This window comes from Leptotrichia sp. oral taxon 847 (assembly GCF_001553645.1).
Lineage (GTDB): Bacteria > Fusobacteriota > Fusobacteriia > Fusobacteriales > Leptotrichiaceae > Leptotrichia.
The window spans coordinates 922,743-980,413 of the sequence record NZ_CP014231.1; the positions used below are offsets into that span (position 1 = coordinate 922,743).

Below are 57,671 nucleotides of genomic sequence, written 5' to 3' on the forward strand. Positions count from 1 at the left end.
AAAAAATATATTTTAAAAAGATTATTGAATAAATATTTGCTAAAAAGATTCTCTAATCCATACCGTTTCAATTTTTCTTTCTTTAAATGTTTATTTACACTTATTACTGCATCTAATAATACTTCTAATGATGTTACTGACGTAATTGCATCTTCATAATTTTTAAAATAATCTTTTATCTCAAAAGTAATTTTATGATTTTTTTTCTTAGTTACTATACTTTTATTTTCTGATATTACCAATATTCTACTTTCAGCGTCTTTTTCTTTAAATTTTTTCATTTCATCAGTTAAATCTATATTAACTATTTCAAAATTTCTAAAAAAATCATTATGTACATGAAATGTCGTAATTAATTCTTTTCTCAATTTTATTTTTATTTCTTCTTCATAATTTTTTTGAAACCAATCATAATCAATAATTTTTTTTTCATTTAATACAATGTTATTTAAAAATGTAAAACTTGTAATGTTAAATTTATCCATAAATTTAAAATAACTATAAATTAAGTAACTCAAATAAGTCTTCCCAGTATTATTCTTCCCAATTATCAAATTAATTCCTTTTAAATCATTAAAATCTATTTCCCCATTGTTAATAGGACCTAAATTTTTAAATTTTATTATCATAAACTTTTCCTTTCCTAAATTTCATCCAACTTACTTCTTCTTCCTTTTCAACAAATAATCTATTTCAACCTACTAATACCCAAAATTCGGATTTTCAATCACCCATTTCTCATTCTTCTTATTAGCTTCCAAAATTTCTTTTCTTCCTACATATTTTCCATTTTTCGTCATTTTAGCCATTTCTTCATCCATAATTTCTATTTGAATTTCACCCATTATTTTAAAATATTTTTTGATAGCTTTTTCATCATTTTGTGAAATTGATTTTTGATATTCTTCCATTGTCTTTCCTGTTTTTTTCTTAAATGCTTCGTTCATTTTTTTTAACATTTCTTCAGATTTTTCAAACATTTTGTCTATGCTCATTTCATCTGTATTTACAGGAAATCCCAATTTAACTTTTACATATGCTTTCTCTCCATTGATATAGTCAATTTTTTCTATATCAATCTTGTAATATTTATACATCGTATCCATCATTTTAGAAAAATAATCCTCTCCAAAAAAAGAACCCATGATTTCCTTTATCTGATTTTCTCCATCTTTTTGACTTCCAGCAGAAACTCCTTTCATCATTTTATTCATTATTCCAAACATTTCCTCTTTTGAATAGATTCTACTCACTTCTTTTTCAATTTGAGAATTGTAATCTGAAAGAATACTTTGGTTAAATTTTACTGCTGGTTCTACTTCCACTTGATATTTTTCTTTTGCAAAAGTTCCTAAACTTAGTAATACAGATAATCCTAAAATTATTTTTTTCATAATTCTTACTTCTTTCTTTACTTTTATTTTTATTTTACTTTTTTATTTACTCCAAAATTTCAAATTTATATCCGACTCCCCAAATGGTTTTGATATTCCAATTTGAATGATCGTAATTATCTATTTTGGAGCGAAGCCTTTTTATATGAGTATCAACTGTTCTGCTATCGCCAAAATAATCAAATCCCCACAGTAAATCCAGTAAATTTTCCCTTGTGAAAACTTTGTTTTGATTTGTTGCGAGTGTCCAAAAGATTTCTATTTCTTTTTTTGTTAGTAAAATTTTCTCATCTTCAATTTTTACAGTAAAATTGTCCAAGTCAATTTCTAAATTATCGTATTTGAATAATTTTTTATCCTGATTTTCTTTTGGAGACAATCTTCTTAAAATTGCATGTATTCTAGCAATTATTTCTCCCGGTGAAAATGGCTTTACAATGTAATCATCCGCTCCAATTTCCAGTCCCATTATTTTTTCATAGTCTTCTCCACGAGCAGTAATCATAATAATCGGCACATTTGAAAAACTTCTTATTTCACGACAAACTTCAAAACCATCTTTTTTAGGCATCATGACATCCAGCAAAACTATATCAAATTTATTATTTCTAACTTCACTTAATGCACTTTCTCCATCAAAGACAGTTGATACAATAAAATTATTTTTTTTACAATACTGTGAAATTATCGAAACAATTTGTCTATTGTCATCTGCAATTAACACATTATACATTTTTTTACCTCTTTTAATTTCTCTTTTTCATATTTTATCATAAATTTTAAAAATTTCATACTTTAAAAATATACAAAAGTCTGATAAAATATCTTTATACAAGAAGCTTTTTGAAACAGGAAATGAAATAAATAGAATTAAAAGAAAGGAGTGTATGATGATATTATTATACATTTATCATACAGAAGGAAATGAGAAGAGAACTTAAGAAAATTTTTTTTATAAGAAAAAAAGATTCTGTGCAAACATTTAGGCTTGCTGCGCTGCTTTGCATTGTTGGGGGATTTTTAGACGCTTACACTTTTACTACAAGAGGAAAAGTTTTGGCAAATGCACAAACTGGAAATTTAGTTTACCTTGCCATAAATCTTGCCAAAAGAAATTATCAAAAAGTTTTTTCTTATTTTGTCCCAATTTTTGTCTTTGCGCTTGGAATCTTGTTTTCAGAATATTTAAAACATATATTTACAAAATATGAAAATTTTCGCTGGCAACACACTGCCATTATCATTCAGTTAATCGTAATGTTTTTTATTTCATTTATTCCATCAAATCACTTAAATATGCTGGTTAATGTGATAATTTCATTCATTGCTGCACTACAATATCAAGGTTTTAGAAGAATTCATGGAGTAAATGGTGCAACTACAATGTGCACGGGAAATTTGCGTTCTGGTATGGAATTTTTAAGTCTGTTTATAAAAACTAAAGATAAAGTATATTTTTATGATTTTTTAGTTTACATAGGACTAATTTCCTTTTTTGTAATCGGCGCAACTTTGTGTGCCGTTCTGGTTCAATTTTTTAAAAATTATGCTTTACTTGTATGCTGTGTCTTACAGTTTATCGTATTTTTAGTGATGTTCAAACAAAAAATTTAATTTATAAATTTTACAAAAAATAATTTTTAAATAACAATAAATAAAGGTTAAAAAGATTTTTTAATACGTTACAAAAAAAATTTTTTTACTTGTAAAAAGATAAAAAAAGTTATATAATGAGAGCAAGTAACACCTGTTACATTGTTAAAAAAAAGTTAATAATTAAGGAGGTTTCTTATGTTTGAAAAATTTCGTTTTGAAAATCTTTCAAAAATAATTCAATTGTATGTCTTGAATTTATTTAGTCAAATTATTAAAAAAGATAATTTGGCAATTTTTTCAAAAATAAATTTTTTTAATGTAGGAAATATTTCCTTACTGTATGAAAAAAATAAAAAAATCTTAATTAATAAAAGTACTAATTTTTTAAAATTATTAGACGAACATATTCTAAATTCAGAAATAGATTTATCTTTTATCGAAAATGTCGATGTTAAAAAGTTAATTCAGAATTTTGAAAAACTTTGTGCCAACGGATATAAAAATTTTATTGAAAAAGACATTAGGAAAAAAATAATTGAAAAATTTACAAATTGTCTAAAAAATCAAATTGTAATTTACTTATTTTCAAATATAAAAATTAACTATATTTCTGAAAATGCAAGAGTAAAAATAAGCCGTGCCCCACCTTTCATAAAATAACTTAAAAAATTTACAAAAAATATCGTGGAGGAATTAAAAATGGCTAAAAAAGAATTAAAAGGAATTAAAATAGGAAAATATGAAATTGAAAAACCGATTGTTCAAGGTGGAATGGGAGTTGGAATTAGCTGGGACAGACTTGCTGGAAATGTAGCCAAAAATGGCTGTCTTGGCACGATAAGTTCAATTTGTACAGGATATTACCAGAATATGAGATTTGTAAAAAGACAAGTAGATGGAAGACCAGTTGGGACAGAAAATACTTACAACAGAGAAGCTCTTATCGAAATATTTAAGAATGCAAGAAAAATTTGTGGCGATAGGCCTCTAGCTTGTAACATTTTACACGCAATCAACGACTACGCAAGAGTTGTAGGTGACGCACTGGAAGCTGGAGCAAATATTATTGTAACGGGAGCAGGACTTCCGCTAGAGCTTCCAAAACTTGTAAAAGATTATCCAGACGTAGAAATAGTGCCGATAGTCTCATCAGCAAGAGCGCTAAAAATAATCTGTAAAAAATGGAAAGCTGCTGGAAAAATGCCTGGAGCAGTAATCGCAGAAGGTCCTAAAAGTGGAGGACACCAAGGAGCTAAATATTCCGAATTATTTGCACCAGAACATCAATTAGAAGCAATTTTACCACCAATAAAAGAAGAAAGAGACAAATGGGGTGATTTTCCAATAATTGCAGCAGGCGGAATTTGGAACAACGAAGATATTCATAAAGTGATGGAATTAGGAGCAGATGCTGTTCAAATGGGTACAAGATTTATAGGTACATACGAATGCGATGCAAGTGAAAATTTTAAGCAAAATTTAATTAATGCAAACGAAGAAGACATCGTAATTGTAAGCTCTCCTGTTGGTTATCCTGGAAGAGCAGTAAAAACAAACTTGATAAAAACTTTGGAACCTAATACTAACAAAATAAAATGTATAAGTAATTGTATCTTTCCTTGTGAACATGGAAAAGGTGCAAACAAAGTGGGGTACTGTATTGCAAACAGCTTAGGAGATGCTTACTTAGGTAAACTTCAAAGCGGACTATTTTTTACAGGAGCAAATGGATATAGATTAAAAGAGATAGTTCATGTTAAAGATTTAATTGAAGAATTGATGACAGGTATTCAGACTTCTAAAAATATTTAAAAAATGAAAAATAAAAAAATAACCGGAGTATGAAAAATACTTCGGTTTATATTTTTATTAAAAAATCCAGTCTACCGTTCTAATTTGATTTTTGGTTGCCTGTAAATGTTACAGGTGGTAGTCATATTTACAAAAGTACAGGATCCGTGCTAAGTTTTCTTACCGCCGTGATTTTTCTGAAACAATTTATAAAGAGATGACCCCATTAAAAAAGGAGTAAAGCCCAAAAACAATTAATTAGTAACGAATAGACCAGAAATTTATTCTTAAATTATTTAAAAATTTCCTTTACTTAAACAGTATAACTTTTATCACTAAAAATGTCAAATATTTTTTTGAGAAAATTTATCAAAATTTACAAGATAAGTATTTTTATCCACTTTTTTTAATATATTTTTTTTGCATAAATTAGAAATTTCTCTCGACAAAGCTGGACGTGTTACATCAAACTTTTTTGCAAGTGAAGAAATATTAGGAGAAAATTTTATTTTATTGTTTTTAGAATTTTTTTTAATATAGCTTAAAACTTTTTCACCAATCGTCTTATTTACAAAATTAAACCAAATTCTTTTAGATAGATACTGACTCTTATTTGAAATTTCATCAATAAAATTCAAAAGTAACTTTTCATTTTTTTGAATCAAAGTAAAAAATTTATCTCGATCAATCATTAATAATTTTACTTCTTCCAATGTTATTAAATCAACAGGAAAAGTGTTGTCTTCTCCAAAAATAAACGCTGGCGCCAAAATTTCGCTCGTTTTGATATGACTAATTACAATTGAATTACCATTAAATTTCTGCATTTCAGCTATGAGTGTTCCTTTTATTAAAATATTTACATTCGTAATAAAATCGCCACGAAAAAATACAGTTTCATTTTTTTTATAAGTTTTTATTTGATATTCAGTTTCTTTTAAAAATAAAGTGACAGATGAAATACTGTAACCATTAAATAGTGGAACTTTTACAAGCAATTGTGAAATATCTTCAATATTCATATCATCACCAATTTCTTTTAAAAAATTTTTTATCACAAATAATTTTACTATAATATTATTATTTTGTCAAACTATTTATTTTGAATGTATAGGACAAAATATTTATTCATCTCAAACAAAAAAAGTTGTTTCTAAATAATACAATGTATCAGATTATAAACATAAAATTAAATATATAAAAAAAAACGACCTATTTAGTCGTTACAAAATGGTGCCCAGACGCGGAATCGAACCACGGACACAGGGATTTTCAGTCCCTTGCTCTACCGACTGAGCTATCTGGGCATAATGGCGGGTGAACTGGGATTCGAACCCAGACATCTTGCGATTTCGCCGGTTTTCAAGACCGGTCCCTTGCCGTTCGGACATCCACCCAAAACTTTAATTTAATTCAATAAAGTAAATATATTGTAGTTATTTTAAAAAAAATACCACATTTTAATATGGTTTCAAAAAAAATGGTACGGTCTAGGGGAGTCGAACCCCTGTTGCCAGGATGAAAACCTGGAGTCCTAACCACTAGACGAAGACCGCACAAATTCAAAATGGTGGATCCAGCTGGACTTGAACCAGCGACCGCTCGGTTATGAGCCGAGTGCTCTAACCAGCTGAGCTATGGATCCATATGGCGTGCCTGAAGAGATTCGAACTCCTGGCCCACGGCTTAGAAGGCCGTTGCTCTATCCAACTGAGCTACAGGCACATATGGTAAAATGGTGAGCCATACTGGGATTGAACCAGTGACACCTTGATTAAAAGTCAAGTGCTCTACCGACTGAGCTAATGGCTCATATTTGGAGCGGGAGACGAGGGTCGAACTCGCGACATTCAGCTTGGAAGGCTGACGCTCTACCAACTGAGCTACTCCCGCACAAAATATAGTTGTGGTGCCTCGGGCCGGACTTGAACCGGCACGGAATAATATTCCACAGGATTTTAAGTCCTGTGCGTCTACCGATTTCGCCACCAAGGCACAATCTAACTTTCTTAAAATTTGAACTACTTGATTAGTATATCATACATTTTTTATATTGTCAACAACTTTTTTCTAACTTTTCAGTAAAAGGTGAATTGCAACTGTAAATGTCACTTTTTATGAAATACACTGTTTTAATTCGACACCACATGGATGTACTAGAATATTTTGGAACAAATAAAAAACTTCTATCTTAAGTTTCTTATCTATTCCATAAACTTCTATAATAACCATTTTTCTGTTCTTTTTAACAAAAATATTATCCTGTATAAAAAATGCTTAAATGGTCATAAAAATAAGGGAAAAATAATGGTCTATTTCCTTTAGAAAATAATACAAAATTTGTCTTTAAAATTTTTATTTTCTTTTGACTTTCTTCTGAAAATTCATCCATTCAAACACGTTTTTAAATATTTTTCCATGTAAACTAGCTTTCTTGTTTCCACCTTTTCCAGCGTTACTTGGCTCAAATCCAAAAGTTTTGGTATCTTTAGAATTTTTTATTTTATCTCTATTTTGCACTCCTTCTACTTGATTATTTAAAAAATATATCCACGAAAAATGCCCTGGAAATCTAGAATTTGGCTCATCTGTTCCTATCACATTTTCATAGTATGAATACCACGCATTATCCGCTCCGGCCTTCAATAAATCTCTGTATGTTGGAAGTGAGAACTTTTGTGGCGTTACAATTCTATCATCTGCCGTTGCAATAAACCAAACTGGTGTTTTTTTCATTTTTTGAATTTTTTCCTTTGTTACCCATAATTTCTTTGTTTCTTTAAATTTTGAAACTGCACTATTTTCCCCGCCTGCAGAAACTTCAATATCATTTATTTTATAAGTTCCGTCAGTATTTCTCGCATATTCATAATAAGCATACGCCTCACAAATTGGTACAGCCGCTGCAAAATAGTCTGGATAATTAATTATCATATTTACTGTCATATATCCGCCGTTTGAATCTCCAGCAAGATAAATTCTTTCTGTATCAACAGAAGGATTATGTTTCACATATTCTTTAATCGTATCCATCAAAATTTGTGTATATCGTGAAATTCCACTTCCATTACCATTTGTCCCGTCACCTTCATCCATCCAGTAAGTAGGCGACTGCACAGCTAGCACAAATGCCCCCTTCGTATCACTTCCACTCGTAGTAAAATATTTCTGAATTTCCTCTTTTGCAAGTGCCGAAGTTTCTGTTCCCAAAATATCAATATCAGGATCATCTCCACCTTCACCTTGTCCATGAAGCCAAATAATTAATGGTTTTTTCTCACCTTTTTTCAAATTTTCAGGCTCATATGCAGCCATTTCCAATTTCAAATTTTCCATCTTTTTAGTAATCGGATTTTTGTAATTTCCACTAAATGAACTTCTGTAATTAAATAATGCTGTATCATTTGAAATACGATTATTAATTACATCTTCCTTTTTATTAATCGCATAATCTTTCCTATCAACAGTAACTTTTCCATCAATTTCTACAACATATTCTTTCGCCCATTCATTAAAAAATTTCTTAATATTATATGAAAACGGCGATCCTTCATATTTCAAAGTCTTCTGATTAAATACATTTTCCAATTCAAGCGTAACAATTCCAGTATCAAAGGCTTTTTCCCCCTTACCATCTGAAATATATACATTAGTTACCTTTCTCTCAACTCCATTAGTCTTGACCTTCCAATTATTTTTATCAAGCCCAGTAATTCGATAATCATCCATTTGCAAAATAATTTTACTCACGGTAGGCCCACTTTCAAAACCTTTTACAAAAATACTGATTTTCTTTACTCCATCATAATTCGGTAATTTCACGGACTTTTCACTTACCTTCCTAAAATTTCTTGTTTTCGCATCGATCTTTTTAGCACTATTCCCGACTACTCCAATCGCTAAGAGAAAAAATATTGCAGTCATTAAGCTTTTTTTCATAATTTTCTCACTTTCTCTATTTTAATTTTTTACAATCGATATTTCCTAGCTTCCAAAACTCTATCCAAAATTACAATCGCCGTAGCCGCCTCCAATACTGGCACTGCTCTCGGTACTATTATTGGATCATGTCTTCCATGAACTTCCAAAATATCATTTTTCTTAGTTTCAAGATTCACAGTTTTTTGTGCTTTTTCAATTGAAGCCGTCGGTTTTATCGCCACTTTAAATGAAATTGGCATTCCAGTCGTTATTCCACCTATAATTCCACCGTTATTATTTGTAAATGATTTTATTTCTCCATTTTCATCAAAATACATCTCATCATTTGCTTCGTACCCTGTCATTTCTGTAATTCCAAAGCCTGCCCCAAACTCTATTCCTTTTGTAGCCGGCACCGAGAAAATCATTCTCGAAAGCTCACTTTCCATTGACTCAAAATATGGATCTCCTATTCCCGCAGGAAGTCCTGTAACCATAAGTTCCACAATTCCACCAAGTGAATTTTTTTCTTCCCTAGTTTTTTCTACAGCCTTCTCAATTTTTTCCACAATTTTTTCATTCAAGACAGGCAAAGTCATATTTCTAAGTTTCTCAATATTTTCCTCTGTAATATCGCTTTCCACAAAATCTCTATCTTCAATATTCTTTACCGATTTAATATGTGCTGCAATTAAAATCCCTTGCTCCTTCAAAATCTGTTTTGCAATTGCTCCAGCAAATACCAATGAAGCCGTTATTCTCCCTGAAAAATGTCCGCTTCCACGAATATCATTAAATCCGTTATATCTATTAAATCCGCTCCAATCTGCATGTCCCGGTCTTGGCTTTCTTTTTAATTCGCTGTAATCCTTTGAACGCTGATTTGAATTTCTGATAATCATCGCAAGTGGTGTTCCTGTCGTTTTTTCATCAAAAAATCCACTCAAAATCTCAAATTCATCCTTTTCCACTCTAGGTGTTGTCAATTTAGATCTTCCAGGCGCTCTTCTTCTCATTTCCTGCGAGAGAAATTCCAAATCCAGCTCCGTTCCTGCCGGAATTCCGTCAATATTTACTCCCAATGCATTTCCATGCGATTCTCCAAAAATCGAAATTTTATAATTTTTTCCAAAATTTGCTGCCATTTTCTTACTCCTTCTATTTTATACAAATCATAATAAAAAATGATTTTTATCTTTTAACAATTTTTCTTTAATATATTTTAAAATATTCCACAATACTTTAAAAATTTAATTTTTAACTTTATATCCATTTTTAATAATATCAATCTTTATTTGCAACTTTTAAGATTGAAAACTCTATTTTTCAGCCTTTACTAAATCTTTATAATTTTTAACTTTTGTTTTTTCTTCTTTTGAAAGTAAATTATATAATTTACGAACCATTTCCACATATGATTTTTTCGTATATTTTTCGCCAGTTCTCTTATTCAATACTATTTTTTCAGCGTTCGGAATATCACTTATCAATTTACTCACAATAATATAAGGTTTCCAATCTTCTGTGTAAATATCACTTTTTCCATTAGGAGTATATTGAGCTGTGTTCAATTCAGCAGTCCCAGATCCTTTTTTAATATTTCCATTTTTATCACGACCAAGCCATTTATTTTTTAACTGTTCCACTTTTCCACGAGCTTGAGCAGTTTCCCGTCTTTGCTCAAATAGCCACTCAAAAGGATAATCTATTTGATACCCATATTTCCAAGTTGACATATGTGACCCCTTGCTAAATTCTCCCCAGTTAATTCCAGTACCTGGTTTTGTATTATCATGGGTTGTCATTTTTTTATCAATTTTATTTTGCTCTTCAACAGAAAGATAAGGATCCCATTCGTCATGAGCAATTTCAACTCCTGCAGCCTTAAAATATTCCTGAATCGTTTTCCACAAACTTGTTGCCATCAAATCATTTGAAGCTGTATGAACCAATATATTATCATCAGAAATCATATAATACCAATTTTGATAATTCTTTTTATCAAGTCCAAATCCATTAAAACTAATCGAATCATTTTGTGGTGAACGAGCTGGCGCACCATTATTTTGAAAATCTTTATTATAATTATTAGACCATTGAGAGCCTAAAATTGCCACTCCCGCAAAAAAATTATCTCTTTGTGCCGCCATATCTAAAAGAAGCATTCCTCCCATAGATTGCCCAGTCCCATAAATACGGCTTTCATTAATATATCCTTTATATTCCTTCAAAACAGAATCCAAAAGTTCCCAAATTGCTGGATTTTCTTCACTCGAAGAAACAACATCATTAGTAGAACGACGATTTTCTTCAACTTGTGGAACAATGATTATTGCTGGATGTTTCTCTTGAAGTTCTTTACTTGCCATTTTTGCAGCCGCTTTTGTAGAAGTCAGCGAAGCCATTGGATCAGTATCATTTGCTCCTGCGTGTTCCATATGAAGTACAACCGAGATATTTCCTTTATTCTTTTCTAAAACTTCTTTATTTGGAATATAAATTGCATAAGGTAACTCAAAATTCTCATATTTCCCAGCATATTCACTATATGCCTTAGTTGCCTTAAATCCTCCATTTCCAATATAGTTTATTTTCCAACCACTATTTTTGTCAAATTCTGGCAAGATAATTTTATTTTTATCTGCTGTAATAATACTCTGCTTAACTGTTTCACCTGTTGGTCTAGTTTGCTGTTTATCTTCCAAAGTATAATTTGAGATTTCTCTAGTTCCAGCAGCAATTTTCCCATTTTTCCCAGCAACTTCTCCAATTTGTTTCACACCAACCATCATTGTACTTGTATAGGATAAATTTTGTCCAGCAAGCATATAATCTGTATTCACTTCAATTATTACATATTTTCCTTCTTTAGTGCCACCATTTTTAGAAATTTCTGGCTTATCGTTAACATAAACTTTTGTGATTTGTCCTTCATTCCCTTTCGTACCATCTCTATCAATTTCCACAGTTTTCTCAAAGCCATCTTTTTTCTCGCTATAAATCGCATAATCTGTAATCTCATAATCATTTTTATCCACAGAATCTGACTTAATATTCTGATTATACTCAACAATAATCGCCGAAGTTTTCGCACCTTCCAAATCTACAAATCCATAAGATTTAACATTAACAATTGCATTATCAGCTAAAATTGATTTTGATATTTTACTTTTATTCACAGTTTTTGCAACAGAAATAGTACTAAATGTCATTCCTGATAAAAATAAGACCATCAGTCCAAAATATAGTTTCTTTTTACAATTTAATTTCATAAATTTTTCTCCACTTCTCACAATACTTTTTCCACACTAACGTTTATTTTTACTTGTTATCATTTTTTACAACAAAATCTTTTCCATTTACCAAAACTGCCTCACTATTGCTTATTGGAAGCAAATTTAATTTATTTTCATAAATTTTTATAGTTTCTTTTGTACTTTCGACAAACGGAAATTCATTATTATGTGGCAAAATATAAAAACCTGTAATATTCATTGCTTCATAATTATCTAAATCAGGAGCAATTTCCTTATTATCCATTATCTGATTGTATTCTATATTTTTAGAAGTAATAATCGCTCCAGCCGATTCTCCTATATAAAACATTCCATTTGAAATTTTGTCTTTAATAGCATCTAAAATTTTTTTACGTTTTAGTTCCTGCAATAGATAAAATGTATTTCCACCTGATACATACAAAATTTTTGTATCCTTCAATATATTTTCTATTTTTTGTTTTTCTGTTTTTGAAATATCTAAAATATTTATTGAAAATCCCAATTCCAAAAATGCCTGCTTAGCTTCGTCTACATATCCTTTATAATCTTCAGTGTTTGAGGCAGTAGGAACAAACGTAATTTCTTTTTCTGGTACATCTTTTAAAAATTCTTTCACTAAATTTTTTGTTCCTGCTAAATATGATGTCAAAAATAATTTATTCATATAAATTCCCTTTCCTAACAGTTTTAATTAAATTTTACATTCGCATATTCAATTAATTCTCTATTTCTATTTTAAAAAATTTCATTTTAAATTTTACCATTTTTAACTTATTTTTCTATTACAAATAATCTTTATCTTTCTAGAAAATCTTTTTAACAATCTTTCTCTATTTCTCCACCCATTTTCACAAAATCATCCCAGAAATGAGGATAAGATTTTCTGACACTTTCAGCCTCTTCCAGAATTATTTCCTTTTCGCATCTTGTTGAAGCGATTGCAAGCGACATTGCAATTCTATGATCATTCCAAGCATTTACTGTAACTCCGCCTGCAAATCCTTCTACACCTTGAATAATTAAATTGTCCCCTTCTTCAGTCACATTCGCTCCAAGTTTATTCAATTCCGTCTTTATCGAAGTTATTCTATCCGACTCCTTTATTCTAAGTCTTTCTCCATTAATAATCCTAGTTTCCCCTTCACTCAAGGCCCCTAATACCGTCAAAATCGGTGCAATATCAGGACATTGCGAAATATCGATTACTGTTCCTTTAGTTTTAGAAGGCTTTACAATTACATAATCATCGAAAATTTCAATATTTGCACCCATTCTTTCAACAATTTCTATTATTTCCCTGTCGCCTTGCAGCGAGTTCTTATTCACATGCAGGCATTTCACTTCATTATCCTTGTTTGCAGAAATTATTCCAGCCACAATCCAGAACGCCACTTGCGAATAATCTCCCTCAACAGTATAATCAAACGGCTTATAAATCTGATTTCCCTTTATATCGAAACTCTTATAGTCATTGTTCACAATCTCAATTCCTGCCAGTTTCAATATTTCCAATGTCAAATCAATATATCCCTTTGACTCCAGATTTTTATTAATAGTCAACTTTGAATCCCCATCCAAGAGTGGCAAAGCATGCAAAAGTCCTGTAATAAATTGTGAACTTATATTCCCGTCAATTTCAAAATTTCCCGCCTTCAATTTTCCATTCACTGTAAGTGGCAATTTCCCATTCTCATTTTTATAAAAAATGCCCTGTTTATCAAAAATCCTATAATACGAGTCAAGCGGTCTGTCCACCAGCTTCCCCTTTCCATCGAAAATCAGCTCATTTTCATTCGTAATTCCAATCGGTATCAAAAACCTGATTGTAGATCCCGACTCATTGCATTGCACATACTTATCCTTTGGAACAACTTTTCCGCCATTTCCGATAATTTCAAGAGCATTTTCAAAACGCTCTATTTCTGCTCCCCAGTTTTCCATAATATCCGTTGTTGTTGTAATGTCTACTGAAAACTTTAAATTATCAATTTTTGACTTCTTCCCACCTTCAGCTAATGCCGCTGCAATCACCGCTCTATGCGAATAACTTTTTGATGGTGGGATTTCTATTGTACCGTTTAAGGTGCTTGGTTTTATTTTTATTTTCATAAATTTTTTCCTTTCTTTTATTTTTTACTTATATTGTCTTTTTAATTGATTTATCCTTTTTTCACACAATTTTCTTTTATTGTTTTAAAGTTTAAAAGAAAAACATGTCACTCCAACTATAATAGCAACTATTCCTATCCAAAAAGGTATTGCTATATATTTAAAACTATTTTTTATAAAGTAAAATAACACACTCATTCCTAAAATAATAATTCCTGTAATCATTAAAATTTTAGAAACTATATTGTCCTGTATATGTAATATACTTGTTGTACCTATACCAAACAAAGAAAAAATCATCAAAAATATTCCCATTATTTCTAATGTTTTTTGATTAAAATTTTTGTAATTTTCTTCTAAATTCTCATACTTTTCGATTATTTTTTCTGTTTTTTCCTCCAATTCCCTGTATTTATTTGATATTTTTTCATCAAAACCTTTATATCTTTGTTCTAGACTTTCATAAGACTTTTTAGAAGTTTCTTCTAAAATTTCATATTCCTTTCTCATTTTTACCAAATATTCTTCTAATAAATTTTCTCTTATTTTTATTAATTCTTCACTAAATAAACTAAATACATTATCTAAACCTAATATCCATCCAAATTTTTCAGCATATTCCTTAGCACTTTCATTATCTTCTCTTTTATCTATTATATCATATATTTTTTCACTCAATTTTACAAAGACATCTATTTTATTCATTTTTTTCTTATATTTTTTTTGGAATTCAATATAATTATCTTCTTTAATTTCAATTTCTTCATATATAAATTTATCTATTAAATTACCTTCTTCAATCTCTGAAACCATTTTTTTTAAATATTCGTTTATATTATTTTTCAAAAAATTATTTTTATCTTTTAATTGTTGAAGAGTGTGATCATTACAGAAATCGTCAATTTGTTTTTCTACTCCGCCATCACGAAAATTTTCATAAAATTTTTCTCTTTCTTTCTCATTAATTTCTATTATTCTTTCTATTTCTTGAATAGTATTTTCATTTAATTGATAATCTTCATTAATTTTTATTTCTAAAAATTCTTTATTCTCTTCTAATATTTTATAAATTTCATAATATTTATTTAATACTTCGTACTCATCTTTTATTTCCTGAATAGTCGTTTTTTTTATTTTTTTTGACATAATTTTCTCCATTTTATATTTTGGTATTAATTATGAGTTTTTTACATAAATTAACTTTTTCTTAATTATTATACAATCTAAAAATATTTAAAACTAAAAATTTATCCTACAATATCCGCTTCACTGCTAAATTCCCCGCTAACATTCCCCGTTAAATCAATCCAATGCCCTGCAAAAAATACTTCATCATCATAAAAATACACCGTAAAATCTCCGTCAGAAGTTATGTTCAAACTTTCTAAATAAATTCCATTTTTAAAAACTTCTTTTGAAACTTTTTGTTCTTTTAACTCTTCCTTTTCTTTTTCCGTAAATTTAGAATTTGAATTTTTTTCAAGTATTTCTATCATTCCATCCACATCTTCCTCATCGACCGAAGAAAACCAATCTTCCGCTAACCAACGCAAATCTTCCACAATTCTATCTCTTATTCTCTCATCCCATTCTTTTTGATTGAGATACATAATTTTAAATTGTTCAATTGCCCCTTTAACTTCTTCTACTTTTTTCTCTTCACTCCAATTATGCCCAATTCCACCATCAAAACTCACACTTATTTTTCTCCCAAGCCACTCAACTTCAGTTTCAAAATTTTTTATTTCTCCAAAAACTTCATCTTTTATAGCATCACTCATATTAGTCCTCCATTTTATTCTTTTTTAATCCCAAGTCAAGACCACCCTTCAAAAGGGTGGCTTGCTCTACGGCTATAAGCCGTCGGGTCTCCTACTTCGCCTAAAGACGATACTTGACCTTCGTTCAAGCTACTGTTGTATTTGACTCGTTGCTACCTCTTAAAGAGGTATCCGTACTACTTGCTACCCTTAAAAGGGTCTTCATATTCCTTTACACTTAATTTGTCCATCGCTATATCATGTTTCTCCTGTTCGGCTATATATTTTTTTATTGTTGCTTCATTTAAGCCTACTGTGCTTACATAATATCCTTCTGACCAGAAATGTCTGTTTCCAAATTTATATTTTAAGTTTGCATGCTTATCAAACATCATCAATGCACTTTTCCCTTTCAGATATCCCATAAAACTTGATACACTTATTTTTGGTGGTATGCTTACCAGCATATGCACGTGATCTTTCATCAGATGTCCTTCTATTATTTCAACTCCTTTATATTCACATAATCTTCTTAAAATTTCTCCCACACTTTTTCTGTATTGACTATATACAATTTTTCGTCTATACTTAGGTGTAAATACTATATGATACTTACACATCCATTTAGTATGAGACAGGCTATTAGTTTTATTAGCCATATAAACACCTTCCTTTCATTAATAGTAGCTTGAACAACTCTATTATAACGGAAGGTGTATTTTGTTGCAAACTTACGTTTCCGCACCCGCATAGCAGGTGGTTTTATGTTTCGCACGCTTTGCGTACTCAACTGACTAAAGTCAATAATAAATTCATCAGACACTGTCTGACGAATTCCATTTTTTGAATAAACTATATAAAATCTAATTTCCCTCTTAATTCTCCTTACTCATCTGTTTCTTTTTCTCAGCTTTTATAAAAGCAACTATAGATATAATCGCAACTAAAATTATCCAAACCCAATCTTTATATATTTCACTACTTATTTTAAAGACTCCCATCCACGAATAAGATAAACCTTCTAAAAATGGTAATTTTTGCTCTTTTTTCAAATAATAAACTACCAAAACTACATCAACAAAGTATACTGCAATCATGGAAAAAATTGTAATTACAGGAATTCCTTTTGTAATATCCCTCATTGGCAAAGCCTCATATTTTGGATTTAGTAAATTTTCATTTTTAGCATTTGCTCCAAATTTACTTTGACGCATAGGTTTGACAATATTTTTTCTTTCTGTCTCTGTCTTTTTAATTTTTATTCCAAATATCCAGCCAAAAAAAACTATAAAAAATATAATTATAGAAATTATTTTATATCCTAAAAAAATCATCGAAAATCCTAAGCAAATCATAGTTGCAACAATAGAACTTAACCCTGCAAATAAAATTCCATTTAAATATCTCTTCATAAATAATCCCTTTCATCTAATTTTTATTCAGCTCTTTTATTAAAAAGACTAACAGATTTTCACAGAAAATCTCCATTTCATTTCCAAAAGCTAAAATAATATTATTATTTAAATCCTTTACAAATATCACTCCATCTGCTACACCAATTATATATTCTTCCCAGTTATATATTTCATCATCAAATGTAATATTTTCTTTCGAAACTTTTATTTTCTTTAAATTATCAAAATTCTCAATTTGCTTCTTGTCTGAGAAAAGACTGAAACTTAATTTATGTGATTTTCTAAATAGAAACTCCTCACTTCCCCCATTTTCAATCTTTTCTAATGCACTTGGATAATTCTGTTTTACAAAATCTTCCTGAAATAAATCAAAAGCATCTTTTTTATACCCCCCTGCATTGATTTTTTCCCACTTTCCTTCGTTAGATTTGAAAAAAATGGCTGTAAATGTATTTCCCACCATATATACTTCCTTCGAAAGAAAATATTGCAAATTTTTATAATAATTTTTTTCATTTTTTCCTACGCTAAAACCATCATCATAAAAATAAATATTTGGATATTTCTTTTTATAATATGAAAACACAAAGAAATCTACTATACCCAATATAATTAATAAAACTATAAAAATTATAACAGTGGAAACATAAAAATTTCTGCTAATTTCAACTGTAAATAATAAAACTACTCATATATTTAATACCAGCAAAGAAATTAAAAATTTTACCGAATTAAAAATTATTTTTAACCAGTTCGCCTTTTCCACTTTTTTAAAATTTTCCTGTAACATATTTTTTCACTCCTTCACTATTTCAAATAGGTCAGACACTGTCTGACCTTTTCAGTTTTCTCACTTAATCACTTCCATTTTTTACAATTTCAAACACTTACTCAAAAATCTTTTCCGCCCCAATCTTCATAATCTCAACTTCCCCAATCTCTTTCAAAATTACAAAATTAATCCCATCACTCGTACTTTTCTTATCTCTTTTCATAATTTCAGAAATTTCATTTTTTGGATACTCAATTTCAGTCGGCAAATTCAACGCTTTAAGCAATTTCGCAATTTTCACAGCTTCCCCTTCTTTAGTAAACCCTTTTTTCTCTCCAATTTTCGTAATATCCACCATCCCAGCAGAAATCGCTTCTCCGTGAGAATATTTTTCATAATTCGTAAACTGCTCTATCGCATGCCCTATAGTGTGTCCAAAATTTAAAATCATTCTCAGATTTTGCTCTTTTTCGTCCTTTTCCACAACTTCTTTTTTTATTTCACAAGAGCGGTAAACAAGCTCATTCACATATTTCATCAGGTGCTCTCGCAATTTCTTCTTATAATTTTTATCATCATAGGAAATTTCTACTGTTTCCACTATTTCCACAAGTCTGTCAAAAAATTTCTTGTCATAAATGCACCCATATTTTACAATTTCCCCAAATCCATCGTAAAAATATCTATCTGTTAATGTATTTAAAAAATAATTATCAATTAAAACAAGTTTTGGCTGATAAAACGCCCCAACAAGATTTTTCCCTTCTGGTAAATCAACTCCAACTTTTCCGCCGACACTGCTGTCAACCTGTGAAACTATTGTTGTAGGAATCTGAATAAAATTAACTCCTCTCAAAAATGAAGCTGCTGCAAACCCAGCAATATCTCCAACAACACCACCACCAAAAGCTACAACCAGGTCTTTTCTTTTAACACCAGCTTCTACCATTGCTGAATAAATTTCCGGCATAATTCCAATATGTTTATTTTTTTCTCCAGCTTTTAGTACATAAACCGTGTAATCAAATCCATTAAACATTTTTTCATAAATATTTTTGTAAATTTCGTTCACATTCGAGTCAGTTATGACAAATAATTTTTCCCCACTATAAATTTCTTTTATATATTTTGGAAAATCTTTCGCATAATTTTCTCCAATTAAAATATCATAAGAATTTTTTCCTAAGCCCACATTTAATTTTTTCATAAAATTTTCTCCTAAATATTATTATAAGTCAAAAGTAAAACTTTGATTACAAAAATTTTTTTGTAAAAATACCACTGTATTTTTTATTCTTTTTATATTTTTTAATCTATTTTTTCTCTTCTTCTAGCAGAAATTATAAACTGTTCTTTTAATGTTCCAATATCGTCATTTTTCAAAGCATCTTTTATTATATCCAATTCATCTTCAAATTGCTGTATCATTTTCAATAAATTTTCCTTGTTTCCCAAAAATAGTTCCGACCACAAATCTTCGTTAATTTTGGCAATTCTTGTCAAATCCCTATATGAATCTCCAATAAATTTATTTGTATCATATTTTTGATTGTCGCTATTTACTAGTGAAACTGCTATTGCGTGAGTAAGCTGACTTGTAAAAGCGATTATTTCGTCATGTTCTTTAGCTGTTAAAAAACTTACACTTTTAAAGCCCATTTTTTTTATTATTTTGCTCAATAAATCCAAATTTTCTTTTTTATTTTTTTCGTCTTTTATAAGAATATAATTTGCACCTTCAAACACTCTGCTGTCTGCAAAGTCAATCCCGCGTTTTTCACGACCTGCCATTGGATGACCAAATATAAAATCAATATTTTTTTCACTTTTTTCAATAATCGGATCTATTTCTTCAATTATTTTTCCTTTAATCCCAATAACATCAGTAATAATTGCGCCATCTTTAAAATTTTCAATATTATTTACAAAAAATGATTTGACAATATTCGGATAAAGTGTGATTACGACAAAATCCGATTTTTGCAATGGCTCTTTTGTCTTTACAAATCCTTTGGTTATAATATTTTTCTCTTTAGCTTTTTTCAAAGTTTTCTCGTCAATATCAATTCCATAGATAGTTTTTACGCCAATATTTTTTAAGCCTTGAGCAACTCCCCCACCAATTACTCCAAGTCCAACTACTGTTACCGTTAAATCTTCTATATTTTTTAAATTATTTTTTATCATATCTATCTCATTTCACCATTTTACTCTTCTATCACAACGGCAGTACCACTGCAAGTAACCATAAGCATTCCATTATCCGCACCTAACACTTCATAATCCATTTTTACTCCAACAATAGCACTCGCTCCTATTTTTTTCGCTCTTTCTTTCATTTCCTCCAAAGCTTCTGTTCTAGCCGAAGACAATTCTTTTTCATACCCTTGGGATCGCCCCCCGAAAAAGTTTCTAAGTCCCGCTCCTAAATCTTTTAAAAAATTAACTCCTGTTATAACTTCACCAAAAACAATTCCTTTATACTCCAATATTTTTTTATCTTGAACCTTATTCGTAGTTGTTATAATCATAATCATTCATCTCCATTCATCATATTTATAAAATTATTTTATTTTGAAAGTTTTTCCTAAAACATTTGCAATTTTTTCCACATTTATCATCAAGTGCTCAAATACTTCTTCTTTTAACGATTGTGGTCCATCTGACAACGCTTTATCCGGCTCTGGATGAACTTCCACCATAAGTCCGTCTGCTCCCGCTGCAATTCCCGCCATTCCTAGCGGCTCAACCATCCAGTATTTTCCAGTCGAATGTGCTGAATCCACTATTATCGGTAAATGTGTCAATTTTTTTATCATTGGCACTGCGTTTAAATCTAGCACATTTCTATATGCGGTCTCGTAAGTTCTTATCCCTCTTTCACAAAGAACTACATTTTCATTTCCGCCAGCCAAAATGTACTCTGCCGACATCAGCCATTCCTCAATAGTTGCACTCAGTCCTCTTTTCAAAAGCACTGGAATATTTGTTTTTCCCACTTCCTTTAGAAGATCAAAGTTTTGCATATTTCTTGCTCCCAATTGAATCATATCAAGATGTGGTCCAAACTCGTAAAGTTGAGAAATTGACATCACTTCACAGATTATTGGAAGCCCTGTTTCCTCTTTTGCTTTTTTCATAAGCTCTATTCCTTCCATTCCCAGACCTTGAAATGAATACGGTGATGTTCTTGGCTTAACGACTCCTCCTCTTAGCATTGTTGCCCCATATTTTTTTACTATTCTTGCGGTCGTTAAAATTTGTTTTTCATTTTCAACTGAACAAGGTCCTGCCATCATCACAAGATTATTTCCTCCAATTCCAACATCTCCCACTTTTACAATCGTGTCTTTTGGATGAAATTTTCTACTTGCCCTTTTGTACGGTTCTTGCACTCTTTGCACATCAATTACATATTCCAAAGACTGAATGTGTTTAATATCAATGGTACTAATATCTCCTACCAATCCCAAAATTGAATATTCCGCTCCAATAATCGGTTTTACTTTAACGTTATTTTCTGTTTCCAGTCTTTTTATCAATCTATCTAACACACTCTTATCAATACTTCCGTCTATTTTTATAATCATAAATTCACTTCCTTTTTACTTTAAATCAAATCTATCAATTCTTGTTTTATTTTTTCTTTTACATCATCCCACAAATGTTCAATTTTTACCTAAAAAAATCTTTTCAAATCCTACTTAAAAGTTTTTCCCAGTACATTTGCAATTTTTTCCACATTTACCATCAAATGCTCAAATACTTCTTCTTTTAACGATTGTGGTCCATCTGACAACGCTTTATCCGGCTCTGGATGAACTTCCACCATAAGTCCGTCTGCTCCCGCTGCAATTCCCGCCATTCCTAGTGGCTCAACCATCCAGTATTTTCCAGTCGAATGAGCTGAATCCACTATTATCGGTAAATGTGTCAATTTTTTTATCATTGGCACTGCGTTTAAATCCAACACATTTCTATATGCGGTCTCGTAAGTTCTTATCCCTCTTTCACAAAGAACTACATTTTCATTTCCACCAGCCAAAATGTACTCTGCTGACATCAGCCATTCCTCAATAGTTGCACTCAGTCCTCTTTTCAAAAGCACTGGAATATTTGTTTTTCCCACTTCTTTTAAAAGATCAAAGTTTTGCATATTTCTTGCCCCCAATTGAATCATATCAAGATGTGGTCCAAACTCGTAAAGTTGAGAAATTGACATCACTTCACAGATTATTGGAAGCCCTGTTTCCTCTTTTGCTTTTTTCATAAGTTCTATTCCTGCCATTCCTAGACCTTGAAATGAATACGGTGATGTTCTTGGCTTAACGACTCCTCCTCTTAGCATTATTGCCCCATATTTTTTTACTATTCTTGCGGTCGTTAAAATTTGTTCTTCATTTTCAACTGAACAAGGTCCTGCCATCATCACAAGATTATTTCCTCCAATTTCAACATTTCCAACTTTTACAATCGTGTCTTTTGGATGAAATTTTCTACTTGCTCTTTTATACGGTTCCTGCACTCTTTGCACATCCAGTACACCATCAATTGACAAAACTCTGTTTACATCTACAACACTCGTATCCCCAACTAACCCAACTATTGTATATTCGCTTCCATATGACAAATGTGGCTTTAAATTAAGCTCTTCCACTCTTTTCAACAATTTTTCCATATTTTCTTGTGAAACATTTGCATCTACTTTTATAATCATAGATTTTCCTCCATTTATTTTTTATTTATTTATAACAAAAAAACTCTCTTTGATAGGAGAGTTTGTAAATCGCACTTAATATTATACAGTGAACTACTCCCACTTGTAGAAGAGGGAGCTTCTTGGGAAGTATCTGCTTTTGCTAGCCAAATATATTTACCAAGCTCTTTGGGCAGTCCCTGCCCTGACTATGAATATTATACCATATAAGAGCTGTTATTTCAAGCTATATTCTGCAATTCATCTCCCACTTATAGAAGAAGGAGAATTCTTGCTAAATATTGTTAAAATTTATAAATTATCAATTTTAAAAAAAATTTATTAAAAGCCAACAACTACTAAAATTATGTGAAATACACATATTTTCCTACCAAATAACTACATTTTATAATTTTTATCTCTACTTTACTTCCAAAATTTGCAAAAGTGCAAATTACACCTACTATCCTACATTTTTTTATTTTTTACCTAATTATTTTAACAAAAATATATTTAATTGTCAACTTGTGAAATTTAAACCATCGGAGTAAAATATTTACAGATAATTTTTAATTTCAATATTTTTTAATTTATTTTTGTTTACAAAATGTTATTTTGCTAAATATAGTTTTTTATCTTTTTACATAAGGGGAAAGGACCGCCATTTCCCCTTATATCCCCACGCTCGTCTAAGCATTTTTTTGAAGCAAAGCCGAAACTCGCACTAAACGTGCTCAGACAGTCGTCTTTACTCCAAAAAAATCACGACACCTTTTGTATAATAGTAAAATTTAAACCGTCGGAGCATTTTTATGTGCTGACAAAACTGTCTGAGCACAATCAGTGCGAGTTTTTTGGCAGTGCATAAAAATGACGAAGACTAGCCGGGGTGCAGGGGTGCGGCGATGAGCACTTCTGCTTAAAAAAAAGAAATTATTTTAGTAACTTCGTGGGTTGAATAAAAAACTTAAACTAAAAGTTTTTATTTACACTTAAATGTTTTTCTTTGTTAATTTTTCTCAGTAAATTAGATTTTAAGAGAACTCACGCTCATCTAAATATTTTTGCGCATCGATAATTTTAAAAAAAAGTAAAAAAAAAGGAGGAAATTATCCCCCTAGATATGCTCTTTTTATTTCCGAATTTGTTAAAAGCTCTTTTCCTGTCCCTTCTAAAATTATGCTTCCTGTTTCCAAAACGTAACCTCTGTCAGCGATTGACAGAGCCATATTTGCATTTTGCTCAACTAATAAAATTGTTACATTGTCCTCTTTATTTATTTTTTTTATTATTTCAAAAATTTCCTGAACTAACAGAGGAGCAAGTCCCATTGATGGTTCATCTAACAAAAGTAACGACGGATTTGACATAAGCGCTCTTGCCATTGCAAGCATTTGCTGTTCTCCTCCACTCATAGTCCCTGCAAGTTGTTTTTTTCGCTCTGCTAATCTAGGGAATAATGAAAACATATGCTCCATATCTTTTTTTATTCCAGCTTGATCATTTCTAATAAAAGCTCCCATTTCCAAATTTTCTAAAACTGTTAGTTCTGTAAAAATTCTTCTTCCTTCTGGAACATGAGCCATGCCTTTATTTACAAGTTTATGAGCTACAGTATTTGTCGTATTTTCTCCATTTAATGAGATTTCTCCAGATTTTATTGGAACTAATCCCGAAATTGCATGTAAAGTTGATGTTTTCCCTGCTCCATTTGCTCCAATCAAAGAAACGACTTCTCCTCTTTTTATATGAAATGAAATACTTTTTATGGCGTGAATTACACCGTAATAGACATTCAAATCATTGACTTCTAAAATATTTACCAATTTTCTCCTCCTTTCTTTATTCTCCCAGATACGCTGCGATAACTTCTTTATTTGACTGTATTTCACTTGGAATTCCTGAAGCTATTATTTTTCCAAAATTTAGTACATAAAGTCTCTCACAAATTCCCATAACTAAATCCATATCGTGCTCAATAAGTAAAATTGAAATTTTAAATTTATCTCTGATAAAACTTATTGTTTTCATCAATTCCTTTGTCTCATTCGGATTCATTCCCGCAGCAGGTTCATCTAATAAAAGCAATTTTGGATTTGTAGCTAGCGCTCTAGCTATTTCCAATTTTCTTTGCTGTCCATATGATAAATTTCCCGAAATGATATTAGCCATCTGTGCCATATCAAAAATATCCAATAAATCCAGCGCTTTATCTGTAACTTCTTTTTCTTCCCTCCAAAATCTTGGGAGTCTTAGTATAGCTTCAAAAGTGTTATATTTCATACTGCTGTTAAGTGCCATTTTTACATTGTCCAACACCGTCAAATTTTTAAATAATCTAATATTCTGGAACGTTCTTGCTATTCCCAATGCAACTATTTGTGGAGTTGTTTTTTTATTAATGCTTGTTCCATTTATGGAAATATCTCCGTCAGTCGGTTTATAAACACCTGTAAGTAAGTTAAATATTGTTGTTTTCCCAGCTCCGTTAGGTCCAATCAGCCCTATTAACTCACCTTCTTTTATCTCGATATTAACATCGTCTACAGCTCTTAAACCACCAAAAGATATTCCTAAATCAGTCGTTTTAAGTAATGACATATCTATCTCCTAATTTCTTTATTTTTTTGAGTTTCTAATCTCTTTAATCCGTTGTTTCGTTTCATGGAAAGTAAATTCTTTTGTTCCAAAAATTCCTTTTGGTCTGAAAATCATTAACATAATAAGAATTATCGAATAAATTAAATATCTAAATTGTGAAAAATCTCTTAAAAATTCACTTAACACAGTTAAAATAACTGCTGCGATAACTGCTCCAGTTATACTTCCAAGTCCACCCAAAACAACCATAACCAAAATTTCTATTGAAAATAAAAATCCAAATTTATCTGGCGCTAAAATTCCGACATTATGAGCAAATAATGAACCTCCTACTCCCGCAAAAAATGCTGAAAAAGCAAATCCATAAAGTTTTACACGATTTAATTTAATACCAATATTTTCTGCCGCAATTTCATCTTCTCTAATTGACATAACTTCTCTACCTTTTCTTGAAGTCATCGCCATAACAACAATAATAATCGAAATTACAACAATAAAATACACATTTGAAAATGTTATAAGTCCTTGAGGAATTCCACTAAATCCTGTCGCTCCTCCAAGAAAATCCAAATTTTGAATAATATATTTTACAATTTCTCCAAACGCAAGAGTAATGATAGCAAGATAATCTCCTCTCAAACGAAGTGTACTAGCTCCAACTAAAAATCCGAATATTGCTGCAATAATTCCGCCAAATAGTGAAACTATAAGAAGATGCAATGTTGCAGGTAAATGATAATTTACTAATATTTTTGAAATATAAGCCGCTGAATATCCACCAATTGCGATAAATCCAGCTTGTCCTAAATTAAGCTGTCCCATAATTCCAACAGTCACATTAAGACTTACAGAAAATAATACAAAAATTAAAATAGTTATATAAATTCCACGAGTGTAGCTAAAAATATCATTTGGATCAATTGTCAAACTTAAAACTACATAAAGTAAAATAATTGAAATAACTGTTACTACATAATTTTTCAACTTAAATTTATTAAAATAATTCAAATTACCCCATTTTGACTGTCTTTGTTCTTTGTTTTTCTTTTCAACTTTATTTTTTTGCAAAGCAGTTCCTTTGTCTAAAGGTTTCTTTTCCTTTTCCTTATTTTCCATCTTTGTCCTCCTTTCCCTGTAATTAAACTTTTTCTTTCATATTTTTTCCAAATAATCCATTTGGTTTAAAAATAAGTATCAAAATCAAAATTCCAAAGACTATTGGATTTGCCCAAGTTGTAAGAAAAGAACCTTTTACATACGCTTCCAAAAGTCCTAGTACATATCCTCCAACCATAGCTCCAGGAATACTTCCTATTCCACCAAATACAGCCGCAATAAATGCTTTTAATCCTGGAAGCATTCCCATATATGGCTCAATTTGTGGATAGACAATGGCATAAAGCGCTCCACCTAGTGCACCTAGCCCAGAACCGATTGCAAATGTAATAGCTATTGTTTTATTTACATTTATTCCCATAAGTTGTGCTGCTCCTGTATCTTGAGATACCGCTCTGGTTGCTTTTCCCAATTTTGTCTTTTTGATAAATAAATTTAGCGCAACCATGCAAATTATGGTTACAACGATGACAAAGATAGTTAACATACTGATTTCAACAAATCCCAAATTTAATTTTTTACTATCTGATAAAAATCCAGGAATATATTTCTGATCAATTACTTTTGGTGTAGCTCCAAAAATGATAAGTGCGACACTCTCTAATAAAAAGCTCATTCCGATTGCTGTTATAAGTGCTGAAATTTTAGGTGCGTTTCTAAGTGGTCTGTACGCAAAAAAATCGATTACAACGCCTAAAATAGCACAAAAAATGATTGACAAAAGTATCGCAACTATTAACGGCATACCGCTTGATACTGCAATAAAAGTCAAATACGCTCCTATCATAAGTATATCTCCATGCGCAAAGTTTATAAGTTTTACAATTCCATAAACCATCGTGTATCCAAGAGCGATTAAAGCGTAGATACTCCCTGTCTGGAGACCGTTAATTGTCTGCTCAATTAAATTTTTTAACATTTTAAACTCCTTTAATTATAACTAATTCGATTACAATTTTTTTAATTTATAAATTAAAAAAGTTCAAAATGGTATTAAGAAAATCCTAGTACCATTGAACTTCAAAAAATTATTTTTATAAATTTTCTAACTTAAAATTTTTCTTTTAAAGAAAGTTTTCCATCTTTTACTTCAATAAATGTAACTTTTTTTTCTGGATTTCTGTTTTTATCATATTTCAACGAACCTGTCAATAAATTATCTCCACTAAAGTTTTTGATTGCATCTCTAATCGCTTCTTTTGAAGATAAATCTTTTACAGATTTTAGTGAAGTTTCTAAAATAGTACCTGTGTCATATCCAAGTGCTGCAAACATAATTGGATCTAGTTTATATTCAGTTTTATACGAATTTATAAATTTTTTAGCTATTTCAGAACTGTCATCTGAAGCGAACTGACTGGCAAAAATAGCTCCATTTGCGACTTTTCCAAAGTTGGTCTGGATTCCATCCCAACCGTCTCCTCCCATAAATTGAGAAGTTATTCCAAGATCTTTCGCTTGAGTTAAAATTAAACCTATTGTATTATAGTAGTCCGGTATAAAAATCATACTTGAATTATAACCTTTTACTTTTGTTAAAACTGCTTTGAAATCTTTGTCATCAGCAGTATATTTTTCTTCTTTAATTTGAATTCCTAATTTTTGAGCCTGTGCTTTAAATGCGTCAGCTAGTCCCACTGAATAATCACTTGTAGAATTAGTCAAAATGGTTACAGTATTAAATCCTTTTGATTTTGCATATTTTGCAACAGCTTCACCCTGATAGGGATCTGTATAAGTTGTTCTAAATACAAAGTCTTTATCTTTTGTAATATCAAAAGCTGTTCCTGTAGCTGTTATCATAGGGATTTTAGCTTGTTCAGCAAGTGGCGCAATAGCTAATGAAGGTTTTGAAATAACTTCTCCCATTAAAACATCAATTTTATCTTGCGAAACCATTTTTTTGAAAATGTTTATAGCTTCTTGTGTATCTCCTTTACTGTCAGCTTCAACAATTTCTATTTTTTTCCCATTAATTCCGCCAGCGGCATTGATTTCCTTAACTTTTAATTTAAATCCATTTACTGTTGCCACTCCGTATTGAGCGACATTTCCTGTAAGTGGCGCAATAACTCCGATTTTTATAACGTTTGAATCCGCCTTTTTAGAACCGCAGCTCATTACAAATAGTGCCATCATTGACATCAAAAACAATATTTTTTTCATAAATCTCACCTCGTAATTATTTCTTAAAATTTTCTCACAAATATAGTTAATATTTTTTATTTAATTTTTAACTATATTAAATATTTTCCTATACCCAGGAATACTAGCCTCCTTTCTCATAAAATTTTTTAAATATCTTCCAGTTGTCAATAATTATACCATATATTATCTAAAAAATAAATTGTTATTTTTATAATCCATAAAGTAAAATATTTTAAAGGTAAAAAAAGGAGAAGTTTAATTCTCCCTTTATCTGAATAAATTTAATAAGTTTTTTTATTTATTTCTGTATTTCACAATTAATTTTGTTATTCCAAATCAATATATAAATTTTCATTTTTCACTTATAATACTAATACGAAATTCAAATATTTGAAACAATATTATACAGAAATTCCTAATTCTTCTAGTGTTTTACTACATAAGCAATAGTATAAATTAAACCTATAACCATCAACACTGCAGCAACAAGCATAAAAAATCCACTTATTATTATTGAACAAACATTCATAAAATTACGATTTTTTTGATTTTTTATGCATAAAACAGACAACACGAAAGAACATAGAATACACAAGGCATTTACTGCACCAAACATATGTGCTATTACATAATTTACCTTAAATATTGACATAATTTGACTTAAAATAGGTACTGCGCTCATAATTAATGCTATTCTGCTAGCCATTAAATGTTGTTTTTTATCTGCAAAAACATCATCGCTTAATTTTTTTATTAGTTCCATTTTCATAATAATCTTCCTCTCATCTATTAATTTTTTTTATATTTATTTTATATTCCCTTCCTTTCCTACACTCATATATTACCACATCAACCTTACGATAACATTCTCTCTACTTTACATTTACCTTACTTTTTTGAAAAATAAAAAATTAAAATTAATTTATATGGTATAATAAATTATATAATTTTAAGCATCAACGGAAGGAGAGTTGAAATGATTGAAAAATATTTGACAAATAAATGTATTTTAATTGTTGATGATGAGCAGGAAATTTTAGATATGACTATATCAATTTTAGCTGATTACGGGTATAAAAATATACAGACTGCAAAAAGCGTGAAGGAAACTATGAAATACGTTGAAGAAAAACAGCCTGATTTAGCGATACTGGATGTTATGCTTCCAGATGGGAACGGTTTTGAATTACTGGAAAAGTTGAGAAAAGCCAGTAATTATCCAGTATTATTTCTTACAGCACGTGGAGAAGATGAGGATAAATTCAAGGGCTTTGGATTAGGGGCGGATGACTACATTGTAAAGCCTTTTTTGCCAAAAGAGCTTTTGTTTAGAATTACAGCAATTTTGCGACGAACTTACAAAAAAGAAAGTCCAATTGTAAATTTAAATGGCTGTCAAATTGATTTTTCTCGTGGAGAAATTATAAAAGATAATAAAATTATACCGTTAACTGCAAAGGAATATGAATTATTACAGACTCTTTATCGAAACGCAGGACATATTGTAACCATAGATACATTGTGTGAAGCTGTATGGGGCGAAAATGCCTATGTCTATACAAATTCACTGATGACACATATAAGACGCATTAGAGAAAAAATTGAAATTAACCCTTCCCATCCTGTGTCATTAATAACAATGAAAGGATTAGGCTACAAACTAATTGTGGAGGGAAAATGATATGAAAAGCATACTAAAACTAATACGTCGTTTTATAATAACCTTAATATTAAGTTTTGTCCTACTTCTATTATTAAATATTTTTCTATACGGATTATGGATTGTTAAATATGTGTCAAAGGAGCCTCCTATGGACTATACATTTAAAGTAGCAGGTATGTTGAAATTTGAAAATGGCAAATACACTTTGCCTCACGAAATGACTGCTGATTTAAAAAAACAAAATATATGGGCAATCTTGATTGACAACGATTCAAAAAAAGTTATATGGCAAACAGACAATTTACCTGATGATATTCCAAAAGAATACTCAATATCTGATATTGCCATATTTTCACATGCCTATATAAAAAACTATCCTGTTTTCACTTCCAAAGTTGAAAATAATTTACTCGTGCTAGGCTATCCTAAAAATAGTTATTGGAAATACCCAGTAGCCAACTGGAAATACGGACTTGTTAAAAATATTCCAAAATTTTTACTTATACTTTTTTGTCTAAATATAATTTTTATATTTTTGATATACATTATTTCCAACTCTAAACTTCTAAGTTCTGTAAATCCAATAATAAAAGGCATACAAAATTTGGATAAAGATGCGCCTGTACATATTAAAGAAAAAGGTGTTTTGTCAGAACTTGCAAAAAGTATAAACAAAACTTCTGAAATTTTGCAAAATCAAAGGGAACAATTGCGAAATAAAGACACGGCACGAGCCAACTGGATTGCAGGAGTTTCTCACGATATTCGTACTCCACTATCAATGATAATGGGCTATACAAGCCAATTGAAAACATCTTTAAATCTATCAGATGAAACGGATAAAAAGCTTTCCGTCATTTTGAAACAAAGTGAGCGTATAAAAAATTTAATAAATGATTTGAACCTTGCTTCAAAATTAGAATATAATATGCAGCCTTTTGAGCAGAAAAAAGAAAATCTAGTAGCAGTCGTTAGGCAAGTTGTCGTTGATTTTTTGAATATGGATATCGATGAAAAATTTCCAATAGAGTGGAAGACGAAAAGTGATTTTGTATCTTGCTTTGCTAATATCGATAGTAATTTGATAAAACGAGCTCTAGCGAACTTAATTCAAAATAGCATCAATCACAACGAAAATGGATGTACAATTTACATATCGGTAAAAGAAGATGAAAAAAATTGCATAATTTGTGTTGAAGACAATGGAACAGGAGTTTCTGACAAAGAGCTGGAAAAGCTCAATAATGCCCCACATTATATGGTTTGTGATAAAAATACGACAGAACAGCGGCACGGTTTGGGACTTCTTATCGTAAAGCAAATTATTGATGTCCATAATGGTAAAGTTATGATGAAACATAGTGAATATGGAGGGTTTAAGGTTATTTTGAAGATTCCTAAAATTTGAAGAGATTTTTTTATAATCTTGTAAATAATCATATAAAACAATATAATAAATATATTTAATTTCTTGGTTTGAAGGGAGAAAAATGGAGAAAAAATATGTAATTTTTTTTAATGGTGAATATAAATATTCGCAGGAATTTATGGATAAGGAAGTATACTAAAAATATTGTTGACAAACATTGTAAAATAATTTATAATAAGTATACATATAATATAAGGAGGAAATATAATGGAATTTAGTTTTACTTTAAAAATCAAAGCAAAAAAAGAAGATGCGTGGGAATACTATGCAGATATTGAAAAATGGTATGATTGGGAAAAAGATTTAAAAAATATCACATTAAAAGGTGAATTTAAGACAGGTTCATATGGAACTATGGAACTTGAAGGAATGCCCCCTATGGAATACAAGCTTACTCTTGTAAAACCTTTTGAAGAATTTTGGGATAAAACAGAAACTCCGCTTGGAGATATTCTTTTTGGTCATCAAATAATTGATAACAACGATGGAAGCATAAATATAAAACATACTGTAATTTTAGACAGTGAAGATGAAAAGCATTTAGAATTTTTAAGCCAAGTTTTTTCAGATGTCCCTCAATCTATATTTATTCTAAAAAATTATTTGGAAAGATAAGGTGACTTGTGCTTGTTTACATCAAAATATAAAGATAATTCAGAAAAATCAACAGGATTGTTATTTATGAGGGTATACAATAAATGGCATTCTATGATAAAAAAAGAGCTAAAGAAAATGAACCTAACACACCCTCAATTTGTTGTTTTAGCTTCTCTTGCTTATTTATCGCAAAACGGCAACGAAGTCACACAAGTTATGATTTCAAAACTCTCAGGAATAGATGTTATGACAATATCTCAAATATTAAGTTTATTGGAAAAACATAACTTTGTAAAAAGAAAAGAACATTCAAGAGATACAAGGGCTAAAGCTGTTATTTTGAACAAAAAAGGAGAAGAAATATTACAAAAAGCCGTTCCATTAGTTGAGCAAATTGATGAAAATTTTTTCGAAAAGTTAGATACTGATGAAGGACAATTTAAACATTTTCTTGTCAGATTAAATGAAGAATAAGAAATATTATTTATAATTAATGAATATGTCAAAATTATCATTTTCATTATCATATTTAAAATTCAAAAAATAAAACAATAATTTATTTCAATAGGACTATTTACACAAAAATGTTATAGTCCTTTTTTTATAATTTATCAAAATATTCCTTAAAATTCTTTTTGTAAACTACATAAAATTCTTCTGTAGTTAATTCGCTCATAAATTATCCTATTTCATAAATATTATACTTTTTATTTTATAGTGAAACTTCTATAAAAGTGGCCTAGAAAGATAGTATAATAACATTATGGAATATGAAAAAGATTATAAAAAAAGAATTTTAAATTTTTATGACAAAAACATTATTTCAATTCGGCATAAGCTCTGGTACGCAGTTACTTCTGTTTTATTTGATAAATTAGTTCAATTTTAAATAGGTTTTACTATATTTACAGTTCACAATCTTAAAATAATAATTACAGTCACTGTCTTGTAAATAACCTGATAACGAAGTATAATGTAAATATTATTGCATTTCTTGAACTGAAGGGAGAAAAATGGAGAAAAAATATGTAATTTTTTTAAATGGTGAATATAAATATTCGCAGGAATTTATGGATAAGTTAGTTTCGGAAAATACAGTTTGCTTTTGTGCAGATGGCGGGGCAAATTCTGCATTTAAATATGGGAAAATGCCGGAAGTGATTATTGGAGATCTGGATTCGATTGAGAAAAAAGTTTTGGAATATTATAAAAGTAAAAATGTTTTAATAAAAAAGTTTCCAAAGGATAAGGATTTTACAGACTTTGAGTTAATTTTGGAGGAAATCCGTAAAATTAAAAAAGATAACAATTATTTGCAACAAGTATTTGTTGTTGGTGGACTTGGGAAACGAATTGACATGACTTTGAGTAACCTATTCATAATGGAAAAGTATAAAAATCTCGTTTTTTTGCAGGAAAATGAAGAAATTTTTTATGCAGAAAAGTCTTTTGTCCTAAAAAATAAAAAAGGATATGAATTTTCAATCATTCCAATTAATGAAAAAATTGAAAAATTAACCTTGAAGGGCTTTAAATTTGAAACGGATAAAATTGATGTGAAAAGGGAAAGTTCCAGACTTGTGAGCAATGTTATTCTTGAAAATGAGGCTAGTGTGGAATTTGAAAACGGGAAACTGATAATTGTTTTGAAAAAAAATAACAAAAAATAAAAAAGGATGTGCATAAATAGTGAAAAAATTTAGGATTGAAAAGGAACATCAGAGGATGAAAATCTCGCAGTATTTACGGGAAGTACAGAATTATTCGGGAAGAAGTTTGAGAAATGTGGAAGTTTTTTTGAATGGAAAGCAAGTAAGATTAACTAAGAAATTGCCGTCACACGGAAACTTGAGAGTTGTTGAGAAGAAAAAGGGGACAGATATTAAGCCCATTAAACTGCCACTTGATATTATTTTTGAAGATGAGGATATTTTGGTTGTGAATAAGGAGCCATTTTTGCTGACACATCCGACACAGAAAAAAGCTGATTTTACACTTGCAAACGGAATTGTAAATCATTTTTTAGAGAAATATGGTGAAGTTCGAGTGCCACGATTTTACAACAGGCTCGATATGAATACATCTGGACTAATTATTATTGCAAAAAATAGCTTTGCACAGGCATTTTTACAAAATTTTTCGATTTTTGAGAAAAAATATCTGGCGATTGTGAATGGAATTATTGATGACAAGGAAATTGCTAGAATCAACGAAGAACTTGCAAAAGATGGGGAAAAATATAAGATTCAGGATTTGGAAAAGGAAAATTTGAAACCTGAAATTGAAAAAGTTAATTTTGGAGAAATAAAAAAATATGATGAAATGGAGAAAATAGAAAACAATTCAACTATTGAAAATAAAGATAATAAAATTGGAGAAAATACAGGTTTTAACAGTAAAAAAGAAAATAATAATTTAAGTTTGGAAAGTAAAAGTAATTTTGAAAATATAAATTTTAAAATAAATGAAAATATGGATTTTAACAGCAAAAATACAAAAGATAATTTAAATTTGAAAAATAAAAATGATTTTAATAATGAAATTTTGGAAAAAAATGGAATAAATAAAATAGTTATTGAAAGACGGATTTTTCGGGATGGGGATAATTTGGAAAGAATAATTGATGATCGGGGGCAATACGCAAAAACGGCTGTAAAAGTCTTGAAAACTTATCCTGAAAAAAATGTGACATTAGTAGAATGTGAACTTTTTACAGGGAGAACACATCAAATTCGAGTTCACCTGAAATCCATCGGACACACAATCGTAGGAGACGAACTTTATGGAAATGGCTTAAATAAAGAACTTGGAATAAATAGACAATTTTTGCACGCCTACAAGGTAAAATTTACACATCCTGCAACAAAAAAGGAAGTTGAACTGGAAATACCAATGTTTGCGGATATGAAGGAATTTTTGAAAAAATAGAAAAATTATATTTTTTACAAAAAACTATTTTTAAAATAAGAATAAAAAATTTACAATTTAAAAAGCAAAAAGAAAGGACAAAAAATGAAAAAATTTAATTTTTCGGTTGATTTGATAAATGATAATATTTTGAAGTCGCTTCTGATTTTTTCGGTACCGATACTTGTGTCGAATATTTTTCAGCAGCTTTACAATATGGCGGATATTGCTATTGTGGGGCATACTTTGGGAGATAACTCGCTTGCGGCTATTGGGGCTTCGGCGGCTATTTTTGAGCTGATTTTTGGATTTGCGTTAGGAATCGGAAATGGGCTTAGTATGGTTACTGCTAGAAATTATGGGGCGAATAATAAGAATCTTTTGAAAAAGTCTGTAGCTGGTTCAATTGTTATTGGAATCTGGATTACTGTGGGAGTAATGATTTTATCACGGTTTATTCTTATGCCGCTGCTAAAAATTTTGCATACGCCTGAAAATATTATAAAAGAAGCATTTGAATACATAAACATAATAACAATATTTATTGGTGTCACTTTTTCATACAACTTGTCATCAGGACTTTTGCGTGCAATCGGAAACAGTTTTATGTCGCTTGTATTTTTGGTAATTGCCTCAATTTTAAATATTTTTCTTGATATTTATTTTATAACTTCCCTTAAAATGGGAATTGGCGGAGCTGCGGTTGCAACAGTTATTGCACAGGCAATTTCAGTTATCTTGAGTATTATCTACATTTACGTAAAAGAGCCAATTTTAATACCTAGAAAAAAACATTTCAGATTTGATAAAAAATTGTACAAGGAACTGCTTGGACAGGGACTTTCTATGGGATTTATGATTGCAATTGTTCTTATGGGAACGCTGATTTTACAGTATGCGATAAATGGGTTTGGGTACTTGATTATCGCTGGGCATACTTCGGCAAGAAAACTTATGGGATTTTGCAACATTCCGCTAACTACAATAGCACTCGCACTTGCAACTTTCGTTTCCCAAAATAAAGGTGCAAACAAAGTAGATAGAATCCGAAAAGGCGTATTTTACGCTAATATGATGGATATAATTTTTGCAATTGGAATCACAATTTTTGTATATTTATTTTCCAAAAACATGATCCATCTGATGTCAGGTTCTGAATCTGAAATCGTTCTCCACAACGGCTCAACCTACCTAAAAATCGCCTCTCCATTTTTCACAATACTAGGAGTTCTTCTTAACTTGCGATACGCTTTACAGGCTCTTGGAGAGAAATTAATCCCTCTTGTTTCCAGTATAATCGAATTTTTTGGAAAAATAATCTTCGTAATTTTTATCGTGCCGAAATTGGGTTATTTTGGAGTAATGATTTGCGAGCCACTGATTTGGATTGTAATGGTGGGGCAACTGGGAATTGCGTTTTATGGGAATAGGTATGTGAAAAATTACGAGAAATAGAAAGGATGAAAAATGAATTGGAAAATTTTTGAAGTAAAGTATGAAGGAAAAGAAACGTCTAAATTTGAAGAATTAGCATATAAACTATTCTGTTCAGAATTTGAATGTGAAACAGGAATATTCAGATACCATAATCAAACTGGTATTGAAACAGAGCCAATAAATAAAAATGGAAAAAATTATGGTTTTCAAGCTAAATATTATACTACTTCAATTAGTTCAAATAAAACTGATATTATAAATTCAATAAAAAAAGCAAAATCAAAAAATCCTGCATTAAATATAATATATTTATATCTTAACAAAGAATTATCTGAAAGTTCTAAAATTAACCAAAAAAAACCAAGCTATCAAATGGAAATTGAAAAAGATGCTAAAAAACTGCAAATTGAAATTGTATGGAGAGTTCCAAGTAATTTAGAAATACAATTATCACTTCCAGAAAATAGGCACATTTATAATGAATTTTTTCATTTAGGAGAAATAATTGAAGATGAAAAATTAATTTCTCAGATTAAAAATTTAAACAATGAATACAAGAAACTTTTTTCTTCTTTGAAAGCAGGGTTAATAGAAAGAAAAGAAACATATGATTGTATAGAAAAAATAAAAAAAGATAATTCAATAATTATTCATGGAAAAGCAGGATATGGAAAAAGTGGTTGTACTATGGGAATAATAAATTATTGTGAAGAAAAAGAAATAGAATACATTGCTATAAAGTTAGATAAACGTATTCCTAATGGAAATTTATCAGATTGGAGCAAAAAATTAGGTTTTCCTTTAACTATACCAGAAGTAATCAATCAAATTTCATCTGATAAAAAAGCAGTTATTATATTAGATCAATTAGATGCTATACGATGGACAGAATCAAATTCTTATGAAGCAATTTCAATTTGTACAGAGTTGATAAATAAAGTAAAAAAATTGAATATAGACAGGGAACAAAAAATTTCTATTATTTTTGTATGTAGAACATATGATTTAGAAAATGATAATAATATCAAATTCTTATTCAATCAAAATAATGAAAATGAATTAAAATGGAAAAAAATAGAAGTAGAAAAATTAAGCAAAGAAGATACAAAAGAACTTGTGGGAGAAAAATATTTAAATTTTATTCCTAAATTAAAAGATTTATTAAGAATACCTAGTAATTTATATATTTGGGAACATTTAGATTTTAAAAAAGATGAGATACAGTATAATATTACAACAACAAAGGATTTAATCAAAAAATGGTTTGAACAATTACAAGATAAAGTTATGGAATCAGGATTCATAAAAACTGAAAAAATTGAAGAAGTTAAGAATATACTGATTAGTGATTTAGAAAAAAGTGGAAAATTATATTCTCAAAAAAGAAAATTTAATAGTGTTAAGGAAGGATTAAAATATCTGAATTCTGCTGGAATGTTAAATATTCAAGAAGATAAAGTGTCATTTTTTCATCAATCAATATTTGATTATTTTATATCAGAACTAATGATAGAAAAATTTGAGGAAGGATTAGATATAATAGAAATTATCGGAGATAAAGATAAGCAAACTCCAAACAGACGTTATCAAATTCAAATGTTTTTACAAACTTTATTAGAAGAAAACAGTGAAGAGTTTCTTGATTTTGGAGAAAAGTTACTTGACAATGATGGAGTAAGATATTATATAAAAAATTTATTTTATGAAATTTTAGGTCAGGTTTCAAAAGAAGAAATAGATGAAGTTATTTCAGAATATATTATTGAAAATTGTGAAAGAGAAGATATATTTAATGAAATAATATATGGTAGGAAACAATATATTTCTATATTGAGAGATAATCAAGTTTTAGATAAATGGTTTAATAATAATTTAAGTGAAAAAGAAAAAGTTTTCAAATTACTGCAAAGTCAGATATATTTTTATAATAATTTTGATATCAAAGATTTTGAATTTATTCAAAAATATAGTTTTAAAAATTTGGAAGACGACAAAAAAATTATAGAAACTATTCAGAAAGATAAAATGTATAATGAGATAGATAAAATATTTGATTTGAGAATTGAATTTTATAAAAAATACCCTGAATGGATTGATAGATATATAGATATTAAGGAAATACCGAAAAAAGAAGAAAGAATGATTATATTTTTAGAGTTATGCTTATCTAAGAAGAGGGAAATTGGTATTCAAATATTAGACGAATATCAGATTCAAAATATTTTTGAGTATTTTACTCAAAATGAAATAAAAAATGAAGAATTTATATTTGAAAAACTTTTGGAGAAAGTACCTGGATATAAGTATGAAGATATAAAATATAAAAATTGTGATTGGAATGGAAGTAATAAGAAATACACAATTGAAAGACTATGTTTAGAATTATTGAAAAGAGCAAGTATAAAGTTAGTTTTAAATAATGATTTTGATAAATTTTATTCATATTATGAAAAATATATTGGAAAAGATTTTGTATTATTTAATGAAATTATATTACATTCTTTTGAAGTTGCTGATGTGAAGTATAGTGATAAAATAATAAAGTATATATGTGAAAATTTTGAAGAAAATAAAATTTTTGATATAACAAGTGATTCAAATGATAAATTAAAAGTATTAAAAAATATTATAAAAAAACATTCTGAAAATTGTAATGAAGAATTATATTTAAAATTGGAAGATAAAATTTATTTTTACTGTGATCCATATTATAGAATACATTTGGAATACTACAGAAAAAATAAGAATAAAACTATAGTAGATTGTAATATAAAAATAAATGGTCAATTGCAGAAGGAATTATTTTCTTATCTGCCTTTAAATAGAAAAAGCAAAAAAATAGAAGATTTAGAAAAAGTATTGGAAAGAAAATTTTTAAATGATAAAATTACAAAGTTTAAAAAAGGAAATAATTTTTATGGAGGAACAGTTGTATCTCCGATAAAAAGCAAAGAAATAGGAGAAAAACAATGGTTAAAAATATTAACTAATAAAAAATTATATGATAAAAAATCACAAAAAAAAGTTGAAGAGGGATTTATTGAAAGTTCTTTAGAAATGTACACGATAGAATTTTCAAGAGCTGTATCAAGAAATCCACAAAAAATGATAGACTTAGTAATAAAAAACAAAAAGGATGTATTGAAAGAATTTATAGAACCATTATTTGATGGAGTTTCGAGAAGTGAGTATTTAAACAAACTTTCACAAAAAAAATTAGAGAAATTATTTTTAGAATTTCCTTGTGATTATAAAAGTCGAAGAGCTATTTATTTTTGTGATATTATTAGAGAAAGAAGTAATTTTAAATGGTCTAACAAAATATTAGAGCATTTAAAAGATATAGTGGTTAATCATAATGATTTTAAAAGTAGAGAATTAAACATATGGAGTTCAGGGAAAGAAAATATAAATAATATTGCCCCTGATAGCATTTTATTAAATTCAATTAATGGTTTAAGTGGAAGTTGGACAGGTGCCGTAAGTCAAATACTAAGAAATACTCCTGAATTATTTTATGAATTTAAAGATTTTATCGAAAAAATAATACAAAATGAAAATATAATAATAAATTTTTCTGTTTTTGAGATATTAAATATAACTTGTAATATTGAAAAAGAATGGACTTTAGAAAAAGTAATAAATTTATATGAAAAGGATATTAGATTGATAAATGGATATTATTCTTCAATAATGGATAAACTATACTATTCCAAATATAAAGAAAGATTTGTTAAAATAATAGAAAAATGTTACAATTCTCAATATAAAGACCTAATTAAAATAGGAGCAATATATATAGTAAACTCATATTTAATTTATGGTGATTTTAAAGATAAAATAGAAAAAATTTATTTAATAGACGGAGAAAAGCTGAACTATATTTTGGAAGAATTAATAAATAAGTTTGATAGTAGTATAAAATATAATAATGAAATAAAAGAAATAATACTAAAATTAAAAGAAAAAGAATTAAATTATTATTCTTTAGAAAAATTATTTAATCATAGAAAAATAGATTTATCAAGAGATAAGGAATTTTTATTAGAGCTTATGAAATTTAAAAATATTGATAAAATAATTCATTCTTTTTTAGAATATTTAGAGGAAAGAGCAGTTTCAATTTTAGATTATGCAGATATAATTATTAATTTATGTGAAAATATCTTAAGTAAAGATAAAAAATTATTACAATCTGAATTAATGATAATGTCAGATATTTCAAAACTCACAGTTAAGCTATATGATGAAACTTCAAATAGTAAATTAAATAAAAATAAAGAAATAGCTATGAAATGTTTAGATTTTTGGGATATAATGTACGAAAAAGGGTTAGTATATGCAAGAGAAGCAATAAAAGAGTTGATGAATAGATAATAAATCAAAAAAAGAAAGATTTTAGAAGTGCAAATTCAAAAGATAATGGAGTTTTTTGAAACTAATGATGAACTTACACGATTGGAATTAGAAAAACTTTTGAATGTAAAAGAAAGTCGTGCGAGAGATTTGTTAAGATATTTGGTGAAAAATAATATGTTACAAAAAATAGGAGCAACTAGAAATATCAGATATATAAAGACCGTCGGAAAAAATCAATCGCAAAAACCATCGGAAAAATGATATAAACAAATTGCTTCAAATACTTAAAGATAGGGATTTTTGAGAAAATATTATTAAATTCGATTGGTAAAAAAGGGTGTGTAAAAATTTTTGTGTAAACCTCTAAATAATATATGGTAAAATAACTGTATAATATTTGGAGGTTTTTGTTATGACTAAAAAGAAAATTGACAACGAAATTTTTAAAACACTGATTGAGGATTACAATATTAAAGATACTAATGATATTAAGGATATGCTTAAGGATTTGCTTTCGGGTACTATCCAAACCATGCTTGAAGCTGAAATTGAGCATGAACTGGGGTATGCTAAACATTCTATGAAAGATAAGACTACTTCTAATGCTAGAAATGGACATTCCAAGAAAACTGTTAGAAGTGAGTATGGCAATCTTGATTTAGATATTCCTAGAGATAGAAATGCTGAGTTTGAGCCTCAAATCATCCCTAAATATCAAAGAGAAATTACTGGCATTGAAGGACAGATTCTTTCTCTTTATGCTAAAGGAATGAGCAATAGAGATATCGAGGACCATCTCAATAATCTTTATGGAATTGATGTTTCGCCATCTATGATCAGTAAAATTACAGATAAAATTATACCTGAAATTAGGGAATGGCAGTCTAGACAGCTTGAGGATGTATACCCAATAGTTTTTATGGATGCTATCCATTACAGCGTAAGAAAAGATGGAGTTGTTGTTAAAAAGGCGGTATATTTAGCTATAGGAATAGATAAGGAAGGGCGAAAGGAGGTCTTAGGATTTTGGATAGGAGAAAATGAATCAAGCAAGTACTGGCTAAATGTTTTAAATGAATTAAAAAACAGAGGAGTTCAGGATATACTAATTATGTCTGTTGATAATTTAAAAGGGTTCAGCGAAGCAATATCTTCGGTGTTCCCTAAGACAGAAATTCAAAAATGTGTGGTTCATCAAATTAGAAACAGCATAAGATACATATCTTACAAAGATGTAAGGGAATTTACATCAGACTTAAAAGAAATGTACAATGCACCAACACTGGAACAGGCAGAGTTTAAACTGGATGAACTAGAAGAAAAATGGGGTAAAAAGTATATGGCAGTAATTAATTCCTGGAGAAGTAACTGGAATGAGTTGACAACATACTTTAAATATGATACAAAGATAAGAAAGCTGATATATACGACAAACCCGATAGAAAGCTTAAACAGACAATTAAGAAAGTATACGAAGACAAAATCACTTTATCCGACAGATGAAGCATTGATGAAGTCAGTATATTTAAGTTTAAAGGAAGCAACAAGGAAATGGACTGGAAGAATACCGGGCTGGGGAGAAATATATTCTCAGTTAAGTATTTATTTTGAAGGAAGGATTTAAAAACAGGATGATAAAAATACCATCCTGTACCATATATTATATTTTGAGTTTACACAAAATTCTGGACACTCTCGTAAAAAACCGTCGGAAAAAAATCAAGCAACGAAAATCACTAAGAAATCGTTGCTTAAAAATTATTAATTATTTTTTGTATTTTGATAATTTAATTTGTTATAAGACTGCAAAGTTTTTTGTTATCTGAAATACGATATAAATCCATTTTAGGTCTATTTTTTTTATCAAACGAATAAGATAGTTTGTAATTTGAAAAAACTTGTGTTTTGTCACTCAAGTTTGTAAAATAGATAGAATTTTCATTTTCTTTTACTTCGTAATCTAATTGTGAAAGTTCAAGCGAAACTTTTCCTGTTTTTAATGCTGCACGATTATCCAATATGCTAACTGAAATAGACGGCTTGCCGTTTTCATTCAAGAATTTTATATAAGTAAGTCCCTTAAAAGTTCTGTCAACAGAATGAGGACATCTCCAAACTTCAGAAGATATTTGGTCGATATTAGTGTCAGAAAAACTTAAACTGCAAATTAACAAAGAAAATAAAAATATAATTTTTTTCATAAAATCACTCCTAAATAATAAATTTTGCATATATTTTATAATATTTTTTTAGGAAAATCAATAATAAAAACTAATATTTATAATTTCACATATTTAGTATAATATAAAACAATAAAAATATCTAATATTTATAATTAACACTCAACCATTATTTTTAGTTATAATAAAAAGAAGGAGGCAAAAATAGAATTAAGAGTTTTAAAATATTTTTTAGTTGTAGCAACAGAAAGAAATATTTCTAATGCGGCGAAAATTCTTTATGTTTCACAGCCAGCACTTTCAAAGCAATTAAAAAATCTGGAAGAAGAGTTGGGTGTTATTCTTTTTAAAAGAGGGAATCGGAATATTACTTTAACAGAAGATGGTGTTTATTTTTTGACAAAAGCGAAAGAAATTTTATCATTGGTTGATACAACGGTCGCTAACTTGACACAAGAAGGTATTATTGGAGGAGAGATAAATATTGGTGCAGGTGAGAGTGCTCAAATGGGACATATTTTTAAGATTATTAATGATATGATGATTGATTATCCAAATATAAAAACAAATGTTACTAGTGGAAATGCAGACGAAATGCTTTTAAAACTGGATAATGGAACTTTAGATTTTGCAATTACATTTGGGTTTGTGGATAAAAGTAAATATGAGCATTTGAGTTTGCCCTGGTATGATAAATGGGGATTGCTTGTGAGAAAGGATAATTTTCTTGCAAAAAAAGACCATATTTTGTCCAAAGATTTAGAAAACATTCCTTTAATTATTTCAAATCAAACAAATATAGATAATTTTTTAGCTGGATGGATAGGAAAAAGTATAGAAAATTTTAATGTTGTAGGTACTTATAACTTACTTTATAATGCATCATTAATGGCAAAGAAAAATATTGGAAGTGTTCTATGTTTTGATGGAATAATAAATACGAGTGAAAGCAATTTGAAATTCATTCCATTAAAACCAGAGCTTGAAACAGAGATGAGCATTATTTGGAAAAAAAATCAAACTTTATCAAATGTTTCAAAAAAATTTTTAGAAAATTTGAAAATATACATTTCTAATTATAACTAAAAATTATAGTTATATATAGATTATAAGTATTTGAAATAGTAAAAAAAATGATGTACAATTCACTTGTGAAAAACGAAAGAAATAAAACATCAAAACAAAGGAATGTGATAGCAATGTTAAGAAAAAGATTATTAGTAACTGCAATATTAGGAATAACAAGTATAGGAGGAAATATTATGGCAATACCTACAATTAAACAAGTGAAAGATTCGAGTATAAAATTAGAACAAAAATGGGATAAAATTTTCCCGGAAAGTAATAAAGTTGAGCATACGAAAGTTATGTTTAAAAATCGTTATGGAATAACTCTGGTTGGAGATTTGTATGTTCCAAAAAATATTGGAAATCAAAAACTATCCGCAATAGCAATTTCAGGTCCATTTGAAGCAGTTAAAGAGCAATCATCAGGACTATATGCTCAAACATTGGCAGAAAGAGGATTTGTAACATTAGCGTTTGATGGTTCATATACTGGAGAAAGTGGAGGACAGCCAAGAAATGTTCCATCACCTGAAATTAACACGGAAGACTTTAGTGCGGCAGTTGACTTTTTAGGAACACAATCATTTATAGATAGAGATAAAATTGGAATTTTAGGAATTTGTGGATGGGGAGGATTTGCCTTAAATGCAGGAATTTCAGATACTCGTATTAAAGCAGTGGCAACTTCCACTATGTATGACCTGACAAGAGTTGCTGCAAAAGGTTATAACGATTCAGTTGATGCAGAAGAAAGATATAATCAGAAAAAACAATTAAATGAAGCTAGATGGACAGCTGTTGAAAATAATTATGCTGATCTAAATCCAGCCAATAATTTAAGAAAAGAACAAATTACAGCAGAAACTCCAAAATTTATTGCAGAATACTCTGATTACTACACAACAAAAAGAGGTTTCCATAAGAGAGCAGTAAATTCTAATCCTAATGGTTCCTGGACTACAACTGGAATGCTTTCATTGATTAATATGCCAATTTTACAATATGCTTCTGAAATGAGAGCACCTACTTTAATAGTTGCTGGTGAAAATGCACATTCAAGATACTTTTCAGAAGATGCTTATAAAGCATTAGGAAATAAAAATAAAGAATTATACATTGTAAAAGGTGCAGTGCATACAGATTTATATGATGGTGGTGGAAAAAATCTAATTCCATTTGATAAATTTGAAAGTTTCTTTAAAAATAATTTGAAATAAAATGATAAATTTATACTAAACCCTATTTAAATAACGAATTTATAATTTTTCTAATTAAAGGATATAAACCTAATATTTTCAAATGATTAAAACATAATTTTCACTTTTTAAACAGATTCTAGTATAAATTAATCCGTCGGAGCATTTTTATGTGCTGGCAAAACTGTTTGAGCATAGCGAGTTTTTTGTCAGTGCGGAAAAATGTCGTAGACTAACCATAGGTTGTAGGATTTGCGGCAATGAGCAATCCTACGAAAATAAAAAAGAAAAAACATAGGATTATGAAAAAATATTTATTAATAAAATGTCCAAAAAATAATAAAAAATAATTTAGTTGAATAATTATAAATTAATTATCAAACAACTCTATTATAAAAATTTATTTCTATTTTCAAAAAAGATTTGGTATTAGGCTATTGTATTTTGCAGTAGCCTTTTTTTGTTGTATAATAGTTTTATAAATTGATATTGAAGGAGAAAAAAGTATGGAAAAAAATAAAAATAAATTTATGTCAAAAACAAAAAGTTTTTTAGTATTAGTTTTATTTACAGTAATTTACTTTTTCTTTCAGAAAACAATATATCCAGCATTGGCATTTTTGTTTTGGTTAATTTTTGGAATTTCGTTTAGTGTAATACTTTTTAATAGTTTGACACTTTTAAATCTTCCAGAATGGCTTACGATTTTTTTTAATATAAGTTTTTCTGTAATTGCTTTAATAATAGTACTTCGATTTATATTTTATTTAGGATATTTCTTATGTAGTGAATTTTTGAAAAAAATGAATAAAGCTGTATTAGGGAGTGTAATGATAGCAATTTTAATCTTTTTTTTGTATAAAATTTTTACAGAACCTAATGAAGATACAGCAATGTTTGCACCAACACAGTGAAAAATGTATATTTTCTCACATATTTTTTATACAATCAAAATGTTTTTTAGCGATAAAGTTAACGAAATATTAGATGAGTCAAATTTAAAAGAAAACAAACATATTAAAAAAATATTTAAAAATAATAAATTTTTTCAAAATAGGTTGTAAATTTTTTCATAAAAAGTTAAAATATAAGATATATTACAAAATTTTGGAAAGGAGGCAGTATTCTATACTGTTAAAAAATTTATGAAAAAATTTGGCTTGACAACCAGAATTATGATTGGACTGGCACTTGGGGTTGTATTTGGGTTGATTTTGAGTCCTTTTTCACAAAACCCGTTTGTAAAAGATGTTGTTATTGATTCGGTTCTTGCATTTTTTGGGGGAATGTTTATCAATCTTATGAAAGTTATGATTGTACCGCTTGTTTCTATTTCTCTTGCGATGGGAGCAGCTTCCATTGGAGATGTAAAAAAACTTAGAAGAATTGGGACAAAAGTTTTAGGATTTTATTTTGCAACTACCGCAATTGCCGTAATTATTGGATTATTTGTGGCGAAAATTTCCCATATTGGAGAAGGAATGGTCCACGGAGAGCTTCCAAAAGGCGAATATGAAATTGCTCATCAAAGTAAACTTATTGACGTGTTGCTTGACATGATTCCAAAAAATATCGTAAATGCAATGTCAGAAGAAAAAATGTTAGCAATAATAATATTCTTTTTACTCTTAGGAGTTGCAATTACAGCTTTGGGAGATAAAGTTAAAAATTTAAAAACTTTACTTGAAGAAGCAAATGAACTTGTACTAAAGATGGTGGACCTTATAATGCAAGTTGCACCGCTTGGAGTTTTTGCACTGATTTCAAAAGTAGTTGCTTCAACAGGAATAGATGTGCTTGTTAAACTAGTAGGGTTTGTTGTAGTAACATTAATAGCATTTTTAATTCATACAGGAGTTTATCAAATAATGCTTGTAAGTATGGCAAAAATGAATCCAATTAAGTTTTTCAAAAACTTTTTAAACGTTATTTCAGTAGCATTTTCTACATCGAGCAGCAATGCGACAATTCCAGTAAATATTGAAACATTATCAGAAAAATTCGGTGTTTCAGAGGAAATTAGTTCATTTACAATACCACTGGGAGCAACAGTAAACATGGATGGAACTGCAATTATGCAAGGAGTTGCGGCAGTATTTATCGCAAACCTTTATAGTATCCATTTGGGACCAACACAATACATTGGAATTATTTTGACAGCGGTACTAGCTTCAGTCGGTACGGCAGGGGTTCCAGGAGCTGGAATGCTTATGTTGTCACTTGTGTTAAAACAAGCTGGATTGCCACTTGAAGGAATTGGAGTCGTAATTGGTGTTGATAGAATTATTGATATGTTTAGAACAGTTGTAAATATTACAGGAGACGCTGTTTGTACAATTGTTGTGGCAAAGAGTGAAAATGAAATTAGAGAAGTAAATGATAACAATTTCTCTGATTAATCTGAAATGATTTCGTAAAAAATATTTATTCAAAAAATCAATAAAAATAAAATTCAATAGTCAAGACCACCCTTCAAAAGGGTGGCTTGCTCTACGGCTATAAGCCGTCGGGTCTCCTACTTCGCCTAAAGACGATACTTGACCTTCGTTCAAGCTACTGTTGTATTTGACTCGTTGCTACCTCTTAAAGAGGTATCCGTACTACTTGCTACCCTTAAAAGGGTCTTCATATTCCTTTACACTTAATTTGTCCATCGCTATATCATGTTTCTCCTGTTCGGCTATATATTTTTTTATTGTTGCTTCATTTAAGCCTACTGTGCTTACATAATATCCTTCTGACCAGAAATGTCTGTTTCCAAATTTATATTTTAAGTTTGCATGCTTATCAAACATCATCAATGCACTTTTCCCTTTCAGATATCCCATAAAACTTGATACACTTATTTTTGGTGGTATGCTTACCAGCATATGCACGTGATCTTTCATCAGATGTCCTTCTATTATTTCAACTCCTTTATATTCACATAATCTTCTTAAAATTTCTCCCACACTTTTTCTGTATTGACTATATACAATTTTTCGTCTATACTTAGGTGTAAATACTATATGATACTTACACATCCATTTAGTATGAGACAGGCTATTAGTTTTATTAGCCATATAAACACCTTCCTTTCATTAATAGTAGCTTGAACAACTCTATTATAACGGAAGGTGTATTTTGTTGCAAACTTACGTTTCCGCACCCGCATAGCAGGTGGTTTTATGTTTCGCACGCTTTGCGTACTCAACTGACTAAAGTCAATAAGAAAAAAGGCTGTCTTTTTCGACAACCTTCTTTTTTTATCCAAAATTATCAATTTTTACTTTTTTATTGTCCACGCCTTTATCTTTTAATGCTGTTCTCATTGATTTTATAAAATCTTTAGTTCCCACGATATAATAAACATAGTTATTTAAATCTCCAACATGAGCTTCAATAAAATCTCCGTCAATTCTTTTTTGAACTCCTGTCAAAACTTTTATATATTCGTAATTATCACCAAGAGGATAATTTTCCAATTCTTTGTCATAAGTTACAATATCAGGCGTACGATTGCTGTAAAATAATTTTATTTTCCCTTCATGTTTTTCGTCTTTCAATTTTTTGAAAAATGGCAACACTGGCGCAATCCCAATTCCCGAAATTAAAAGAGCTATATTTTGATCTTTAGGAATTTCTACTGGAATAAAGTTTCCAAGTGGTCCAAAAAGTGAAACAGGATCTCCCGTTTTAATTTCTTTATACATCTTTTTAAAATCACTTTCACTTTCACGAACTACAAATTTTAGTACATCTTCTTTTGGATGTGAAGCAATAGATAGTGGTCTCATCATATTGTCTTTGGTTTCAAAATACGGTTCTGGAAATTTAAAATTAACATATTGTCCCACTTCGTATTCAAATCCTTCAGGTTTTGAAACAGTCAGCTCATAAGTTTTATTTGCAACTTTTTCTCTTTTCAGAACTTTTGCCGCCCAATCTTTTTTTATACTCATTTTCTCTCCTTCTATTAATATAGACAATTTTTGTTGTCCATATTTTTTTAAATTAAACTAAAATAAATATGATTACAAAATCATACTACTCTAAAATAATACCCTTAATTTGAGAAAAAATCAACCTTTTTTGTAACAAATGTTATTTTGTAAATAAAATACTTTTATATTAAAAATAACACTTTTATAAAATTTATAATTTTAATTTTGCAAAAAATTTTTTTACAAATATTTCATAAACTATTCCGAGTAAAATACTGATAATCACTGTACTAAAAGATTTAAAAATCATTTCATCGCTAATTTTCGTAACTATTTTTAACACTAATAAATGTACTAAAAATGCGAAATATGTTGAGTTTGCAATAATTTTAACTATTTCATTTCTATTTTTAAAATCAAATTTTATAAAAAAAGTAAAAAATGAAACTGTCATAAAAAATGTTCCAAGTGAATTTTTATCAAAAAAGTCGCTGATTCTATTTCCTGTTTTTAATAAAACATATTTTGTGGAAATTGCACTTATAAAAAATCCGATTAAATAAATTATAATTATTATAGAAAAAGGTACTTTTTTTATTTTATTTCTATCGACCTTTATGTAATAACCCAAAATATAGTAGCCTATAAATTCTGTTATTGGAAAATGCGAAAATGGAATTCTTGGAAGATCAAATTTTATCAAATGCGGATTTAAAATACTACATAAAAACCATAAAATTAATATTATAAAAGTTTCTTTTTTAGCAAATTTCAGAACTTTTTGAAGCCAAGGTGTGATAAAGTAAAGACCCAAAATCATATAAATATACCAAAAATGTGGAGCTACAATTTCTTTTCCTTGTAATACTGGCATTATTTTTACTTTATTTACAAAAATATAAACCACATTAAAAAATATGAAAAGTGGGAATATTCCTTTAATTCTTTTCTTAAAAAACACTGACATCTTTTCTGATTTATCCAAAAGCAAATATCCACTAACCATTATAAATAAATTGACTCCTATAGAGATTATGCCATATAACAAAATCCATATATTTACACCGTACTGAATATTTACTGTATGAAGTAACACGATAAAAATAAAAGCTAAAATTCTGATAATATCAATAGCCATAATTCTCCTATCTAAATTTTTTAATAAAAAATGACTGTTCCCAAAATAATTAATTTCAGAAACAGCCTTAATTAAAATGAAAAAAATTTATATGTAATAACAAATTTTATTTTTTATCATTGCATCTTATTTTTCAGAAATAGCTGCCACACCTGGTAATACTTTTCCTTCTAAGTATTCCAATGAAGCTCCACCACCTGTTGAAATATGAGAGAATTTGTCAGCAAATCCCAATTGAATTGCCGCTGCCGCAGAATCTCCTCCACCAATAATTGTTTTAGCACCTTTTAATTCAGCAATTGCTTTACATACACCAATTGTTCCTTTGGCAAAGTTAGACATTTCAAATACTCCCATAGGTCCATTCCATACTACTGTTTTAGCGCCTTCTAATGCTTTTTTGAACAATTCTACTGACTTTTCACCTATATCTAATCCCATCCATCCATCTTCAATTTCGTCAACTGAAACTGTTTTGAATGGTACATCGTTGCTAAATTTTTGAGCTACAACAGCATCCACTGGTAACAATAATTCAACACCTTTTGCTTTAGCTTTTTCGATTAATGATTTAGCTAAATCTACCTTATCAGCTTCCAATAATGAAGAACCTGTGTTTTTACCCAAAGCTTTTAAGAAAGTGAACATCATTCCACCACCGATAATTACTTTATCAGCTTTTTCTAACAAGTTATCAATAACTCCGATTTTATCAGAAACTTTTGCTCCACCTAAGATAGCTACTAATGGTCTTTCAGGATTATCAACAGCTCCTCCAATGAATTTAATTTCTTTTTCAATTAAGAATCCAACTGCTGATTCTTTAATGTTTGATGCAATTCCTACATTTGAAGCGTGAGCTCTGTGAGCAGTTCCAAATGCATCATTTACGAATACATCTCCAAGTGATGCCCAGTATTTTCCTAATTCAGGATCATTTTTAGATTCTTTTTTACCATCCAAATCTTCAAATCTAGTGTTTTCAAACATTAAAATTTCTCCAGGTTTCAATTCTGCAACCGCTTTTTCTAATTCAGGCCCTCTTGTTACAGGCACAAATTTAACTGGTTTTCCTAATTTTTCCGCCAATACTTTAGCAACAGGTGCCAAAGTTTTTGAAACTTTATCTTCTTCAGTCTTAACTTTTCCTAGGTGAGAAAAAGCTATTACTGCTCCACCGTTGTCTAAAATATAATTTAATGTTGGCAGTGCCGCAGTAATTCTATTATCATTTCCAACAACTCCGTCTTTTATAGGTACGTTAAAATCAACTCTTACTAATACTTTTTTTCCTTTTACGTCTAAATCTTTTAAAGTTTTCTTAGCCATCAGTGCCTCCTAAATTTATTATACTTATTATTTTATTTTCCACTAAAATTATATCACTCTTTAATCTAATTTTCAAGTTATTTATCACACAAAGTTTTACTTTGTCTCCATTTTTAACAGTTCCATTTTTCAAAAACCTATTCAAACTCTTGTAATTTCTTACTTTTCTATGTCAATAGTTTAAACTTTTCTGCGTAATGTCTCATATTTAAAAATATATAAAGCGCTACACAAATTTTCGTAAAAAATATAATTATCTCAATCTCTTTAAAAACAATGTATAGGTTAGATTTTTTGTTATCATGACTATCAAAAATGAGAAGTAAAAAAAATTTTATAAATATATCCAAAAAAATCTATTAATTATAACATATAATTTTAAATAAATTTAAAAATGTGGTAAAATATAAAAGTAAAGTTTTTATATTCCCAAAAACACTTTACACAAATTAATGGGGGAAATTTTAAAAGAGGAGAAAAAAATGAGAAATACTAGATGGCGTTCAAAGATTATTCCTAGTCCACGTCAGGAAAAAGAATACATAAAAAAAAGTGGAAATGATGAAAGAAAAAATTCAAAAAAAATAAAAATTAAAAGAGCAAATCAAAATGAAGCGAAAAAATTTTCGATTGATCAAGATATTCTACAAATTCTTTATTCAAGGGGAATTGATTCAGAAGAAAAAATTAAAAAATTTCTTAATCCCAATTTAAAAGATATTGAGGATCCCTTGGGACTTTGCGATATGGAAAAAGCTGTGATTGAAATTGAAAAAGCGATTTTGAAGCAGAAAAATATTTGGATATATGGGGATTACGATGTTGATGGCATCACTTCCACTTCAGTTTTGTATTTGGCGTTAAAAGAACTTGGAGCGGAAAATGTTAATTATTATATTCCCATTCGAGATGAGGGTTATGGGTTAAATAATGAAGCGCTAAAAAAAATAAAAGATTCAGGAGCGGATTTGATAATTACAGTTGACTGCGGAATTACCGCGTTTTCTGAAGTTGAATTTGCCAATTCAATAGATTTGCCAATAATAATTACCGATCACCACAATCTAAACGGTGGAAGAATTCCAGAAGCTCTGGCAGTTATTAATCCCAAAAGAAAGGAAAATAGTTTTTCTTTTGAGTTTTTGGCTGGAGTTGGAACTATTTTTATGGTTATGATTTCTCTTTTTGAAAGAGCTGGAAAAAAAGAAGATACCAATAAATATTTAGATTTAGTGGCAATTGGGACGGTCGCAGATATTGTTCCTCTTACAGATGAAAATAGAATTTTTACAAAATTCGGATTGGAACAATTATTTCACACAAGACATAAAGGGTTAAAATTTTTACTTTATAAATTATTTTTTTCAAATCAGCAAAATACTGAAAAAATTGAATACACAACTTATGATGTAGGATTTATAATAGCACCCGTATTTAATGCGGCAGGTAGGCTCACAGATGCAAAAATGGTTGTAAAACTTTTGATTTCAGATAATGACAGAGAAATTGAAGTAATCGTAAAAGAGCTCATCAATAGAAACTTTGAGAGAAAAGAACTGCAAAATAAAATTGTGGAAAAAATAGAAAATAAAATTGAAAAAACCGATATTTCAAACGACTTTGTAATTGTGGATTATTCACCTGAATATCATCACGGTGTAATTGGAATTGCAGCTTCCAAAATTGTCGATAAATACTATAAGCCTGTAATAATAATGGAAGTAAAAGAAGATGAGGGAGTTGCGGTCGGTTCATGCAGAAGTATTGCAAACTTTAATATTTTGGAAGCGCTTCAATCAATGCCAGAATTATTTTTGAAATTTGGAGGACACTCAGGTGCTGCTGGATTTACTCTTCCAATAAAAAATATTCCACTATTTCAAAAAAAAGTAAATAAATTTGCAAAAACTAAATTGACAAAAAACGATTTTGTGAAAATTATTGAAATTGACAAGCAAATTCCAATACAAAAAATTTCGTACGAATTTTTTCAACTGACAGAAAAGTTAAAACCATTTGGATTTGGAAATCCTACGCCGACTTTCAGAACAAATAATGTTCTTTTTGAAAACATTAAATTTATTGGAGAAAATAGAAATCATATTATGCTTGATCTTAAACAAAAGGGATTTTCTAATAAAAATGCAGTTTGGTTTAATTCGGGAGAATATTTTAAAGATTTAAACAAAAATTTAATTTATGACATTGTTTTTAAATTGAAAACTGAAATGTATCAAAACAGATTTTATACAAAAGTGTATATTGAAGATGTCAAACCATCCAAAATGAAAGACGAAACTTTGCTCTATTACCATTCATTATTCAACACTTCATTCCCACTAAAATCAATTTTTTATACGAATGTTGACTGGGAAGAAGATAAAAAAATAAAAATGAAAGCAAATTTTGATCAAATAGAACTTTTTTGTGGAAGAAAAATTATAGGGCGACTGGATTACAATATCTCAAATATGCTCTTACTATTAAATAAATATTATAATTGGAAATTTTCGGTTGAAATTGAAAACATAAGAAAAACTGAAAACAACAAAATAGTTGAAATTTTGATAAAAAGAAATTACAAATTTAAGTGTTATGAGTACGAAGATGCGGGAATTTTTAAAAAAATAAAAGATTTTTTAATTGGAAAAATGGAATATAACACTCAGACAAAGACATTGCTCGCACAAATTTTTAAACATGATAAAAACTTAATTATAAAAAATTTTTTTAATAAAAAAGAAGAATTTAAATATGAAATGTCAGATTTCAAAATATTTTTGCTTACAATCGGAATTTATTACAAGAAAATGACTTCCAAAAAAAGTCAAATTGTAGTAAAAAGTAGAGATGATTTTGACTACAACGAGCCTTTTATCAACGAATATTTTGAAATAAATGAAAAATATGAAAATGACCATCCATTTACTGTTTTTTATGATTTCGTTCCTAAAAATATTAGTTTTTCTGACAAAAAGAAAAATAATTTGGAAACAGTTTCCGCAGAAGATGAAATTAAAGATTTGAAAAATGAAAATAACAAAAATTTTGAAATAAATGAAGAACTAAAAAAAATTAAATACAACGAAATTAAACAAATTGAATATAAAATTGAAAAAGATGAAGATGACAAAATTAAAGAAAAATTTTGTATAATTTTAAACGACGGCGAATTTTTAAAAAGGCTAAATTTTTCAGAAAAAGAAATGGAAAGAAAAAATATTGCAGAAATTTCAACGGATATTAAAATCAAAAAAAATATTATTTTTCTTGAAAATTTATCAAAAAAAGATAGAAAAAAATTAAATCCCAAAAATATTTACATAAAATATCTGCCTTTCCAGGAAAAAATCAAATTAAAAAAATTGCTTAACGAAGGAAAAATTATTTATTCTGACTATTCAATAAATGATATTTTGTAGAAAATTTATAAAAAGTTAAATTAAAAAAATTTTTTAATAAATAAGTAATTTTACATAATTTAATTTGATCTTTTTACTAACTGAAATAATTAAAAAATTTAAAAGAATTAGTCAAGACCACCCTTCAAAAGGGTGGCTTGCTCTACGGCTATAAGCCGTCGGGTCTCCTACTTCGCCTAAAGACGATACTTGACCTTCGTTCAAGCTACTGTTGTATTTGACTCGTTGCTACCTCTTAAAGAGGTATCCGTACTACTTGCTACCCTTAAAAGGGTCTTCATATTCCTTTACACTTAATTTGTCCATCGCTATATCATGTTTCTCCTGTTCGGCTATATATTTTTTTATTGTTGCTTCATTTAAGCCTACTGTGCTTACATAATATCCTTCTGACCAGAAATGTCTGTTTCCAAATTTATATTTTAAGTTTGCATGCTTATCAAACATCATCAATGCACTTTTCCCTTTCAGATATCCCATAAAACTTGATACACTTATTTTTGGTGGTATGCTTACCAGCATATGCACGTGATCTTTCATCAGATGTCCTTCTATTATTTCAACTCCTTTATATTCACATAATCTTCTTAAAATTTCTCCCACACTTTTTCTGTATTGACTATATACAATTTTTCGTCTATACTTAGGTGTAAATACTATATGATACTTACACATCCATTTAGTATGAGACAGGCTATTAGTTTTATTAGCCATATAAACACCTTCCTTTCATTAATAGTAGCTTGAACAACTCTATTATAACGGAAGGTGTATTTTGTTGCAAACTTACGTTTCCGCACCCGCATAGCAGGTGGTTTTATGTTTCGCACGCTTTGCGTACTCAACTGACTAAAGTCAATAACAAAAAAAGAAGAATTTTTATACAAACTCTTCTTTTTTTATTTTACACCATAACTCCATTTTTCCCTTTTTTCACAATAGTCGGATTTCCAAAAATTCTGGGCTTTATCCATTCACTCTCTTTTCCCATTGAATAATTTTTCAAAAACTCCTCTTTGTACTCTTGAAATCTTTCATTTAAAATAGCATTTCTAGCGTCGTCCATCAACTTTAACAAAAAGTGCAGATTGTGATAAGTCGCGAGTCTTTGTCCCAAAATTTCTCCAACTTTGAAAAGATGTCTTATATAAGCTCTTGTATAATTTTTACACACATAGCAGTCGCAGCCCTCATCAAGTGGTCTATCATCTCTTGAATAAGCTGAATTTTTTATAACAAGTCTTCCATATTTTGTAAAAACTGTCCCATGTCTCCCAAGTCTTGTTGGCTGAACGCAATCCATCATATCTATTCCAGATTCCACAGCTTCTAACATATCCACCGGCTCTCCAACACCCATCAAATATCTAGGTTTATCCTGTGGCAACTTTGGCGTGATGTATTCTAAAATCCGGTACATATCTTCTCTCGGCTCTCCAACTGCAAGTCCTCCAATTGCATATCCAGAAAAATCATCATCCATCTCAAATAACTCATCAAAACTTTTATTTCTCAAATCCTCATAAATTCCGCCCTGAACAATTGCAAAAAGCCCCTGTGTATCCTTATTTCTATTAGCTTTTATGCATCTTTTAGCCCATCTGGTTGTCCGTTCAATTGATGGAATTAAATACTCTCGTGAAGACAACCCTGGTGGACACTCATCTAAGACCATCATAATGTCGCTTCCCAAGTTATTTTGAATTTCAATAGATTTTTCTGGCGACAAAAAATGTTTTGAGCCGTCTATATGCGAACGAAAATTGACTCCTTCTTCTTTTATATCCCGCAAATCTCCTAAACTAAAAACTTGAAATCCGCCACTATCCGTAAGAATCGGTCTATCCCAATTCATAAAACCGTGCAGTCCTCCAAAATCATTTACCAATTTATCTCCTGGTCTTAAATACAAATGATAAGTATTTCCCAAAATTATTTGAGAATTAATTTCTTTTAGTTCCTCATTTGTCATCGCTTTGACGGTAGCCTGAGTTCCAACTGGCATAAATACTGGAGTTTTAATTTTCCCATGAGGCGTTGAAATCACGCCCGCTCTGGCATTTTTATCCTTTTTTTCCAATTCATATTTTATTGGTTTTTCCATTTATTTTCTCCTAGTTTTCAATATTTTCTAGAAAATTCAAAAAAAAACAGAGAGTAAAAAACCTCTGCTTCTAATTCTCTTATAATTAAAATTATAAATTATATTTTTTCTTAAATTTATCAACTCTTCCAGTTTCATCAACGAATTTAGATTTTCCAGTAAAGAATGGATGAGAAGTTGAACTTGTTGCAACTTTTATTACAGGATATTCTTTTCCTTCAAAAGTAGTTGTTTCTTTAGAAGTTTTAGTTGATTTTGTTAAGAATTTTTCTCCATTACTTGTATCTTCAAACACTACAAAGTTGTAAGCAGGATGTAAATC

52 protein-coding genes, 8 tRNA genes, 1 other RNA gene and 1 pseudogene (2 of these 62 cut by a window edge) are annotated in these 57,671 nt (G+C 29.2%); 19 read left to right on the forward strand and 43 right to left on the reverse strand.

The window, feature by feature from the left end:
- The 3 genes from AXF11_RS04175 to AXF11_RS04185 all read right to left on the reverse strand — a co-directional run.
- Positions 1-629 carry the 5' portion of an ATP-binding protein gene (locus tag AXF11_RS04175; RefSeq protein ID WP_068155229.1) on the reverse strand. 766 nt of this gene lie to the left of the window's left edge, so the window shows 629 of its 1,395 coding nt (coding positions 1-629); its start codon is at positions 627-629; its stop codon lies beyond the left edge, outside the window.
- A 72-nt stretch (positions 630-701) separates the two neighbouring features.
- Positions 702-1,394 carry a hypothetical protein gene (locus AXF11_RS04180; RefSeq protein WP_068155232.1) on the reverse strand — a complete coding sequence of 231 codons (693 nt, stop codon included), beginning with the start codon at positions 1,392-1,394 and terminating at the stop codon, positions 702-704.
- 46 nt (positions 1,395-1,440) lie between these two features.
- Positions 1,441-2,127 (reverse strand): response regulator transcription factor, encoded by a 687-nt coding sequence (locus tag AXF11_RS04185; RefSeq protein ID WP_068155235.1) that lies wholly within the window; start codon positions 2,125-2,127, stop codon positions 1,441-1,443.
- A gap of 191 nt (positions 2,128-2,318) precedes the next feature.
- Between AXF11_RS04185 and AXF11_RS04190 the strand changes: the two genes are divergently transcribed.
- The 3 genes from AXF11_RS04190 (at position 2,319) to AXF11_RS04200 (ending at position 4,802) form a co-directional block, all read left to right on the forward strand.
- Positions 2,319-3,008 (forward strand): YoaK family protein, encoded by a 690-nt coding sequence (locus tag AXF11_RS04190; RefSeq protein WP_068155237.1) that lies wholly within the window; start codon positions 2,319-2,321, stop codon positions 3,006-3,008.
- A gap of 177 nt (positions 3,009-3,185) precedes the next feature.
- Positions 3,186-3,650 carry a hypothetical protein gene (locus AXF11_RS04195; protein WP_068155241.1) on the forward strand — a complete coding sequence of 155 codons (465 nt, stop codon included), beginning with the start codon at positions 3,186-3,188 and terminating at the stop codon, positions 3,648-3,650.
- A gap of 39 nt (positions 3,651-3,689) precedes the next feature.
- On the forward strand, positions 3,690-4,802 hold the full coding sequence (locus AXF11_RS04200; protein ID WP_068155244.1) for an NAD(P)H-dependent flavin oxidoreductase: 1,113 nt from the start codon (positions 3,690-3,692) through the stop codon (positions 4,800-4,802).
- 59 nt (positions 4,803-4,861) lie between these two features.
- Here AXF11_RS04200 and ssrS read toward each other — a convergent pair.
- From ssrS to AXF11_RS04360, 31 genes are all read right to left on the reverse strand, one after another.
- Positions 4,862-5,064, reverse strand: a non-coding RNA gene (ssrS, locus tag AXF11_RS04205) — 6S RNA.
- A gap of 61 nt (positions 5,065-5,125) precedes the next feature.
- Positions 5,126-5,839 carry a Crp/Fnr family transcriptional regulator gene (locus tag AXF11_RS04210; protein ID WP_231724764.1) on the reverse strand — a complete coding sequence of 238 codons (714 nt, stop codon included), beginning with the start codon at positions 5,837-5,839 and terminating at the stop codon, positions 5,126-5,128.
- Positions 5,840-6,012: 173 nt separating this feature from the next.
- A tRNA-Phe gene (locus AXF11_RS04215) sits at positions 6,013-6,088 on the reverse strand.
- 4 nt (positions 6,089-6,092) lie between these two features.
- A tRNA-Ser gene (locus AXF11_RS04220) sits at positions 6,093-6,178 on the reverse strand.
- Between the two features lie 84 nt (positions 6,179-6,262).
- Positions 6,263-6,337, reverse strand: a tRNA-Glu gene (locus AXF11_RS04225).
- A gap of 12 nt (positions 6,338-6,349) precedes the next feature.
- Positions 6,350-6,426: transfer RNA gene (locus tag AXF11_RS04230), tRNA-Ile, on the reverse strand.
- Positions 6,427-6,429: 3 nt separating this feature from the next.
- Positions 6,430-6,506 (reverse strand) — tRNA-Arg (locus AXF11_RS04235).
- 11 nt (positions 6,507-6,517) lie between these two features.
- Positions 6,518-6,593, reverse strand: a tRNA-Lys gene (locus AXF11_RS04240).
- A gap of 5 nt (positions 6,594-6,598) precedes the next feature.
- Positions 6,599-6,674 (reverse strand) — tRNA-Gly (locus AXF11_RS04245).
- Between the two features lie 14 nt (positions 6,675-6,688).
- Positions 6,689-6,776, reverse strand: a tRNA-Leu gene (locus AXF11_RS04250).
- A 360-nt stretch (positions 6,777-7,136) separates the two neighbouring features.
- Entirely contained in the window at positions 7,137-8,720 is a 1,584-nt protein-coding gene (locus tag AXF11_RS04255) for a prolyl oligopeptidase family serine peptidase (protein WP_068155247.1), read from the reverse strand.
- A gap of 29 nt (positions 8,721-8,749) precedes the next feature.
- Complete coding sequence (aroC, locus tag AXF11_RS04260; protein WP_068155250.1) at positions 8,750-9,847, reverse strand: chorismate synthase; 1,098 nt, start codon at positions 9,845-9,847, stop codon at positions 8,750-8,752.
- A gap of 174 nt (positions 9,848-10,021) precedes the next feature.
- Entirely contained in the window at positions 10,022-11,974 is a 1,953-nt protein-coding gene (locus AXF11_RS04265; protein ID WP_068155252.1) for a peptidase, read from the reverse strand.
- A 49-nt stretch (positions 11,975-12,023) separates the two neighbouring features.
- Positions 12,024-12,644, reverse strand: a complete 621-nt coding sequence (locus tag AXF11_RS04270; protein ID WP_068155254.1) for a Type 1 glutamine amidotransferase-like domain-containing protein — start codon at positions 12,642-12,644, stop codon at positions 12,024-12,026.
- Between the two features lie 152 nt (positions 12,645-12,796).
- Positions 12,797-14,089 (reverse strand): 3-phosphoshikimate 1-carboxyvinyltransferase, encoded by a 1,293-nt coding sequence (aroA, locus tag AXF11_RS04275; protein WP_068155257.1) that lies wholly within the window; start codon positions 14,087-14,089, stop codon positions 12,797-12,799.
- A gap of 84 nt (positions 14,090-14,173) precedes the next feature.
- Positions 14,174-15,235: a Bax inhibitor-1/YccA family protein gene (locus AXF11_RS04280; protein ID WP_068155261.1), complete on the reverse strand. Its 1,062-nt coding sequence runs from the start codon at positions 15,233-15,235 to the stop codon at positions 14,174-14,176.
- Positions 15,236-15,336: 101 nt separating this feature from the next.
- The gene (locus AXF11_RS04285; protein ID WP_068155264.1) at positions 15,337-15,870 is read right to left on the reverse strand and encodes a DUF2262 domain-containing protein; all 534 of its coding nucleotides are present in this window, start codon (positions 15,868-15,870) and stop codon (positions 15,337-15,339) included.
- A gap of 176 nt (positions 15,871-16,046) precedes the next feature.
- Positions 16,047-16,508 carry an IS200/IS605 family transposase gene (gene tnpA, locus AXF11_RS04290; RefSeq protein WP_068154106.1) on the reverse strand — a complete coding sequence of 154 codons (462 nt, stop codon included), beginning with the start codon at positions 16,506-16,508 and terminating at the stop codon, positions 16,047-16,049.
- Between the two features lie 216 nt (positions 16,509-16,724).
- Positions 16,725-17,261, reverse strand: a complete 537-nt coding sequence (locus AXF11_RS04295) for a hypothetical protein (protein WP_068155265.1) — start codon at positions 17,259-17,261, stop codon at positions 16,725-16,727.
- Between the two features lie 16 nt (positions 17,262-17,277).
- Positions 17,278-17,850 (reverse strand): hypothetical protein, encoded by a 573-nt coding sequence (locus AXF11_RS04300; RefSeq protein ID WP_068155266.1) that lies wholly within the window; start codon positions 17,848-17,850, stop codon positions 17,278-17,280.
- A gap of 301 nt (positions 17,851-18,151) precedes the next feature.
- The gene (aroB, locus tag AXF11_RS04305) at positions 18,152-19,243 is read right to left on the reverse strand and encodes a 3-dehydroquinate synthase (RefSeq protein ID WP_068155268.1); all 1,092 of its coding nucleotides are present in this window, start codon (positions 19,241-19,243) and stop codon (positions 18,152-18,154) included.
- A 101-nt stretch (positions 19,244-19,344) separates the two neighbouring features.
- Complete coding sequence (locus tag AXF11_RS04310) at positions 19,345-20,223, reverse strand: prephenate dehydrogenase (protein WP_068155270.1); 879 nt, start codon at positions 20,221-20,223, stop codon at positions 19,345-19,347.
- A 20-nt stretch (positions 20,224-20,243) separates the two neighbouring features.
- Positions 20,244-20,567: a putative heavy metal-binding protein gene (locus AXF11_RS04315; protein ID WP_068155272.1), complete on the reverse strand. Its 324-nt coding sequence runs from the start codon at positions 20,565-20,567 to the stop codon at positions 20,244-20,246.
- 33 nt (positions 20,568-20,600) lie between these two features.
- Positions 20,601-21,626, reverse strand: coding sequence for a 3-deoxy-7-phosphoheptulonate synthase (gene aroF, locus AXF11_RS04320; RefSeq protein WP_068155274.1), 1,026 nt, complete (start codon positions 21,624-21,626; stop codon positions 20,601-20,603).
- A gap of 110 nt (positions 21,627-21,736) precedes the next feature.
- Positions 21,737-22,753, reverse strand: a complete 1,017-nt coding sequence (gene aroF, locus AXF11_RS04325; RefSeq protein WP_068155276.1) for a 3-deoxy-7-phosphoheptulonate synthase — start codon at positions 22,751-22,753, stop codon at positions 21,737-21,739.
- 1,088 nt (positions 22,754-23,841) lie between these two features.
- Positions 23,842-24,558, reverse strand: coding sequence for an ABC transporter ATP-binding protein (locus AXF11_RS04335; RefSeq protein WP_197416846.1), 717 nt, complete (start codon positions 24,556-24,558; stop codon positions 23,842-23,844).
- A gap of 16 nt (positions 24,559-24,574) precedes the next feature.
- A complete protein-coding gene (locus AXF11_RS04340; protein WP_068155281.1) occupies positions 24,575-25,333 on the reverse strand; it encodes an ABC transporter ATP-binding protein in 759 nt (252 codons plus the stop codon).
- 18 nt (positions 25,334-25,351) lie between these two features.
- Complete coding sequence (locus tag AXF11_RS04345) at positions 25,352-26,449, reverse strand: branched-chain amino acid ABC transporter permease (protein ID WP_082729380.1); 1,098 nt, start codon at positions 26,447-26,449, stop codon at positions 25,352-25,354.
- A gap of 22 nt (positions 26,450-26,471) precedes the next feature.
- Positions 26,472-27,368 (reverse strand): branched-chain amino acid ABC transporter permease, encoded by an 897-nt coding sequence (locus AXF11_RS04350; protein ID WP_068155284.1) that lies wholly within the window; start codon positions 27,366-27,368, stop codon positions 26,472-26,474.
- Between the two features lie 131 nt (positions 27,369-27,499).
- Positions 27,500-28,615: an ABC transporter substrate-binding protein gene (locus AXF11_RS04355; protein WP_068155288.1), complete on the reverse strand. Its 1,116-nt coding sequence runs from the start codon at positions 28,613-28,615 to the stop codon at positions 27,500-27,502.
- A 406-nt stretch (positions 28,616-29,021) separates the two neighbouring features.
- Positions 29,022-29,366 carry a hypothetical protein gene (locus AXF11_RS04360; RefSeq protein ID WP_068155290.1) on the reverse strand — a complete coding sequence of 115 codons (345 nt, stop codon included), beginning with the start codon at positions 29,364-29,366 and terminating at the stop codon, positions 29,022-29,024.
- A gap of 207 nt (positions 29,367-29,573) precedes the next feature.
- Between AXF11_RS04360 and AXF11_RS04365 the strand changes: the two genes are divergently transcribed.
- The 10 genes from AXF11_RS04365 (at position 29,574) to AXF11_RS04410 (ending at position 42,613) form a co-directional block, all read left to right on the forward strand.
- Positions 29,574-30,278, forward strand: coding sequence for a response regulator transcription factor (locus AXF11_RS04365; RefSeq protein ID WP_068155292.1), 705 nt, complete (start codon positions 29,574-29,576; stop codon positions 30,276-30,278).
- Positions 30,279-30,408: 130 nt separating this feature from the next.
- Positions 30,409-31,668 (forward strand): sensor histidine kinase, encoded by a 1,260-nt coding sequence (locus AXF11_RS04370; protein WP_231724765.1) that lies wholly within the window; start codon positions 30,409-30,411, stop codon positions 31,666-31,668.
- 228 nt (positions 31,669-31,896) lie between these two features.
- Positions 31,897-32,304 (forward strand): polyketide cyclase, encoded by a 408-nt coding sequence (locus tag AXF11_RS04375; RefSeq protein WP_068155298.1) that lies wholly within the window; start codon positions 31,897-31,899, stop codon positions 32,302-32,304.
- A 12-nt stretch (positions 32,305-32,316) separates the two neighbouring features.
- A complete protein-coding gene (locus AXF11_RS04380) occupies positions 32,317-32,760 on the forward strand; it encodes a MarR family winged helix-turn-helix transcriptional regulator (RefSeq protein WP_068155301.1) in 444 nt (147 codons plus the stop codon).
- Positions 32,761-33,299: 539 nt separating this feature from the next.
- On the forward strand, positions 33,300-33,956 hold the full coding sequence (locus AXF11_RS04385) for a thiamine diphosphokinase (RefSeq protein ID WP_068155303.1): 657 nt from the start codon (positions 33,300-33,302) through the stop codon (positions 33,954-33,956).
- A 19-nt stretch (positions 33,957-33,975) separates the two neighbouring features.
- Positions 33,976-35,214: an RluA family pseudouridine synthase gene (locus AXF11_RS04390; protein WP_068155305.1), complete on the forward strand. Its 1,239-nt coding sequence runs from the start codon at positions 33,976-33,978 to the stop codon at positions 35,212-35,214.
- Positions 35,215-35,298: 84 nt separating this feature from the next.
- A complete protein-coding gene (locus AXF11_RS04395; protein WP_068155307.1) occupies positions 35,299-36,648 on the forward strand; it encodes an MATE family efflux transporter in 1,350 nt (449 codons plus the stop codon).
- A 12-nt stretch (positions 36,649-36,660) separates the two neighbouring features.
- Positions 36,661-41,007: a hypothetical protein gene (locus AXF11_RS04400; RefSeq protein WP_068155308.1), complete on the forward strand. Its 4,347-nt coding sequence runs from the start codon at positions 36,661-36,663 to the stop codon at positions 41,005-41,007.
- A 27-nt stretch (positions 41,008-41,034) separates the two neighbouring features.
- Positions 41,035-41,250, forward strand: coding sequence for a glutamyl-tRNA amidotransferase (locus tag AXF11_RS04405; protein ID WP_231724766.1), 216 nt, complete (start codon positions 41,035-41,037; stop codon positions 41,248-41,250).
- 151 nt (positions 41,251-41,401) lie between these two features.
- Complete coding sequence (locus AXF11_RS04410; protein WP_068153993.1) at positions 41,402-42,613, forward strand: IS256 family transposase; 1,212 nt, start codon at positions 41,402-41,404, stop codon at positions 42,611-42,613.
- 163 nt (positions 42,614-42,776) lie between these two features.
- Here the strand turns inward: AXF11_RS04410 and AXF11_RS04415 are convergent, their stop codons facing one another.
- A complete protein-coding gene (locus AXF11_RS04415; protein ID WP_068155310.1) occupies positions 42,777-43,190 on the reverse strand; it encodes a hypothetical protein in 414 nt (137 codons plus the stop codon).
- Positions 43,191-43,373: 183 nt separating this feature from the next.
- Here AXF11_RS04415 and AXF11_RS11010 point away from each other — a divergent pair.
- The 5 genes and pseudogenes from AXF11_RS11010 to AXF11_RS04435 all read left to right on the forward strand — a co-directional run.
- A pseudogene (locus AXF11_RS11010) lies at positions 43,374-43,544 on the forward strand (LysR family transcriptional regulator); the annotation flags it as partial.
- Positions 43,545-43,565: 21 nt separating this feature from the next.
- The gene (locus AXF11_RS04420; RefSeq protein ID WP_231724767.1) at positions 43,566-44,255 is read left to right on the forward strand and encodes a LysR family transcriptional regulator substrate-binding protein; all 690 of its coding nucleotides are present in this window, start codon (positions 43,566-43,568) and stop codon (positions 44,253-44,255) included.
- 47 nt (positions 44,256-44,302) lie between these two features.
- Positions 44,303-45,454, forward strand: a complete 1,152-nt coding sequence (locus AXF11_RS04425) for an alpha/beta hydrolase (protein ID WP_197416847.1) — start codon at positions 44,303-44,305, stop codon at positions 45,452-45,454.
- Between the two features lie 485 nt (positions 45,455-45,939).
- A complete protein-coding gene (locus AXF11_RS04430) occupies positions 45,940-46,347 on the forward strand; it encodes a MerT protein (RefSeq protein ID WP_231724768.1) in 408 nt (135 codons plus the stop codon).
- Positions 46,348-46,578: 231 nt separating this feature from the next.
- Complete coding sequence (locus AXF11_RS04435; protein WP_068155313.1) at positions 46,579-47,832, forward strand: dicarboxylate/amino acid:cation symporter; 1,254 nt, start codon at positions 46,579-46,581, stop codon at positions 47,830-47,832.
- Between the two features lie 201 nt (positions 47,833-48,033).
- Here the strand turns inward: AXF11_RS04435 and tnpA (AXF11_RS04440) are convergent, their stop codons facing one another.
- The 5 genes from tnpA (AXF11_RS04440) to AXF11_RS10715 all read right to left on the reverse strand — a co-directional run bounded on the left by tnpA (AXF11_RS04440) (position 48,034) and on the right by AXF11_RS10715 (position 51,956).
- The gene (tnpA, locus tag AXF11_RS04440) at positions 48,034-48,495 is read right to left on the reverse strand and encodes an IS200/IS605 family transposase (RefSeq protein WP_068154106.1); all 462 of its coding nucleotides are present in this window, start codon (positions 48,493-48,495) and stop codon (positions 48,034-48,036) included.
- Between the two features lie 183 nt (positions 48,496-48,678).
- Positions 48,679-49,374 carry an FAD-dependent oxidoreductase gene (locus AXF11_RS04445; RefSeq protein ID WP_068155315.1) on the reverse strand — a complete coding sequence of 232 codons (696 nt, stop codon included), beginning with the start codon at positions 49,372-49,374 and terminating at the stop codon, positions 48,679-48,681.
- A 193-nt stretch (positions 49,375-49,567) separates the two neighbouring features.
- Positions 49,568-50,494 (reverse strand): acyltransferase, encoded by a 927-nt coding sequence (locus tag AXF11_RS04450; RefSeq protein WP_068155317.1) that lies wholly within the window; start codon positions 50,492-50,494, stop codon positions 49,568-49,570.
- A gap of 126 nt (positions 50,495-50,620) precedes the next feature.
- Positions 50,621-51,823, reverse strand: a complete 1,203-nt coding sequence (locus AXF11_RS04455) for a phosphoglycerate kinase (protein WP_068155320.1) — start codon at positions 51,821-51,823, stop codon at positions 50,621-50,623.
- Positions 51,816-51,956 (reverse strand): hypothetical protein, encoded by a 141-nt coding sequence (locus tag AXF11_RS10715; protein WP_197416848.1) that lies wholly within the window; start codon positions 51,954-51,956, stop codon positions 51,816-51,818. Before AXF11_RS10715 ends, AXF11_RS04455 begins: the two co-directional genes overlap by 8 nt.
- Before the next feature lie 349 nt (positions 51,957-52,305).
- Between AXF11_RS10715 and recJ the strand changes: the two genes are divergently transcribed.
- Entirely contained in the window at positions 52,306-55,245 is a 2,940-nt protein-coding gene (gene recJ / locus AXF11_RS04460; RefSeq protein WP_068155322.1) for a single-stranded-DNA-specific exonuclease RecJ, read from the forward strand.
- Between the two features lie 252 nt (positions 55,246-55,497).
- Here recJ and tnpA (AXF11_RS04465) read toward each other — a convergent pair whose 3' ends face one another.
- The 3 genes from tnpA (AXF11_RS04465) to AXF11_RS04475 form a co-directional block, all read right to left on the reverse strand.
- Positions 55,498-55,959, reverse strand: coding sequence for an IS200/IS605 family transposase (tnpA, locus tag AXF11_RS04465; RefSeq protein WP_068154106.1), 462 nt, complete (start codon positions 55,957-55,959; stop codon positions 55,498-55,500).
- A gap of 190 nt (positions 55,960-56,149) precedes the next feature.
- Positions 56,150-57,349, reverse strand: a complete 1,200-nt coding sequence (gene tgt, locus AXF11_RS04470; RefSeq protein WP_082729381.1) for a tRNA guanosine(34) transglycosylase Tgt — start codon at positions 57,347-57,349, stop codon at positions 56,150-56,152.
- Positions 57,350-57,440: 91 nt separating this feature from the next.
- Positions 57,441-57,671: the 3' portion of a type B 50S ribosomal protein L31 gene (locus AXF11_RS04475; RefSeq protein WP_068155324.1), read on the reverse strand. It continues 12 nt past the right edge of the window; only the last 231 of its 243 coding nucleotides appear in the window; its start codon lies off the right edge, out of view — the gene reads right to left on this strand; its stop codon occupies positions 57,441-57,443.

What these genes read in the sequence shown, in the direction of transcription:
- AXF11_RS04350 (WP_068155284.1), bottom strand. Translation starts at nt 27,368, where the DNA reads ATGTTAAAAAATTTAATTGAGCAGACAATTAACGGTCTCCAGACAGGG.
- AXF11_RS04345 (WP_082729380.1), bottom strand. Translation starts at nt 26,449, where the DNA reads ATGGAAAATAAGGAAAAGGAAAAGAAACCTTTAGACAAAGGAACTGCT.
- AXF11_RS04195 (WP_068155241.1), top strand. Translation starts at nt 3,186, where the DNA reads ATGTTTGAAAAATTTCGTTTTGAAAATCTTTCAAAAATAATTCAATTG.
- AXF11_RS04415 (WP_068155310.1), bottom strand. Translation starts at nt 43,190, where the DNA reads ATGAAAAAAATTATATTTTTATTTTCTTTGTTAATTTGCAGTTTAAGT.
- AXF11_RS04430 (WP_231724768.1), top strand. Translation starts at nt 45,940, where the DNA reads ATGGAAAAAAATAAAAATAAATTTATGTCAAAAACAAAAAGTTTTTTA.
- tnpA (WP_068154106.1), bottom strand. Translation starts at nt 48,495, where the DNA reads ATGGCTAATAAAACTAATAGCCTGTCTCATACTAAATGGATGTGTAAG.
- AXF11_RS04435 (WP_068155313.1), top strand. Translation starts at nt 46,579, where the DNA reads ATGAAAAAATTTGGCTTGACAACCAGAATTATGATTGGACTGGCACTT.
- aroC (WP_068155250.1), bottom strand. Translation starts at nt 9,847, where the DNA reads ATGGCAGCAAATTTTGGAAAAAATTATAAAATTTCGATTTTTGGAGAA.
- AXF11_RS04370 (WP_231724765.1), top strand. Translation starts at nt 30,409, where the DNA reads ATGGACTATACATTTAAAGTAGCAGGTATGTTGAAATTTGAAAATGGC.
- aroA (WP_068155257.1), bottom strand. Translation starts at nt 14,089, where the DNA reads ATGAAAATAAAAATAAAACCAAGCACCTTAAACGGTACAATAGAAATC.
- AXF11_RS04180 (WP_068155232.1), bottom strand. Translation starts at nt 1,394, where the DNA reads ATGAAAAAAATAATTTTAGGATTATCTGTATTACTAAGTTTAGGAACT.
- AXF11_RS04270 (WP_068155254.1), bottom strand. Translation starts at nt 12,644, where the DNA reads ATGAATAAATTATTTTTGACATCATATTTAGCAGGAACAAAAAATTTA.
- AXF11_RS04365 (WP_068155292.1), top strand. Translation starts at nt 29,574, where the DNA reads ATGATTGAAAAATATTTGACAAATAAATGTATTTTAATTGTTGATGAT.
- AXF11_RS04295 (WP_068155265.1), bottom strand. Translation starts at nt 17,261, where the DNA reads ATGAAGAGATATTTAAATGGAATTTTATTTGCAGGGTTAAGTTCTATT.
- AXF11_RS04265 (WP_068155252.1), bottom strand. Translation starts at nt 11,974, where the DNA reads ATGAAATTAAATTGTAAAAAGAAACTATATTTTGGACTGATGGTCTTA.
- AXF11_RS04255 (WP_068155247.1), bottom strand. Translation starts at nt 8,720, where the DNA reads ATGAAAAAAAGCTTAATGACTGCAATATTTTTTCTCTTAGCGATTGGA.
- tnpA (WP_068154106.1), bottom strand. Translation starts at nt 16,508, where the DNA reads ATGGCTAATAAAACTAATAGCCTGTCTCATACTAAATGGATGTGTAAG.
- AXF11_RS04425 (WP_197416847.1), top strand. Translation starts at nt 44,303, where the DNA reads ATGATGTACAATTCACTTGTGAAAAACGAAAGAAATAAAACATCAAAA.
- AXF11_RS04315 (WP_068155272.1), bottom strand. Translation starts at nt 20,567, where the DNA reads ATGATTATAACAACTACGAATAAGGTTCAAGATAAAAAAATATTGGAG.
- AXF11_RS04445 (WP_068155315.1), bottom strand. Translation starts at nt 49,374, where the DNA reads ATGAGTATAAAAAAAGATTGGGCGGCAAAAGTTCTGAAAAGAGAAAAA.
- recJ (WP_068155322.1), top strand. Translation starts at nt 52,306, where the DNA reads ATGAGAAATACTAGATGGCGTTCAAAGATTATTCCTAGTCCACGTCAG.
- AXF11_RS04385 (WP_068155303.1), top strand. Translation starts at nt 33,300, where the DNA reads ATGGAGAAAAAATATGTAATTTTTTTAAATGGTGAATATAAATATTCG.
- AXF11_RS04360 (WP_068155290.1), bottom strand. Translation starts at nt 29,366, where the DNA reads ATGAAAATGGAACTAATAAAAAAATTAAGCGATGATGTTTTTGCAGAT.
- aroF (WP_068155274.1), bottom strand. Translation starts at nt 21,626, where the DNA reads ATGATTATAAAAATAGACGGAAGTATTGATAAGAGTGTGTTAGATAGA.
- AXF11_RS04400 (WP_068155308.1), top strand. Translation starts at nt 36,661, where the DNA reads ATGAATTGGAAAATTTTTGAAGTAAAGTATGAAGGAAAAGAAACGTCT.
- AXF11_RS04410 (WP_068153993.1), top strand. Translation starts at nt 41,402, where the DNA reads ATGACTAAAAAGAAAATTGACAACGAAATTTTTAAAACACTGATTGAG.
- aroF (WP_068155276.1), bottom strand. Translation starts at nt 22,753, where the DNA reads ATGATTATAAAAGTAGATGCAAATGTTTCACAAGAAAATATGGAAAAA.
- AXF11_RS04310 (WP_068155270.1), bottom strand. Translation starts at nt 20,223, where the DNA reads ATGATAAAAAATAATTTAAAAAATATAGAAGATTTAACGGTAACAGTA.
- AXF11_RS04280 (WP_068155261.1), bottom strand. Translation starts at nt 15,235, where the DNA reads ATGTCAAAAAAAATAAAAAAAACGACTATTCAGGAAATAAAAGATGAG.
- AXF11_RS04190 (WP_068155237.1), top strand. Translation starts at nt 2,319, where the DNA reads ATGAGAAGAGAACTTAAGAAAATTTTTTTTATAAGAAAAAAAGATTCT.
- AXF11_RS04340 (WP_068155281.1), bottom strand. Translation starts at nt 25,333, where the DNA reads ATGTCATTACTTAAAACGACTGATTTAGGAATATCTTTTGGTGGTTTA.
- tgt (WP_082729381.1), bottom strand. Translation starts at nt 57,349, where the DNA reads ATGGAAAAACCAATAAAATATGAATTGGAAAAAAAGGATAAAAATGCC.
- AXF11_RS04355 (WP_068155288.1), bottom strand. Translation starts at nt 28,615, where the DNA reads ATGAAAAAAATATTGTTTTTGATGTCAATGATGGCACTATTTGTAATG.
- tnpA (WP_068154106.1), bottom strand. Translation starts at nt 55,959, where the DNA reads ATGGCTAATAAAACTAATAGCCTGTCTCATACTAAATGGATGTGTAAG.
- AXF11_RS04200 (WP_068155244.1), top strand. Translation starts at nt 3,690, where the DNA reads ATGGCTAAAAAAGAATTAAAAGGAATTAAAATAGGAAAATATGAAATT.
- AXF11_RS04285 (WP_068155264.1), bottom strand. Translation starts at nt 15,870, where the DNA reads ATGAGTGATGCTATAAAAGATGAAGTTTTTGGAGAAATAAAAAATTTT.
- AXF11_RS04455 (WP_068155320.1), bottom strand. Translation starts at nt 51,823, where the DNA reads ATGGCTAAGAAAACTTTAAAAGATTTAGACGTAAAAGGAAAAAAAGTA.
- AXF11_RS04185 (WP_068155235.1), bottom strand. Translation starts at nt 2,127, where the DNA reads ATGTATAATGTGTTAATTGCAGATGACAATAGACAAATTGTTTCGATA.
- aroB (WP_068155268.1), bottom strand. Translation starts at nt 19,243, where the DNA reads ATGAAAAAATTAAATGTGGGCTTAGGAAAAAATTCTTATGATATTTTA.
- AXF11_RS04375 (WP_068155298.1), top strand. Translation starts at nt 31,897, where the DNA reads ATGGAATTTAGTTTTACTTTAAAAATCAAAGCAAAAAAAGAAGATGCG.
- AXF11_RS04450 (WP_068155317.1), bottom strand. Translation starts at nt 50,494, where the DNA reads ATGGCTATTGATATTATCAGAATTTTAGCTTTTATTTTTATCGTGTTA.
- AXF11_RS04395 (WP_068155307.1), top strand. Translation starts at nt 35,299, where the DNA reads ATGAAAAAATTTAATTTTTCGGTTGATTTGATAAATGATAATATTTTG.